At 45.2% G+C, this 57,671-nt stretch carries 53 protein-coding genes, 3 tRNA genes and 1 pseudogene (1 of these 57 running past the window's edge); 33 read left to right on the top strand and 24 right to left on the bottom strand.

Annotated features, from left to right (window positions below; all coding sequences use genetic code 11):
• Together WS40_RS00805 and WS40_RS00810 are read left to right on the top strand one after the other, a co-directional pair.
• Positions 1-294: pseudogene (locus tag WS40_RS00805) on the top strand (BRCT domain-containing protein); the annotation flags it as partial.
• A 163-nt stretch (positions 295-457) separates the two neighbouring features.
• The gene (locus WS40_RS00810) at positions 458-1,609 is read left to right on the top strand and encodes a site-specific integrase (RefSeq protein ID WP_046439377.1); all 1,152 of its coding nucleotides are present in this window, start codon (positions 458-460) and stop codon (positions 1,607-1,609) included.
• Between the two features lie 52 nt (positions 1,610-1,661).
• Here the strand turns inward: WS40_RS00810 and WS40_RS00815 are convergent.
• From WS40_RS00815 to mscL, 4 genes are all read right to left on the bottom strand, one after another.
• A tRNA-Ser gene (locus WS40_RS00815) sits at positions 1,662-1,753 on the bottom strand.
• 86 nt (positions 1,754-1,839) lie between these two features.
• Complete coding sequence (locus tag WS40_RS11210; RefSeq protein ID WP_051706927.1) at positions 1,840-2,433, bottom strand: hypothetical protein; 594 nt, start codon at positions 2,431-2,433, stop codon at positions 1,840-1,842.
• 22 nt (positions 2,434-2,455) lie between these two features.
• Positions 2,456-4,090 carry a class I adenylate-forming enzyme family protein gene (locus WS40_RS00830; RefSeq protein ID WP_041337415.1) on the bottom strand — a complete coding sequence of 545 codons (1,635 nt, stop codon included), beginning with the start codon at positions 4,088-4,090 and terminating at the stop codon, positions 2,456-2,458.
• Positions 4,091-4,378: 288 nt separating this feature from the next.
• Entirely contained in the window at positions 4,379-4,828 is a 450-nt protein-coding gene (gene mscL / locus WS40_RS00835) for a large conductance mechanosensitive channel protein MscL (RefSeq protein WP_046439383.1), read from the bottom strand.
• 228 nt (positions 4,829-5,056) lie between these two features.
• Between mscL and WS40_RS00840 the strand changes: the two genes are divergently transcribed.
• The 5 genes from WS40_RS00840 (at position 5,057) to WS40_RS00860 (ending at position 10,817) form a co-directional block, all read left to right on the top strand.
• A tRNA-Gln gene (locus WS40_RS00840) sits at positions 5,057-5,132 on the top strand.
• A 25-nt stretch (positions 5,133-5,157) separates the two neighbouring features.
• Positions 5,158-5,233 (top strand) — tRNA-Gln (locus WS40_RS00845).
• A gap of 201 nt (positions 5,234-5,434) precedes the next feature.
• Complete coding sequence (locus tag WS40_RS11215; RefSeq protein ID WP_325208344.1) at positions 5,435-7,195, top strand: D-alanyl-D-alanine carboxypeptidase family protein; 1,761 nt, start codon at positions 5,435-5,437, stop codon at positions 7,193-7,195.
• A 266-nt stretch (positions 7,196-7,461) separates the two neighbouring features.
• The gene (gene coaBC / locus WS40_RS00855; RefSeq protein ID WP_046439386.1) at positions 7,462-8,655 is read left to right on the top strand and encodes a bifunctional phosphopantothenoylcysteine decarboxylase/phosphopantothenate--cysteine ligase CoaBC; all 1,194 of its coding nucleotides are present in this window, start codon (positions 7,462-7,464) and stop codon (positions 8,653-8,655) included.
• A 50-nt stretch (positions 8,656-8,705) separates the two neighbouring features.
• Entirely contained in the window at positions 8,706-10,817 is a 2,112-nt protein-coding gene (locus tag WS40_RS00860) for a glycoside hydrolase family 36 protein (protein ID WP_046439388.1), read from the top strand.
• A gap of 6 nt (positions 10,818-10,823) precedes the next feature.
• On the opposite strand, the gene lnt is transcribed toward WS40_RS00860, so the two are convergent.
• The gene (gene lnt / locus WS40_RS00865) at positions 10,824-12,251 is read right to left on the bottom strand and encodes an apolipoprotein N-acyltransferase (RefSeq protein WP_325208345.1); all 1,428 of its coding nucleotides are present in this window, start codon (positions 12,249-12,251) and stop codon (positions 10,824-10,826) included.
• Positions 12,252-12,311: 60 nt separating this feature from the next.
• On the opposite strand from lnt, the gene WS40_RS00870 reads away from it, so the two are divergent.
• Positions 12,312-13,664: a CCA tRNA nucleotidyltransferase gene (locus WS40_RS00870; RefSeq protein WP_046439393.1), complete on the top strand. Its 1,353-nt coding sequence runs from the start codon at positions 12,312-12,314 to the stop codon at positions 13,662-13,664.
• Positions 13,624-14,118, top strand: a complete 495-nt coding sequence (locus WS40_RS00875) for a VanZ family protein (RefSeq protein ID WP_117857922.1) — start codon at positions 13,624-13,626, stop codon at positions 14,116-14,118. Before WS40_RS00870 ends, WS40_RS00875 begins: the two co-directional genes overlap by 41 nt.
• A 121-nt stretch (positions 14,119-14,239) precedes the next feature.
• Here the strand turns inward: WS40_RS00875 and WS40_RS00880 are convergent, their stop codons facing one another.
• Together WS40_RS00880 and sigK are read right to left on the bottom strand one after the other, a co-directional pair.
• A complete protein-coding gene (locus WS40_RS00880) occupies positions 14,240-14,656 on the bottom strand; it encodes an Hsp20/alpha crystallin family protein (protein WP_046439395.1) in 417 nt (138 codons plus the stop codon).
• A gap of 274 nt (positions 14,657-14,930) precedes the next feature.
• Positions 14,931-15,620, bottom strand: coding sequence for an RNA polymerase sporulation sigma factor SigK (gene sigK / locus WS40_RS00885; protein ID WP_046439396.1), 690 nt, complete (start codon positions 15,618-15,620; stop codon positions 14,931-14,933).
• Between the two features lie 257 nt (positions 15,621-15,877).
• On the opposite strand from sigK, the gene ptsP reads away from it, so the two are divergent.
• The 5 genes from ptsP (at position 15,878) to WS40_RS00910 (ending at position 21,872) form a co-directional block, all read left to right on the top strand.
• Complete coding sequence (ptsP, locus tag WS40_RS00890) at positions 15,878-17,545, top strand: phosphoenolpyruvate--protein phosphotransferase (RefSeq protein ID WP_046439398.1); 1,668 nt, start codon at positions 15,878-15,880, stop codon at positions 17,543-17,545.
• 280 nt (positions 17,546-17,825) lie between these two features.
• The gene (locus tag WS40_RS00895) at positions 17,826-18,578 is read left to right on the top strand and encodes a hypothetical protein (protein ID WP_046439400.1); all 753 of its coding nucleotides are present in this window, start codon (positions 17,826-17,828) and stop codon (positions 18,576-18,578) included.
• Positions 18,571-19,527, top strand: a complete 957-nt coding sequence (locus WS40_RS00900) for an ABC transporter ATP-binding protein (protein WP_046439402.1) — start codon at positions 18,571-18,573, stop codon at positions 19,525-19,527. Before WS40_RS00895 ends, WS40_RS00900 begins: the two co-directional genes overlap by 8 nt.
• Complete coding sequence (locus WS40_RS11220) at positions 19,520-20,842, top strand: ABC transporter permease (RefSeq protein WP_325208346.1); 1,323 nt, start codon at positions 19,520-19,522, stop codon at positions 20,840-20,842. The genes WS40_RS00900 and WS40_RS11220 overlap by 8 nt, the downstream gene beginning before the upstream one ends.
• A 178-nt stretch (positions 20,843-21,020) precedes the next feature.
• Complete coding sequence (locus WS40_RS00910; protein ID WP_022287705.1) at positions 21,021-21,872, top strand: putative manganese transporter; 852 nt, start codon at positions 21,021-21,023, stop codon at positions 21,870-21,872.
• Positions 21,873-21,988: 116 nt separating this feature from the next.
• Here the strand turns inward: WS40_RS00910 and WS40_RS00915 are convergent, their stop codons facing one another.
• From WS40_RS00915 to sfsA, 6 genes are all read right to left on the bottom strand, one after another.
• On the bottom strand, positions 21,989-23,329 hold the full coding sequence (locus WS40_RS00915; protein WP_370817392.1) for an ATP-binding protein: 1,341 nt from the start codon (positions 23,327-23,329) through the stop codon (positions 21,989-21,991).
• Positions 23,330-23,345: 16 nt separating this feature from the next.
• Positions 23,346-24,023 carry a response regulator transcription factor gene (locus WS40_RS00920; protein ID WP_022287707.1) on the bottom strand — a complete coding sequence of 226 codons (678 nt, stop codon included), beginning with the start codon at positions 24,021-24,023 and terminating at the stop codon, positions 23,346-23,348.
• Positions 24,024-24,463: 440 nt separating this feature from the next.
• A complete protein-coding gene (locus WS40_RS00925) occupies positions 24,464-24,730 on the bottom strand; it encodes a hypothetical protein (RefSeq protein WP_046439405.1) in 267 nt (88 codons plus the stop codon).
• 216 nt (positions 24,731-24,946) lie between these two features.
• On the bottom strand, positions 24,947-26,338 hold the full coding sequence (locus tag WS40_RS00930) for a C40 family peptidase (protein WP_325208347.1): 1,392 nt from the start codon (positions 26,336-26,338) through the stop codon (positions 24,947-24,949).
• Between the two features lie 172 nt (positions 26,339-26,510).
• On the bottom strand, positions 26,511-27,674 hold the full coding sequence (gene spoIIP, locus WS40_RS00935; RefSeq protein ID WP_046439409.1) for a stage II sporulation protein P: 1,164 nt from the start codon (positions 27,672-27,674) through the stop codon (positions 26,511-26,513).
• A 59-nt stretch (positions 27,675-27,733) separates the two neighbouring features.
• Positions 27,734-28,420, bottom strand: a complete 687-nt coding sequence (gene sfsA / locus WS40_RS00940) for a DNA/RNA nuclease SfsA (RefSeq protein WP_046439411.1) — start codon at positions 28,418-28,420, stop codon at positions 27,734-27,736.
• A gap of 222 nt (positions 28,421-28,642) precedes the next feature.
• Here sfsA and WS40_RS00945 point away from each other — a divergent pair, with 222 nt between their 5' ends.
• From WS40_RS00945 to dnaJ, 6 genes are all read left to right on the top strand, one after another.
• Positions 28,643-29,467, top strand: a complete 825-nt coding sequence (locus WS40_RS00945) for a hypothetical protein (protein ID WP_022287712.1) — start codon at positions 28,643-28,645, stop codon at positions 29,465-29,467.
• A 29-nt stretch (positions 29,468-29,496) separates the two neighbouring features.
• Positions 29,497-30,246, top strand: coding sequence for a hypothetical protein (locus WS40_RS00950; protein WP_046439415.1), 750 nt, complete (start codon positions 29,497-29,499; stop codon positions 30,244-30,246).
• Positions 30,247-30,497: 251 nt separating this feature from the next.
• On the top strand, positions 30,498-31,526 hold the full coding sequence (gene hrcA / locus WS40_RS00955) for a heat-inducible transcriptional repressor HrcA (RefSeq protein WP_046439417.1): 1,029 nt from the start codon (positions 30,498-30,500) through the stop codon (positions 31,524-31,526).
• Between the two features lie 22 nt (positions 31,527-31,548).
• The gene (gene grpE, locus WS40_RS00960; RefSeq protein WP_022287715.1) at positions 31,549-32,121 is read left to right on the top strand and encodes a nucleotide exchange factor GrpE; all 573 of its coding nucleotides are present in this window, start codon (positions 31,549-31,551) and stop codon (positions 32,119-32,121) included.
• Between the two features lie 63 nt (positions 32,122-32,184).
• Complete coding sequence (gene dnaK, locus WS40_RS00965) at positions 32,185-34,059, top strand: molecular chaperone DnaK (RefSeq protein WP_046439419.1); 1,875 nt, start codon at positions 32,185-32,187, stop codon at positions 34,057-34,059.
• Between the two features lie 157 nt (positions 34,060-34,216).
• Positions 34,217-35,368 (top strand): molecular chaperone DnaJ, encoded by a 1,152-nt coding sequence (gene dnaJ, locus WS40_RS00970; protein ID WP_022287717.1) that lies wholly within the window; start codon positions 34,217-34,219, stop codon positions 35,366-35,368.
• A gap of 84 nt (positions 35,369-35,452) precedes the next feature.
• On the opposite strand, the gene WS40_RS00975 is transcribed toward dnaJ, so the two are convergent.
• The 5 genes from WS40_RS00975 to WS40_RS00990 form a co-directional block, all read right to left on the bottom strand.
• Positions 35,453-35,824: a metal-dependent transcriptional regulator gene (locus WS40_RS00975; RefSeq protein WP_022287718.1), complete on the bottom strand. Its 372-nt coding sequence runs from the start codon at positions 35,822-35,824 to the stop codon at positions 35,453-35,455.
• 184 nt (positions 35,825-36,008) lie between these two features.
• A complete protein-coding gene (locus WS40_RS11225; protein WP_022287719.1) occupies positions 36,009-36,161 on the bottom strand; it encodes a hypothetical protein in 153 nt (50 codons plus the stop codon).
• 113 nt (positions 36,162-36,274) lie between these two features.
• On the bottom strand, positions 36,275-36,850 hold the full coding sequence (locus tag WS40_RS00980) for a M15 family metallopeptidase (protein WP_022287720.1): 576 nt from the start codon (positions 36,848-36,850) through the stop codon (positions 36,275-36,277).
• Between the two features lie 383 nt (positions 36,851-37,233).
• The gene (ymfI, locus tag WS40_RS00985; RefSeq protein WP_138338003.1) at positions 37,234-37,965 is read right to left on the bottom strand and encodes an elongation factor P 5-aminopentanone reductase; all 732 of its coding nucleotides are present in this window, start codon (positions 37,963-37,965) and stop codon (positions 37,234-37,236) included.
• A gap of 64 nt (positions 37,966-38,029) precedes the next feature.
• Positions 38,030-38,224 (bottom strand): hypothetical protein, encoded by a 195-nt coding sequence (locus WS40_RS00990; protein ID WP_046439424.1) that lies wholly within the window; start codon positions 38,222-38,224, stop codon positions 38,030-38,032.
• Positions 38,225-38,361: 137 nt separating this feature from the next.
• Here WS40_RS00990 and WS40_RS00995 point away from each other — a divergent pair, with 137 nt between their 5' ends.
• Positions 38,362-38,910 (top strand): hypothetical protein, encoded by a 549-nt coding sequence (locus WS40_RS00995; protein ID WP_046439426.1) that lies wholly within the window; start codon positions 38,362-38,364, stop codon positions 38,908-38,910.
• A gap of 90 nt (positions 38,911-39,000) precedes the next feature.
• Here WS40_RS00995 and WS40_RS01000 read toward each other — a convergent pair whose 3' ends face one another.
• From WS40_RS01000 to WS40_RS01010, 3 genes are all read right to left on the bottom strand, one after another.
• Positions 39,001-40,473 (bottom strand): hypothetical protein, encoded by a 1,473-nt coding sequence (locus tag WS40_RS01000; RefSeq protein WP_046439428.1) that lies wholly within the window; start codon positions 40,471-40,473, stop codon positions 39,001-39,003.
• The gene (locus WS40_RS01005) at positions 40,470-41,030 is read right to left on the bottom strand and encodes an RNA polymerase sigma factor (RefSeq protein ID WP_046439430.1); all 561 of its coding nucleotides are present in this window, start codon (positions 41,028-41,030) and stop codon (positions 40,470-40,472) included. Before WS40_RS01005 ends, WS40_RS01000 begins: the two co-directional genes overlap by 4 nt.
• Positions 41,031-41,230: 200 nt before the next feature.
• Positions 41,231-42,250 carry an aldolase catalytic domain-containing protein gene (locus tag WS40_RS01010; RefSeq protein ID WP_442973336.1) on the bottom strand — a complete coding sequence of 340 codons (1,020 nt, stop codon included), beginning with the start codon at positions 42,248-42,250 and terminating at the stop codon, positions 41,231-41,233.
• A gap of 345 nt (positions 42,251-42,595) precedes the next feature.
• On the opposite strand from WS40_RS01010, the gene WS40_RS01015 reads away from it, so the two are divergent.
• From WS40_RS01015 to WS40_RS01025, 3 genes are read left to right on the top strand one after another with little or no spacing between them, the layout of a single operon-like run.
• Positions 42,596-42,973: a GntR family transcriptional regulator gene (locus WS40_RS01015; protein ID WP_046439432.1), complete on the top strand. Its 378-nt coding sequence runs from the start codon at positions 42,596-42,598 to the stop codon at positions 42,971-42,973.
• Entirely contained in the window at positions 42,970-43,884 is a 915-nt protein-coding gene (locus WS40_RS01020) for an ATP-binding cassette domain-containing protein (RefSeq protein WP_046439434.1), read from the top strand. Before WS40_RS01015 ends, WS40_RS01020 begins: the two co-directional genes overlap by 4 nt.
• Positions 43,865-45,298 (top strand): hypothetical protein, encoded by a 1,434-nt coding sequence (locus tag WS40_RS01025; RefSeq protein WP_046439436.1) that lies wholly within the window; start codon positions 43,865-43,867, stop codon positions 45,296-45,298. The genes WS40_RS01020 and WS40_RS01025 overlap by 20 nt, the downstream gene beginning before the upstream one ends.
• Positions 45,299-45,457: 159 nt before the next feature.
• Here the strand turns inward: WS40_RS01025 and WS40_RS01030 are convergent, their stop codons facing one another.
• The 3 genes from WS40_RS01030 to WS40_RS01040 form a co-directional block, all read right to left on the bottom strand.
• Complete coding sequence (locus WS40_RS01030) at positions 45,458-46,723, bottom strand: 2-hydroxyacyl-CoA dehydratase (RefSeq protein WP_022287727.1); 1,266 nt, start codon at positions 46,721-46,723, stop codon at positions 45,458-45,460.
• Positions 46,723-49,701 (bottom strand): acyl-CoA dehydratase activase-related protein, encoded by a 2,979-nt coding sequence (locus WS40_RS01035; protein WP_046439438.1) that lies wholly within the window; start codon positions 49,699-49,701, stop codon positions 46,723-46,725. The genes WS40_RS01030 and WS40_RS01035 overlap by 1 nt, the downstream gene beginning before the upstream one ends.
• Positions 49,702-49,917: 216 nt before the next feature.
• A complete protein-coding gene (locus WS40_RS01040) occupies positions 49,918-51,444 on the bottom strand; it encodes an AAA family ATPase (protein WP_046439440.1) in 1,527 nt (508 codons plus the stop codon).
• Positions 51,445-51,798: 354 nt separating this feature from the next.
• On the opposite strand from WS40_RS01040, the gene WS40_RS01045 reads away from it, so the two are divergent.
• From WS40_RS01045 to WS40_RS01085, 9 genes are all read left to right on the top strand, one after another.
• On the top strand, positions 51,799-52,641 hold the full coding sequence (locus WS40_RS01045; protein ID WP_046439442.1) for an aldose 1-epimerase family protein: 843 nt from the start codon (positions 51,799-51,801) through the stop codon (positions 52,639-52,641).
• Positions 52,641-53,102, top strand: coding sequence for a D-aminoacyl-tRNA deacylase (dtd, locus tag WS40_RS01050; RefSeq protein ID WP_046439444.1), 462 nt, complete (start codon positions 52,641-52,643; stop codon positions 53,100-53,102). The genes WS40_RS01045 and dtd overlap by 1 nt, the downstream gene beginning before the upstream one ends.
• Positions 53,099-53,440 carry an arsenate reductase family protein gene (locus tag WS40_RS01055; RefSeq protein ID WP_278340345.1) on the top strand — a complete coding sequence of 114 codons (342 nt, stop codon included), beginning with the start codon at positions 53,099-53,101 and terminating at the stop codon, positions 53,438-53,440. The genes dtd and WS40_RS01055 overlap by 4 nt, the downstream gene beginning before the upstream one ends.
• A gap of 104 nt (positions 53,441-53,544) precedes the next feature.
• Entirely contained in the window at positions 53,545-54,339 is a 795-nt protein-coding gene (locus WS40_RS01060) for an amidohydrolase family protein (RefSeq protein ID WP_046439448.1), read from the top strand.
• Positions 54,340-54,372: 33 nt separating this feature from the next.
• Entirely contained in the window at positions 54,373-54,999 is a 627-nt protein-coding gene (locus WS40_RS01065) for an SH3 domain-containing protein (RefSeq protein ID WP_046439450.1), read from the top strand.
• Positions 55,000-55,013: 14 nt separating this feature from the next.
• Complete coding sequence (locus WS40_RS01070; protein WP_046439452.1) at positions 55,014-55,520, top strand: DUF6106 family protein; 507 nt, start codon at positions 55,014-55,016, stop codon at positions 55,518-55,520.
• 2 nt (positions 55,521-55,522) lie between these two features.
• The gene (gene acpS / locus WS40_RS01075; protein WP_046439454.1) at positions 55,523-55,906 is read left to right on the top strand and encodes a holo-ACP synthase; all 384 of its coding nucleotides are present in this window, start codon (positions 55,523-55,525) and stop codon (positions 55,904-55,906) included.
• Positions 55,899-57,422 carry a bifunctional ADP-dependent NAD(P)H-hydrate dehydratase/NAD(P)H-hydrate epimerase gene (locus WS40_RS01080; protein ID WP_046439456.1) on the top strand — a complete coding sequence of 508 codons (1,524 nt, stop codon included), beginning with the start codon at positions 55,899-55,901 and terminating at the stop codon, positions 57,420-57,422. Before acpS ends, WS40_RS01080 begins: the two co-directional genes overlap by 8 nt.
• A gap of 60 nt (positions 57,423-57,482) precedes the next feature.
• Positions 57,483-57,671, top strand: the start of a protein-coding gene (locus tag WS40_RS01085; RefSeq protein WP_325208348.1) for a hypothetical protein. Its footprint extends 306 nt past the window's final position; only the first 189 of its 495 coding nucleotides appear in the window; it begins with the start codon at positions 57,483-57,485; its stop codon lies off the right edge, out of view.

Here is a 57,671-nt window from a genome sequence, read left to right on the forward strand (position 1 = left end):
GAGGAACTTATAAACCTTGACGGCAAGGTGCTTGTTTTCACAGGCGAGTGTCAGCTCGGAGATACAAGTGAGATAACGCCGATATATGAAGCAATGGGTGCAACTATCCGAACGTCCGTAAGTGGCAAGACTGACTATCTTGTAGTAGGAGCTTACGGCAGTCCTGATTGGTCATACGGCAATTACGGCTCTGAGGTACTCAAAGCAAGGGAACTTCAAGAGGCAGGAAAGAAAGTCAAGATAATAAACGAAACAGACTTTTTACCTATCATATACAGCGAAGCAACTACATAATAAAAAAAGTCCTCCGAGTGTTGACAGCACTCAGAGGACAGGTGAACTGATATTGACAGTATCAGCTCGATTCAAATTCACACCAATAGACCAATAAAGGGCGAATTTTGCCCTTTTATTGTAGCACACTTTCAAGGAAGTGTCAAGAATAGGAGGAATATTTATGCCGATCTACAAAATGACGGACAAGAACGGAAAGAACATCAGAAAAGACGGTCTGCAAAAATATCGTGTGCGTGTCAATTATACGGACAGTTTCGGAAAGCCTCATCAGATAGACCGTGTGGTGTTTGGCGCAGAGACGGCTAAGCAGCTTGAACTCCAGCTTACACAAAAGCTCAATACTAAAGAGATAGCTCCAAAAATGACTATCGGACAGCTATTCACGGAGTACATCACAGCCAAGCGTTCAGAGGTCCGTGAAACGTCATTGGACAAGTCCCTAAGAATACTGAGAAAGAACGTCCTGCCCACCTTTGAAAGCGTTAGGATAGATAATCTGAACGTACCAATGGTGCAGAAATGGAAGCAGGAGCTGTCGGAGCAGGGATTGGCTATCGTCACACGAAAGAACATTTACGGCGAATTTCGTGCAATGATGAACTATGCTGTGAAAATGGAATACATTCCGAAAAACCCCGTTATCACCGCAGGCAACTTCAAAGCGCCCCTTGAAGCCAAGAAAGAAATGCTTTTCTACACGCCTGACGAGTTCAAGAAATACATATCGGCAGCTAAGAATTATGCTCAGGAAGCAGAGGACGGCGGCTCAATGTACGAATGGAACTACTATGTATTTTTCAACATAGCATTTTACATGGGTATGCGAAAAGGCGAGATATACGCTCTGCAATGGACGGATATAAAAGACGGCTACATATCCATCACCAAGAGCATTGCTCAGAAGCTTAAAGGCGGTGATCGTATCACGCCGCCAAAGAACAAGCCAAGCATACGGACGATACAAATACCAGAGCCATTAAGAGCAGTGCTGTCAGAACATTACGAACGCTGTAAGAAAGCAGTGCCAAAGTTCAGTGATGATATGTACATCTGTGGTGGCGAGCGTCCTATCCGTGACACGTCCCTTGAAAAGACCAACAAGAAGTTTGCAGACTTGGCAGGTGTCAAACGTATCCGTATTCATGACTTCCGTCACAGCCACGCTTCCTTGCTTGCCAATGAGGGCATAAACATTCAGGAGATAGCAAGGCGTCTTGGACATTCAAACATATCAATGACATGGAACACCTACTCGCACCTCTACCCACGAGAGGAAGAACGTGCGGTGAAGATATTGAACACAATCGTGTAAAAATCGTGTATACAAAAGAAAACCACCGTATTTACGGTGGTTTTTGTTCGTTTGGCGGAGATGGAGAGATTTGAACTCTCGCTACGGTTTTGCCGTACTACCGCATTTCGAGTGCGGACCCTTCAGCCACTTGGGTACATCTCCTTGTGTCAACTATACTATTATACAAGTAATCACAAAAAAAGTCAAGCCCTTTGTGCAAATTTAAGCACAAAGAGCTTGTCCATTATCTATTGCTGAGCACGCCTCTGCATCTCCTTAACATATGCAAGCGTTTCAGGAGTGTAACCTACCATTGCGTTGGGACAACATTGGGAAAGCAATTGCATAAGCCCCATGGCGGTGTCCTTGCCCTTGGCATATACGTTAAAACGCAGTACATTCTTCTTGTGCTTCGTGCAGACGATTATCTCGTTGGTGTAGCTGATGAAATTCATACTCGCTGTATGCTGATAAATGCCGTAGGCTTCCTCTCGCCAGCACATCTGAAATGGCACTTTCTTGTTGGCAAGCACCCTGTCGGATACGATAATATAATCGTCCTGATATTGTATGTTGGCGTAAAGCTCGTCAGCCTGCTGTAAAAGATCGGGATTGGCTTTGAATATGCCGCTCTTTTCAGGGTGCGTCCTCCGTGACGTGCCAAATATAAGAAATATAACACCAGGCGTAAGCGCAAAAAGTCCAAGTATCAATACACTGTATTCACCAGCCACTACCGCCGCAAATGAGATAAATCCGCCCATTAGCGTGAGTATCACACCGCCAACTATCATTGCTATCATTCTTTTTCGTATGTTGGCAAATACTACTTCTCGTCCCATTTTTGTTACCCCTCTTTACTTTTTATCCGTGATTCTGCTTTGCCACAAGGCTCTCTCCGCAGTATATCTTCCTGAGCTTCGGCTTCTCTATCTTGCCCGTCGGGTTTCTCGGTATGTCTGCAAAGATTATCTTGTGCGGACGCTTGTATCTCGGAAGTTTCTGACAGAACGCCATTATCTCTTCCTCTGTGCATGGGTGATCTGGCTTTAGCTCGATTATTGCCGCCGCTATCTCGCCCAAACGCTGGTCAGGCAGACCAATTACTGCCACGTCCCTGATAGCGTCGTGACTTCTCAAAAAGTCTTCTATCTGTACAGGGTAAAGATTTTCTCCACCACTTATAATAACGTCCTTTTTGCGGTCAACAAGGTAAATAAATCCGTCCTCGTCCTCCTGAGCCATGTCGCCCGTGAAAAGCCAGCCGTCTTTGAGAGTTTCAGCCGTCGCCTTTGGATCTCTGTAGTAGCAGGTCATAACGCCAGGACCTTTTACGCAAAGCTCGCCCACTTCGCCACGCTTTACAGTGTTGCCCTTATCATCAACTATCTTGACCTTCCAGCCAAAGCCTGCCTTGCCTATTGCGCCTACCTTGTCAATGTTATCCACACCAAGGTGTACACAGCCTGGACCTATAGATTCACTAAGACCATAGTTAGTGTCATATTTGTGGTTAGGGAAAACCTTTTTCCAGCGTGCAATAAGTGACGGTGGAACAGGCTGTGCGCCTATGTGCATAAGTCTCCACTGTGAAAGCTCATACTTTGAAAGTGTCACCTCGCCGCTGTCGATAGCGTCAAGGATATCCTGCGCCCAAGGCACAAGAAGCCATACGATAGTACACTTTTCCCTCGATACAGTATCAAGTATAAATTCAGGCTTCACGCCCTTGAGAAGCACCGCCTTGCCCCCTGAGATAAGGCTTCCGAACCAGTGCATCTTCGCACCTGTGTGATAAAGCGGAGGGATACAAAGGAAAACGTCCTCCTTTGTCTGACCGTGATGATTCTGCTCAACTCTTGCGGCGTGCATAAGGCTCTCGTGATTGTGCAGGATAGCCTTCGGAAAGCCTGTTGTGCCTGACGAGAAGTAGATAGCCGCATCATCTTCGTCAGTAAGCTCTATGTACGGAGTAGTGCTTGCGCAGTTTGCAGTGAGCCTGTCATAATGCTCTGCAAATGACGGACAGTTCTCGCCAACATAGAAAAGAAGTCTGTTCTTGCTTATCTCATCAGCTATCTCCTCAACTCTGCCGATAAATTCAGGGCCAAATACAAGAATATCCACCTCGGCAAGGTCAAGACAGTATTTTATCTCCTCTGGAGTGTATCTGAAATTCAGCGGCACTGCAAGCGCGCCCGTCTTGAGGATACCAAAATAAATAGGCAGCCATTCAAGACAGTTCATAAGCAGGATACCCACCTTGTCACCCTTTTTTACCCCACGGGACAAAAGCAGATTGGCAAAGCGGTTAGCCTTTTCGTTGAAAACGCTCCAGGTTATCTCACGGCGATAATGACAGACCGGGTTAGGCTCGATAAGCTCATATTCCTTCCAAGTCACACGTCTGGTTTCTCTGATCTCAGGATTGACCTCTACCAGAGCAACATCGTTTCCGAACTCTCTTGCGTTACGCTCCAGTATTTCGGTTATAGGCATACAAAAACTTCCTTTCATAATTAAAAGCTTGAAAGCTAGAAAACTTAAAAGTTTAAAAGTATTCACAAACATATATGTTATTATTTTATCATATGATGACAAAAAAGTAAAGAGATTTAAAACAGAATAAGTGACAAAGTGAAAGATAAATAATTGTGGAGTTTTTACAGAAGAAAAGTGTTTGCCCCTACCTGAATTTGTGCGAATACCGTCAAAAAGATAACCAACAAAAAAGACAGCCCCACATGGGAGCTGTCCCTTAACTTAAAAAGTGTACCGTTTCAGATCTTATTCTTCTGTCTTTTCTTCCTCTTTGCTCGCCTCAGCCGCCTGCTGTGCCTTGAGAAGATCCCTGATCTCTGTAAGAAGCACTATGTCCACCGGTGGCTCTGCAGGCTTTTCAGGCTCTTCATGCTTGCCAAGTGACGCAAGCTTGTTTATGACCTTCATTATTACAAAAATAACGAACGCCATGATTATAAAGTTGATAACTGCCGTCAGAAATGCGCCGTAGTTTATGTACTGATTTCCAAGCAAATGTATCTTGCCCTCTACGTCAGCACCGCCTATACAGCCTATTATCGGATTGATAAAATTCTCCGTAAATGACGTCACGATATCCTGAAACGCAGCACCTATGATAACGCCCACTGCCAAGTCCATGACGTTTCCTTTGAGAGCAAACGCCTTGAACTCATTTACAAACTTCTTGATAAATCCTTTTTTCTTCTCTTCCATAACGGTTACGACCTTTCGTTTTTTGTTCCGAGCCACGCTCCTATGGTCATTTTATCACATATTTTGACTATTTTCAATAGTTTTTCTACAAAATCGTACGGTTTTACGTCGTTTTGCCCATATATGTTAATGCATTGTAAATGCTTTGTAAATAAACATTAAAAGGTATTGCATTTCCCGAAATGGTGTGCTATAATGATTAAGCTGTTTGAGTGAGGGACATGACGATGGGATATAGCCAAGAGGTAAGGCAGCGGACTTTGACTCCGTCATTCCGATGGTTCGAATCCATCTATCCCAACCAAAAACAAGCTAAATCGAACAAACATTGGGGTGTCGCCAAGTGGTAAGGCAACGGACTCTGACTCCGTCATTCCGAAGGTTCGAATCCTTCCACCCCAGCCACAAAAGACCGTAGATTTTTTCTGCGGTCTTTGTTTTTTTATACATTCTTTCAGCAACCAAAAGAGAGGTTTTGCAACTGAGTATAAGTAAACATAAAAAACAAAATGTGAACAAAAATAATTCGGGATTGTGTGTTTACAAACTGGTAAAAATGTGTTATACTTAAAGTGAAAAAGAATTTCATCAAAGGAGGTCTGAAAAATGAAAAAGATAATAAACAGAAAAAATGCAGCGGCAGTGGCTTGTGCCGCTATGATGATATGTGCGGCAGGTGCTGTACCTGACAGCGTGCTAAGTGTGAGTATGCCTGTGCAGGCGGCTGAAGCTGCGGAGCAGACAAGTCTGCCTCAGGTCACAGGGCTGACATCTAAAACCCCTGATATAAGCTCCATAAGACTTAGCTGGAACGCTGTGAGCGGTGCGGACGGCTATTCTGTGGGAATGCGTTCAAAGGGTCAGTATCCTGAGATAGCAGACGTTACGGACACTACATATCTTGTTACAGGTCTGCCTGCGGCAACGAGGGAGAACTTCAAGGTAAGAGCCTATAAGATAGTGAACGGTCAAAAGGTCTATGGCGACTATTCAGTGAACTACAATTCCGCCACAAATCCCCGCCCTATAAGCGGTCTTAAAGCTCAGACGGGCAATGCTTCCGTTAGCCTTTCATGGAAAAAGGTGGGCTGTTCAAACTATCGTGTCTTTATGCTGGAAAACGGCAAGTGGAAGCAGATAGCGCAGACGGATACAAACAGCTACACTGTCATAGGACTTGACGCAGGAAGCTATAAATTTAAAGTAAGAGCCTGCAAGCGTGACGATAAGGGTGCAAATCACTACGGCAAATATTCGCAGGAGATAACGGCACAGGCTGTCACGGTGAACAAGGTCACTGGTCTGACATCTAAGACCCCTAACACAAGCTCTATAAAGCTTAGCTGGAACGCCGTGAGCGGTGCAGACGGCTATTCTGTGGGAATGCGTTCAAAGGGTAAATATCCTGAGATAGCTGACGTGAAAGGCACGACCTACACTGTCAAGGGTCTGCCTGCGGCAACAAGGGAGAATTTCAAGGTAAGAGCATATAAGATAGTAGACGGAGTTAAGATATACAGCGACTATTGTGAAAACTACAATTCTGCCACAAATCCAAGGAAGGTAACAGGAGTAAAAGCTTCTGACATCACCGCTTCTACACTTGACCTTAACTGGAAGTCTGTAGGCTGCACAAGCTACAAGGTGTTTATATACACAAACGGCAAGTGGAAGAACATAGCTTCATCTACGGTAAATTCCTGCGCAATAAACGGACTTTACGCAAAGACTACATACAAATTCAAGGTAAGAGCCTGCAAGACGGACGATAAAGGTTCAAATCACTATGGAGCATATTCCGAGGAGATAACCGTCAAGACCCCAGACCACACTGTCGAGGTCATAAACGGCATGAGCTATGTTGACGGAGTCCTTTTGGCGAACAAAACATATTCCCTCCCTGCAAGCTATGACCCAAAGGGTCTGACCAAAGAAACATCAGCGGCATTCAAAAAGATGCAGACCGCTGCATATAAAGACGGCATAAGCCTGTGGGTATGCTCAGGCTACCGCTCTTATTACGATCAGAGGTACCTTTATAATATGTACTGCAACCGTGACGGCAAGGCTGCGGCAGACAAATACTCCGCAAGACCCGGCTACAGCGACCATCAGACGGGCATGGCAATAGACGTAAACAACGCCAGCGACTCATTTGGCGGCACAAGAGAAGCCAAGTGGCTTGCCAACAACTGTGCGAAATATGGTTTTATAATTCGTTATCCAAAGGGCAAGGAGGCTTACACCGGTTATCAGTACGAGCCTTGGCATATAAGATATGTAGGCACGCCTTTAGCACAAAACATAACCAACAGCGGACTTTCTCTTGAAGAATACTTCGGGATAACTTCGCAATACAAGGATTGACATATGGTTCAGACCGCTGTTCACGGGCATCTGTGGGCAGCGGTTTTCTGTTATTTTCCATGCTCACTTATCACTTGAAATCTTGCATTTCAACATGATCTGTGTTATACTATATTTAAGGCAATACCGCACAAAGATTGTGCGTCAGATGCGTAGTCAGATTTTTGTGTGATATGACGGAAAATCTGCAAGCAGATGGCGTGCAAAGCCGTCAGGCGGGCTTTGTGCGGTGTTGCCTTATATATTCCACTAAGGAGGTCATCTCTATGCTTCTTTCAGGTAAGACGGTCGTTCTCGGCGTCAGCGGCAGTATTGCGGCTTACAAGATCCCAACTTTAGCAAGACTGCTTAAAAAGCAAGGCTGCAATGTTCAGGTACTCATGACACAGAACGCCACTCAATTTATAAACCCTATCACTTTTGAATCCCTTACAGGCAACAAGTGCCTTATAGATACTTTTGACAGAAATTTTCAATACAGTGTTGAACACGTTGCTCTTGCAAAGCAGGCTGACCTTGTTATGATCGCTCCTGCTTCCGCTAATGTTATCGGAAAGATAGCATACGGCATTGCTGACGATATGCTCACCACCACTGTCATGGCTTGCCCTTGCAAGAAAATGATATCCCCTGCCATGAATCACAATATGTATCACAATCCTATTGTGCAGGACAATATCCAGAAGCTTGAACGTTTCGGCTACGAGATGATCGCTCCTGACAGAGGTATGCTTGCAAACGGTGATGACGGCGACGGCAGAATGCCTGAGCCTGAGGTGTTGTTTGAATACATTCTTCGGGAGCTTGCTTTTGAGAAGGATCTTGCAGGCAAAAAGGTGCTTGTTACGGCTGGTGCGACCATGGAGGCTATCGACCCTGTGAGGTACATCACTAATCATTCAAGCGGAAAAATGGGCTGTGCACTTGCTAAAGCGGCTATGCAAAGAGGTGCAAAGGTGACGTTGGTGGCAGGTCACATGGAAGTTTTGCCACCTATGTTCGTGGACGTTGTGAACGTAAAGTCTGCGGCGGATATGTTTGAAGCTGTCACAAAGCTTGCTCCTGAGCAGGATATTATCGTAAAGGCGGCGGCTGTGGCTGACTACACGCCTGTTGCGGTGGCTGACAACAAGATAAAAAAGTCTGACGATGACATGAAGATAGAGCTAAAACGCACGCAGGATATTCTTGGCTATCTAGGTCAGCACAAACGTGACGGTCAGGTCATATGCGGTTTTTCCATGGAAACGCAGGACGTTATCAAGAACTCTGAGAAAAAGCTCACCAACAAAAACTGCGATATGATATGCGCAAACTCACTAAAGACCGCTGGCGCAGGCTTCAAGACGGACACTAATGTTATCACCCTTATCACTGAGGGCGGTGCTGTGGAGCTGCCTATTATGACCAAAGAGCAAGCCGCTCACAGGATACTTGACGAGCTTGCGAAAATGATATAAGTGTACGATAATATGTACAGATAAACAGATCACGAAGGGAAATACGCCATATGAAACGTATTGAGATATATGAAAACGGCATTAATATAGTATTTGAGATAACAGACGACAACGAGGCGAAGCTTCTGCACTTCTCTGCTCTGCCTTTTGATGAAGCCAAGACGGCTTCATACATGGGGCTGAAAACTTTCAGACCTGTAGAGATACAGGCGAGCGGTATCGACCGTCCTGACGAGCGTCACGGCAACAAATATATTGTGACCGCACCAGGTTGGAGAATGAAGTTCAAGGATTTCCGTGATGTGAACAATGATTATGGCAGAAAGCTTGAGCTTGTGACATTTGATGAGGGCACAGGTCTTGAAGCTGTGTCCCACTATCAGTTTTACACCGGCACGTCTGTTGTACGCTGTTGGACTACCCTTACAAACAAGGGCAGCGAGGTACAGACCATTGAATATATGTCCTCCTTTGCGCTGACGGGCGTAGAAAAAGAGGGGCTTAAAAAGCCTGAGGACAAGATGAAGATATGGGTATGCCACAACTCATGGCAGCGTGAATTGCAGTGGCAGGACTACACCCTTGAACAGGTGGGGCTTGCTTCATCTGCAAAGCCTACGGAACAGCGTTCATCAAAGGTTTTTGCCTGCACAAACGTTGGAAACTGGTCGGCAAAGGAATACATACCAATGGGTGTGCTTGAAAACACCGAAGCAGGCTCGGTGCTGTTTTGGCAGATAGAGCAAAACGGTTCTTGGCACTGGGAGCTTTCGGACGTGGGAGGACACTTCTATTTACAGCTTTCAGGTCCGTCAGAGATAGAGTCCCACTGGTATAAAAACCTTGTGCCTAACGAGAGCATAGAAAGCGTGAAATGTGCAGTAGGCTCTGTGGCCGGCAGCTTTGACAAGGCTATGGGCGAGCTGACGAAATACCGCAGAAAGATACGCCGCCGCAACAAGGACAATCAGAGGCTTGCGGTAATATTCAACGACTACATGAACTGTCTGTGGGGTGACCCAACGGCTGAAAAGGAGTTTCCCCTTGTGGACGCTGCGGCAGAGGCAGGCTGTGAATATTTCTGCATTGACGCAGGCTGGTATGCTGACGGCTTTTGGTGGGACGAGGTCGGCGAATGGAAAGAGAGCAGGAAGCGTTTTCCTAACGGCGTAAAGGAAGTTGCCGACTATATCCGCAAAAAGGGCATGATACCTGGGCTTTGGCTTGAAATAGAGGTCATGGGAATAAAGTGTCCGCTTGTGGACAGCGTTTGCGATGACAGTTGGTTCTTCACACGTCACGGCAAGAGAGTCTATGACAGAAGCCGTTATCAGCTTGATTTCAGGAATCCGAAAGTCCGTGCTCACGCTGACGAGGTAATAGACAGGCTCGTTTCGGAATACGGCATTGGCTACATAAAAATGGATTACAACATAGAGCCTGGTATAGGCACTGAGCAGAACTGCGACAGCGTTGGCGAGGGTCTGTGGGGTCATGAAAAGGCTTATCTTGAATGGCTTGACGGTGTTTTTGCTCGTCACCCTGACCTTATTATAGAAAACTGCTCCAGCGGTGGACTCAGAATGGATTATGCGATGCTGTCAAGATACTCCATTCAATCCACATCAGATCAGGACGATTACAAAAAATACTGCACCATTGCGGCGAACTCCCCTACTGCACTTTGCCCTGAGCAATCGGCTATCTGGGCTTATCCTATCACATCAGGTGACAGGGAGGAAGTTGTTTTCAACATGATTAACGCTATGCTTCTGCGTATCCACCAGAGCGGTCACCTTGGCAACATCGACCCTGAGCGCAAGGCACTTGTCAAGGAAGCTATCAGCGTTTACAAGAAGATAAGGGCGGACATAAAGGAAGCAGTGCCGTTCTGGAGCTTGGGGCTGTCCAAATTTTCGGACGACTGGGTATCTCTCGGTCTGAGAAACGGCAACAAGGCTTATCTTGCCGTATGGAGGAGAGAGGGCAAGAGCGACACCTGCGTTTTGCCTATAGGCTTCCTCAAGGGTGTTGACGCAAGGGTGAAGTGCAATTATCCTGATTTCAGCGAAACCCCTGTGGAGTTTTCTAAAGCCACGGGCTGTGTTTCTGTTAAGTTTGACAGACCTTATATGGCTAGACTTTTTGAGATAGAGTGGTGAAAAAAGTCACCTGCCAATAAGGGTAACTTTTCCCCACACCGCACCTTTTGCCTTGTCCGATTTTACGGACAGTTGCTCGCCTGTGGGAGATATTATCGCCGATATTCCGCAGTTTCCTGCACGGAGGACATATCTTCTGTTCTCAACTGCTCGCATTATGCAGTGGCGGTAATGCTGTTCACGGGCGGAGCTTTTGCCAAACCATGAATCGTTGGTGGAAACGCAAATTATCTGTGCGCCCTGCTCTTTCTGTCGGCTCACAAGGCTTGGGAAAATGGACTCTATGCAGATAACAGAGCCTATGGTCATGCCGTCGGAAGTGAGGGGCTTGGTGTGTCTTTCGTCTGCACATTCGCTCATAGTGTCAAGGTGGAAAATGCCTGCAAAAGGTGTCTTTTCACCGAAAGGCACAAGCACTTGTTTCAGGTAGGGCGAAGACGCAATGCCGTTTTTATCATAGGCGAAAAGGGCGTTGTAATCCTTGCCGTTTTCAAGATAGAACGAGCCTGTCACAAGGGTACACCCATGGGTGGCGGCAAAGTCTGATATAAGGGAAAATTCTTTTAGCTGTTCGTCATAGTCTTTCGACACGGCAGTTTCAGGAAGCAGAACAAGATCAGTACCCCACCGCCAACAGCTTTCCATTATAGAAAGATAGGAGCGTGCTGAGTCAAGGGCTTTACGGTGTGATTTTTCCCTGCCCTCCAGACTATCCTGTGCGCAGATAACGTCTATCTGAGGGTAGATTTTATCAAGCTTTTTGTCGAGGTTTATGGAATAAAGTCCGTAGCTTAAATTTGCCCCCTGCAAAAGCATTGCAAAGGCGGTGTAGGCAAAACGCTTTTTGCTAGTATATATCTCCCCATGCAGACCGTTGAGCAGGAAAATTATAAAGCTTGTAAGGCGGCAGCTTATGAGCGTGGCGGATTGCAAAAGCAGTGGCGAACTTGTTACAGCTAGCCATGACGCAGACCACGGAAACGCCAAAATCGGAACTTTCTCTTGAAGCCACTCCCCTGCTGTCAAAAGCAGGCAGAGCAAAACTATCTCAGACAAACGGTGTTTGAGATGCGGTCGCAGGGGCAGGAAAAGGCTCAGTGGAAGATACATAAGGATACACTCCCACAAGGTCAGACCTAACCACGCTAAAGTAGCAAGAGGTATAGAGGCAAAGGACGGCAGAGGACATATTTTCCATATAGTGAGCATAAAAGTGAGCTGAAAAAGATAATATGGTACAAAAAAGCACAGAAAATCAAGCCTGAAAGCCTTTTTTTCATGGCAGACTGACAGGCAATGCACCATTGGTGCAAAGATAAAAAACGCAAGCCACGGCAAATTCAAGATAGATTGCATAAGTGCGCTCACTATACCCGTGAGGGCGAGGAACGCTCTCCGTGAGATTTTGGGGTCAATTATTTTCGAGATATTCATGTAAATATTATGACCCGAAAGTCCCACATAATTCACAAAACTATAAAGGGAGGCAGTAAATTGGAGATCTTTATTCCGCAGTTTGTCAAGACGGCTCTTGACAGGCTGAATGAGTGCGGCTACGAGGGATATATAGTCGGTGGCTGTGTAAGAGATAGTTTGCTTGGCAAAAAGCCTCATGATTACGATGTCTGCACAAACTGCACCCCTGACAAAATGCTTGAAGTTTTCGCAAATTTCCGCACTATTGAAACCGGGCTAAAGCATGGCACGCTCACTGTTTTGATAGAGGGCGAGCCGGTGGAGATAACCTGTTATCGCAGTGACGGAGAGTATATAGGGCATAGAAAGCCTGCTCAGGTGACATTTGAAAGCTCGCTGGAGGAGGACTTAAAACGTCGTGACTTTACTGTGAACGCTATGGCATACTCACCAAAAGAGGGGCTTATTGACCTTTACGGTGGACAAGGCGACCTTGAAAAGGGTATTATAAAATGCGTTGGCGAACCTGAAAAGCGTTTTGACGAGGACGCTCTGAGGATATTAAGAGGGCTGAGATTTTCTTCATGCCTTGGGTTTGAGATCGAGGAAAAGACCTCAAAGGCTATACTTGAACAACGTGAGCTTTTAAAAAGCATTTCCGCCGAACGCATTGCGTCGGAGCTTAAAAAGCTTCTCTGTGGAAAGGGTGTAAGGAAGATATTGCTTGACTATCGTGAGGTCATAGCGGTGTTCATACCTGAGCTTCGGGAAAGCTTTGATTTCAGGCAGAACAATCCCCACCATTTTCTTGATGTTTACGGTCACATTTGTTTGAGCGTTGAGAACGTCAGACCACAGTGGCAGATGAGGCTTACTATGCTTCTTCACGATATCGGCAAGCCGAGAATGCACACTGTTGACGAGAACGGCATTTCGCACTTTAAAAAGCACCAGTTCCAGGGTGCTTACATGGCGGAGAAGATATTAAAAAGGCTCAGGATAGACAACGCTTCGTCGAAATATATTTATGAGCTTATATGGGAGCATGACAACAGGATATCTGCCACGAAAAAGTCGGTGCGGAGATTTATGGCTCAGCATGACTTTGACTTTGTTATGGATTATCTGGAGGTGCGCAGGGCTGACACATATGCCCAGTCGGACTACAAACGGCAGGAAAAGCTTGCAGAACTTGACCATATCGCAGAGCTTGCAATGGAGATAAAAGAGGACAACGAGTGTATCCACATTTGCGACCTTGACATAAACGGCAAGGATCTTTTACAAATGGGCTTTGGCGGAAAGGATATCGGCATCGGGCTGGAGCTTGCATTGAACGGTGTTATAGACGAAAAGGTGGAAAACAAAAAAGAGGAGCTGAAAGGCTACATTGAAAGCAACTTCAAAAGGCAGGATAAAGATAATACTTAAAGGGTCGGCACTTGTGCTGTGGTGCGTGGTGATATTCATGTTTTCGGCAAACAATGCTGACGAGTCCAACAAGCAATCAAATGCGGTGTTTAACACAGTGATAGAATTTGTCAACCCTGTATATGACAGCCTTGACACTACAGCGCAGGCGGAATACAAGGACACCGCCACGTTCATCATAAGAAAGCTTGCGCATTTCAGCGAATACGCCTTGCTTGGAATACTTGCGTTCATCAATTTTTCAAAGGTGAAAAAGCTTGGATACAGAGGGCTTTTTGCGGCAGTTTTTTCTTGCATCTACGCTTCAAGCGATGAGATACATCAGCTTTTCGTGCCAGGGCGTGCAGGGCAGGTGCGTGATGTTCTTATCGACACAAGCGGTGCAGTGGCAGGAATTTTACTTGCCATACTAATACGAAAAATATGGCTCAAAAGCCGTGAGAAAAAATCGTGATAACAAAAAATATCCGTGGGGGCATTTCGCTCTCACGGATATTTTATTCTAGCAAAACCTATTGCAAATCATATCGTGACCCATTGGTATCGCCTCATTCAAAGCCTTGACTTTACTTAAATCACTTTATCTCAAGTCTTTTGGTTTCAGGCTTTACCTCCTGCATCTTTGGCAGGTCAAGGGTCAGAATACCATTCTTGTACTCTGCGGCGATATTGTTGGTATCAATGCCTGTAAGGTCAAAGCTTCTCTGATAAGAACCGTATGTCCTCTCACGGCGGATATACTTGTCTTTCTTATCCTCTGTCTCTGCCTTATGCTCAGCGGTAAGAACAAGATCGTTGCCTGAGATGTCAAGCTTGATATCGTCCTTATCAAAGCCCGGAAGCTCTGCTTCCATTACATATTTGTCGCCCTCGTCCTTGATATCGGTCTTGAAGCTCTGGAGTGCATTTTCTCCAAAGAAATCATTCTCAAAATCATGGAATGCGTTAAACAGGTCGTAGCTCTTTCTTTCAAATGGTGTAAGTCCAAACATATAAATTCCTCCTTGATGTGTTATATCTTAAATTGTCTTGTAAGCTTTTATCATTTATTCTGTTCTTCCATTGGTATCATTTCCTTTCTTCATTGTCTTTATGATACCCCTGCTATGTGTTCATTGTGTGAAGATATTGTGAACATTAGCTGAATTTTAGCACTCTTATTATGTGAGTGCTAGCATATTAGTTTTACGAGTGCTAAAATAATGTCATGACATGATATGATAATCAGCGGGCGAACGCTGTTCGCCCCTACTGCGTCAACGCCTATCACTGCTTATCGAAGCGGTCTTTAAGAAGCTTCAAGGCTTTCTTTTCTATCCTTGAAACATAGGAACGTGAGATACCAAGGCGTTTTGCGACTTCTCGCTGCGGCAGCTGCGGCTGACCGAAAAGACCATAGCGCAGAGTAACTATCTGTCTTTCACGCTCATCAAGAGAGCTTTCGATATAGCGGTAGAGCTGTTCACTGCGAATGGAAAGCTCTATTTTGTCGGCAACGTCCTCTCCGTCTGCGATTATGTCGATAAGGCAAAGCTGATTGCCGTCCTTATCGGAGTCAACAGGCTCGTCAAAGTGGATATCGTTGGCAGACTTTTTCTGGGAGCGGAAGTGCATTAGTATCTCGTTCTCCACGCACCTGCTCCCATAGGTGGCGAAGCGACAGCCTTTCTTGTAGTCAAATGTTGACACAGCTTTTATTAGACCGATAGTGCCGATAGAGATAAGATCCTCCTGATCTGTGGAATTTGAATAATACTTTTTTATAATGTGTGCCACAAGACGGAGATTGTGTTCGATAAGCTTATCCTTTGCCGCCTTGTCACCCTGCGCCATTCTCTCAAAACACTCACGCTCCTCTTTCGCAGACAACGGTTTTGGAAACACGCTGCGGCTGTCAAAATGCAGTGCGAAAAATAGAAAATTCCCCGTAAGCAGTTCAAACAGTGCTGAAAACATATTTGTCCCTCCTTATATAAAGTATCGCTCGTACGCTTTTTAATCATATGATTTTTAGGGATTGTACTATTCTGATTTTGTCATAAGGTCGCAAAATGTTTCTGATTTGTTAAATTTGCTGAAATATTGATTGTCTTGTTTGCTAAAATCACGAATATTATTAATGTTTTGTAAACAGACGGCATTTTACTTTTATCGTTAAACAAATGGTGATATAATTATATCAGATAGGTATGTTTTTTTGGGGGTGAGCGCTCATGATAAGCATAAAAGGACGATCGGTATTCGGAAGCATTGCAAGAGGAAAGCTGACCTTTTATCATCGTGACGAATTTATCATCAACAAGATAAAAGTGTCCGACCCTGAACTTGAATACAAAAAATATGTCAAGGCTAAAAACGCTGCTCTTGTGGAGCTTGGGGAGCTTTATGACCGTGCAAGGTTAAGCGTTGGGGAAGGCGACGCTCAAATATTTGTGATACACCAAATGCTTATCACCGACGAGCAATACGACAGCAGTATTCGCACAAAGATACTTGACGAGCATTTCAATGCCGATTATGCAGTTGCAAGCACTTCAAGAAGCTTTGCGGAGATGCTGGCACAAATGGACAGCGAATATATGCAAAGCAGAGCGGCTGACGTCAAGGACGTTTCAAACAGACTTTTAAGACACATTTTAAACTGTGCCGACAAGCTTCCCATACTCAGAGAGAACGCCATTATCTGCACCGGTGACCTTATGCCCTCAGAAACCCTGCTCATGGACAAGACGAAGATAAAGGGCTTCTGCACAAGGTCCGGTTCTGTGAACTCTCATACTGCGATACTTGCGAAAAATCTTGGCATACCTGCCATTGTAAACGTTGGAGCAGAGCTTTCTGACGAATACGAGGGCAAGGAAGCCGTTCTTGACGGCTACAGCGGAACGCTTTACATAGAGCCTGATGAGCATACTCTCAGACAGCTTGAATACAAGGAAGCCGTTGAGGGCAGGAAAAAGGAACTTCTCACAAGGCTCAAAGGCAGAAAAAACATCACTCGTGACGGACATGAGATAAAGATATATGCGAATATACTCAACTCTGAGGAGCTTGAATCGGCGGTAAAAAACGACGCAGGTGGGATAGGTCTTTTCAGAACGGAGTTTATGTGCTTTGACAGACCTGCTTTTCCTGACGAGGATTTTCAGTTTTACACCTACCGCAAGGCATTGGAGGCAATGGAGGGTAAAGAGGTCATAATAGGCACTTATGATATAGGTGCAGACAAGATACCTGATTGTGCAGACATGAGTGCTGAGAGAAATCCCTCTATGGGCTGTAGAGGCATACGATTTTGTCTTGAAAGAGAAAGCATATTCAAAACACAGCTAAGGGCGTTATACAGAGCGTCTGTTTACGGACAGCTTTCAATACTTCTGCCTATGGTCATAGACGTGAGCGAGATACTGAGGGTGAAAGAGCTTATCGTGCAGGTCAAGGCAGAGCTTATAAAAGAGGGCAGGAAATTTGCCGACAATGTTAAGCTCGGGGCAATGATAGAGACCCCTGCGGCGGTGATAACAAGCGATATCATTGCCAAAGAGGTGGACTTTTTCAACATCGGCACCAACGACCTTGAACAGTTCACCTTTGCACTTGACAGGCAGAACCCATGTTATGACAGGGTATCACCGAAAAATCACAGGGCACTGCTTAGAATGATAAAAATGGTGTGCGACAACGCCCATGCAAACGGCATAAAAGCAGGCATTTGCGGTGAGATAGCAGGCGACCCAACGCTCACAGAGATATTTCTGGAGCTTGATGTGGATATGCTGTCGGTAGTTCCGTCAAGGGTACTGCCGCTGAGAAAGGCGGTAAGGAGCATAAGTCTTAAAGACCCGAAAAAGGCAGAGAATGACCTGAAGCTCTTTTTATAAAAAGGATAATTTTCCTCATTTCATATAGGCGGTGGGATACGTTATCGTGCGTGTTCCACCGCCTTTTTGCTTTGCTTGCAAATACGCTAATAAGGAGAGCGAACTGTTCGCCACTACAGATATTTAAACAAAAACCATATTTTATCTTATGGTCTGTATGGTTGTCTTATGAAAATCTTAAGCGTTTCTTAAACCGGTTGACAGTTGGAAAGGGCTATGATAAACTTATATACGTTGACGGGAAAACCGTGAAAAAGAAGGAACACAAGGAGGAGAAACTTTGAAACTAAGAAACATAAACAGAGGTTTGGTTCTTGGCGGTGTGCTTGCGCTGGTCGTTGTATGCTACACAGCGTATGATAACAACCAGTTCAAGACTTCCAAGCCTGAGATAGAACAGACTATGAGGGATTATATCGCAGACTTGACAAGTGCAAACGTTGGAAGCAGTGATAAGTTAAAAAGTCAACTGACAGATTTTGTGGATAAGCATTATACTGACTACACCACTTCTGACAATGAGTACGCTTCGTCAAAGTCAGGACTTCTGGACGAAATAAACCAAGCTGAAGTTGCAACGCAGGGGGGAGATATCACCTCGGCTGAGTATGACATAAAAGAGATGTCAATAAACAAGAGCGGAGCCGACGGAGCAAAGGTCACTATGATATACAATGTGTGCTATGACGTATCAAAGGGCGACCCAACTTTTCTCACGACCAACGGCATAAGCACCATGACAAGCGGTAACTACACAAATTCCGACAACTATGAGCCTAGCACATCTTCATACAAGGCGATTTTCAGTTATGAAAATGCTGAATTTTATCTTTTGCGTACTTCTGACGGCTGGAAGATAGCAACGTCCAGCGACTACGGATATGGCGAGGATTACAGCTTTGATGATAACAACAGTGACAGCGTGGCTGATGAAAGCAAGGCTGAGTCTGAGATAGTTCCGGACAGCAGTTTGTCAGAAAGCTCAGACAGTGCAGAAAATACCGACAGCGAGGGGGCAGACAGCGTTGAGTGATACTATTCTAAAGATAAAGGGGCTTAACAAGACCCTTGGCAAAAAGCAGATACTTCACAGCATAGATATGGAGTGTTACAGTGGCGAGGTCTACGGCTTTCTCGGTCCTAACGGCGCAGGAAAGACCACAACTATAAAGATAGCAGTGGGACTTTTACAGCTTGACGAGGGGGAGATATCCATTAACGGAAAGGATATCAAAAAAGACTTTGAGGGCGCAATGGCGAACGTTGGAGGCATTGTTGAAAACCCTGAGATGTATAAATATCTCTCGGGACTTGAAAACCTACGTCAGTATGCAAGAATGAGAGAGGGAGTAACTGAGAAGCGTATCAAAGAGGTGGTGGAGCTTGTAAGGCTTTCAAACCGCATTAATGACAAGGTGTCGAAATACTCTCTGGGTATGCGTCAGCGTCTTGGCGTTGCGCAGGCTATACTCCACAGACCAAAGCTTCTTATCCTTGACGAGCCTACAAATGGTCTTGACCCGCAGGGCATAAAGGAGCTTCGTGACATACTCAAAGAGCTTGCTCACAAGGAAGGCACTTGCGTTGTGGTATCCTCACACCTCATGAGCGAAATGGAAATGATGTGCGACAGAGTGGGCATTATCGCAAACGGAAAAATGATAGGCTCATACACAATGGAGGAGCTTATCTCACAGTCTGACAGCTCAATTGCTGAATATGTACTTGAAGTTGACGACCCGCAAAAGGCTATGAGTCTTATAAAGCTCGCAGACGAGGGCAAGCACATCGACAAGGAAACAGGTGCAGTTGTCCTTTCTATCCCTGTGGAGATAGAGAAGAAAAAGATAGCCTCGGTGAACAAGACGCTTATCGAGGGCGGAGTTTCACTTTACACTGTTCACCGCAGAGAGAACAAGAAGCTTGAGGACGTATTCATCGAGCTTACAGGAGGAAAGGAGGGGGGCGTACAGATTGGCTAGATTTTTCAGACTTGTGAAAAACGAGTACATAAAGGTTTTCAAAAAGCTATCAACAAAAATAATGATCGTGCTTATAATAATATGTGCGCTTGGACTTTCAGGCATTGCACTTTTTGCAAAGCACAATATGGAGAGCAATAACTATTCAAGCTATGACGCAACTGGTGATTATCAGGAAACCATAGACTGGCTCAAAAACACAAACGGCGACCCTAACGAGATCGCAATGTGGCAGTATCTTATAGACAACGATATCGACAGCGATGATTGGAAATATGATGTACTGTCAGCCGTGTTCGCAAACGGCACTGGTGATATGTCAGGGATAAAGAAGTATCTTGACGACAACGATTGGCGTGGCTTCTGTCAATACAGGCTGGATAATGACATACTCACAGAGGGTGAAAAGTGGGAATATCAATACAGGTTGGACAAGGATATTTCCTTTGACAAGTCAAACGAGAAGAAAAACGATCTTATCATGACAGTTGCAAATGCAAAAAACACCATTGCGACCATGGGCGACGCAAAGTCTGACGGACAGAACAGCAGAGCAAAGCTGGAGGATAATATAAAACTTGCACTCTATCAGCTTGACAATGATAAGCTCGACAACACAGCAAACCAAATGACGCTGTTTGAAACAAACGAGCCTGAGCAGATAACATTCTGGACAGTGTTCCTCACAAGCACTTCCCTTGTAACAGTAGTCGCACTGCTTGCTATCGTTATCGCAGGCGGCATTGTGTCCTCTGAATTTTCACAGGGAACTGTCAAGTTCCTGCTTATAAACCCTGTTAAACGCTGGAAGATACTGATGTCAAAATACTTCACTGTCATCACAGTGGGTTACATAATGCTTTGCATACTTTTTGTGGTAATGATACCTATTACAGGGCTTATGCTCGGCTTTGACGGCTTCTCAACGCCTTATATCTATGTAAGCGGCGGCGAAGTAAAGGAAATGCCTACACTGCTTTATGCGGCAGAGCAATATCTGATGAAAAGCGTTGAAATGGTGGTAATGTCAACACTGGCGTTTGCTATCTCGTCACTCGTAAGAAGCACAGCCCTTGCTATCGGCGTCAGCGTATTCACAATGTGCATAGGCTCAACGGTCACACAGCTTTTGGGTCAGCTTGGACAGGATTGGGCAAGATTCCTTGTGTTCGCAAACACAGACCTTGCTTCTATCTCAAAGGGCTACTCAATATTTGCCCAGCACAGCGTGACCTTTGCCGTAGGCGTTCTTATAGCACACATGGTGGTGTTCCTGCTCACCGCATGGGACGGCTTTACAAAGCGTTCTGTATAAAACAGAATAAAAACATCAAACGGGCGGAGAAATTTCGTCCGTTTTTTGTTGCTGAAAAGGGTAAACAAATGAACAGATTATCATATAAACATAAGATTGACAAGGGTGAATAAATATTGTATAATAGTCGAGTTGATACAGAGATCGTTTTAATGGATATTTTACAGGAGATAGATATATGTTTGAAACTTTAGTTGACGTTTTTCTTGACGCATTAATAGACAGCCTTAAGATCCTGCCTTTTCTGTTCGGTGTTTATCTGCTTATAGAGTATATAGAGCATCGTTCTGCCGACAAGCTTGGAAAGGCTCTTAGAAAAATGGGACCTTTTGGTGCAATAGGAGGAAGCATACTTGGAGCAGTGCCACAGTGCGGATTTTCCGTTGTGGCTTCCAACCTTTACTCAGGCAGGCTGATCACAATGGGAACTCTCATTTCGGTATACCTTGCCACAAGCGACGAGGCAATACCAATGATGATAGCAAACCCTGCGTTTGCCGGCAAGCTTTGGCAGCTTATTCTTATAAAGGTAGCTGTGGCTATAATAGCAGGTGTGCTTGTTGACCTTATCTTAAAGCTTATGGGCAAAAAGCAGGACGAAGAGCCTTTCAAAGAGATATGCGAGGACTGCGACTGCGAACACCACAGTATTTTGCACTCGGCACTTCACCACACTGTAAGCATAATACTTTTTATATTTGCGGTAAACCTTATTCTCGGTGCGGTAATGGAGTTTGCAGGAGAGGACACAGTAAAGACCCTGCTTATGTCTGACAGCATAGTTCAGCCGTTCATAGCAGGAATAATAGGCTTTATCCCGAACTGTGCGGCTTCTGTTGTTCTCACTCAGCTTTATATCGAGGGCGTTGTGAGCTTCGGCTCGCTTATCGCAGGACTTTGCACAGGAGCAGGAGTGGGACTTCTGGTGCTTTTCAAGACCAACAAGCACAACATGAAAGAGAATTTCGCCATAATGGGAATACTTTATGTTTTCGGCGTGGCAGCAGGCTTTGTGGCAAGTCTGTTCTAAAACATGATAGACAGATAAAAGGAGCAATTCGCAATGAACTGCTCCTTTTTGTTTGCAAAAAATCTTCGTATGTATAATGGGCTGTGATAGGCGGGCGACCCAAGGTTGCCCCTACACTACATCATATCCTCAATAAGATAAGGCAGGCTTATGCGGAAGCAAACGCCGCCTTTTTTCATATCGTTTTCTACCTCTATGCTTCCCTCGGAAAGCTCGATTATCCTTTTTACAAGTGCAAGTCCAAGACCGTTGCCCTCTGTTGCACGGGAGCGGTCGCCCTGATAGAACTTATCAAATATCTTCGCCTTTACGTCAGGGGCTATAGACGGACCGTTGTCCCATATCTCCGCTGAAATATTTTTCTCGTTGCGGAAAAGCTTCACGCTTATCTTTCCGCCCTCCGGAGTGAACTTGATAGCGTTGTTGATGATATTCTGCCATATCTGTGCCATAAGCTCCTCACTGCCCACATACATGATATCCTCAAGGTCGATATCAAGGTCGATTTTTTTCTTCGACCACTCAGGTTCAAGCACAAGAAGTATTTTTCTTATCTGCTCGTCAAGAGAAAATCTTGTCTTTTTGCCCACTGTTTTCTGATTTTCAAGCTTTGTGAGCCTCAAAATATTTGACGAAAGCTTTGAAAGCCGTGATGTTTCGTCGATTATTATCTGCGTGTATTCCTCACGCTCCTGCTCGGTTATATCGTCAGATTGCAGAAGCTTTGCAAAGCCCTGTATGGAAGCCAGAGGCGTTTTGAACTCGTGGGAAACGTTTGAGATAAAGTCACCTCTCAGCGTTTCCGTACCTGCAAGCTCCTCAGCCATTTTGTTAAAGTTCTGCGCAAGTATGCTGTATTCAGGATCAGACGGCTCTCTTACTCTTACCTTAAAATTGCCCTTTGCTATCTCAGCCGCCGCCGCACTAAGATCTCGTATAGGCTGTATAATGCTTCGGCTCATGAACGCTGTTATAATGGTACCGATAACGATACAGACCATAAAAGCTATGATGACAACAAGGTTTACTACCCAGTAAACGCTGTCGCTTGAAAAGCTGTCTATGATAACGAACTTATCATAGACCTGGGAGATTATAGTTGCGTTAGGCACAACGCCCTCTGAGGACACATAATATCCCTTATGCACGATATCTGCAAAATGGTCGTGTACTCTTGAATCGTTTTTATCCACCACTGACAGACTATAGGCTGAATTGTTCACAATGGAAACTATCTCGTCCACAGTGAAGCCGCCCTTTTCTTCAAGCTGATCCATTGCCATGGAAAGCTCCACCAACTGCTGTTCGGCATTGCTTTTCATTACAGGACTGCACACCATTACAAGCACTGACACCGATATAGAAGCCGACACCAGCATCACAAAGAAAAACATAAGAGTCAGCTTGAACTGCAAACTTGTTTTATTTTTGGTCTTTTTCTTATCCAAACCCCTCACCCCTCAAGCTTATCCCTCACTGCTTTTTCACAGCCTTATAGCCAAGTCCACGAACCGTGACAATATCAAAGGATTCACAGCTTCCGTAACGCTCTCTCAGCCTTTTAACGTGAACGTCAACAGTACGCTCGTCAACGTCCTTATCCATGCCCCAAAGCTCGTCAAGGAGCTGGCGGCGTGTGAATATCTTGTCAGGGTAGCTGAGCAGTTTAAAAAGCAGTTTGAACTCCATTTGCGGTATAGTTTCCGCCGCTCCGCCGTCAACCGCCACGCTCATAGCGTCATAATCAAGCACGCAGTTTCCTACAGTAAGAGAATGTTCCGACGCCATTTTTGAACGCCTTAAAAGCGCACCCACACGGAGTATCATCTCATTTATATCAATAGGCTTTACCATATAATCGTCTGTGCCGGCAGAAAAGCCCTCCTGCTTGTCCTCGAAGGTCTCCTTTGCGGTGACCATAAGTATAGGCAGGTTGAAATCAGCTTTTCTGAGCTGTCTTGTAAGCTCATATCCGTCCATATTCGGCATCATTATATCCGAAATTATAAGGTCTATATTCGTTTTTTCAAGAACGTCCAAAGCCTCCAGACCGTCATTTGCAAGAAAAGTCACATAGCCATGCTGTTTAAGTGCGGCAGACATGAGCTTTCTAAGGCTTGCGTCGTCCTCCACCACAAGTATCTGAAACATAAAATATCCTCCCTCGTAAAAAAAAATTCCCCAATAATGACATTATAGCTTATAATTGTGAACTGGTGATTAACATTTATTTTTTTCAAAAAACTCTCCGAAATCCCCTGAAAATTCATATTCGGTTCACACAGAACTGGTATTATATAATCACAGCAGAAGAAACAAAAAAAGCTTTGGTAATTGGTAAAACTTAAAGTCAGGTTTTTGTCTTCTTTCCCTCTGCGATTCCCCAAGTCGCTGATACATTTCCTCGTCTTTAGGTTTTACCAAATACCAAAGAATCCCTTTCATAATTCTATAAAAAATTAATGCTCATTTCAGCCGATGGAAGTGGGTATTAATTTTTTTTATTGCTCTTTTAAGACAAGATACGACAAAAAAAACGCAGAAGCCATATAAAATGACCTCTGCGGATATTTTTTTGCCTTTATTAGCCGTTAGCTACAAAGCTTTTCACGAAGCTCAGCCGCCTTTCCAAGAAGCGCACAGATGTAGCTGTCCACATCAGGCTTTGCAAATCCACCGAGCGCTGAGCCTTTAAGCTTTCGCTGACCTGTTTCTCCGGGGATAACAAAGTTATCACCGTTCTTTTTCCTTTCGATAGCCGACTCCAGCATATAGATCTCGCTGGTTATGGTGTCGATATATTTTAATGTATCAAGCTTATCATAGCCGCCAAAAAAACACGTTTTCAGACTATCCATTATTCTTCCCCCTGCCTTACTGCTGTTTTGTACAGCAATTGTTATCAAAGCCTACAATCTTTATTTGATTTAATTATATCACAAATACTTAGCTTTGTCAATAGGTTTGAAAATGAATGTTCACAATTAAGTAATTTTATATGAATTTTCGTGGCGTTTTATGTTGAATAATTATAGATATAAAAAAACGCAGCCCTTGCAGACTGCGTTTTTACGTTATATAAGTCTTTTTATTATAGTGATGTTGTTGTATCTTGAAAAATACTCAACATTTGAAATAACGATACCAGTGTCAGTGTTCTGGGCGTGTACCATTTTGCCGTCGCCGATATAGATAGCAACGTGGTAAATGCTCGAGATCGACGCTCCGCCAAAGAAGATAACGTCGCCCTTCTTCATGTTGTTATATGAAACTGTAGTGCCATATAAAGCCTGCGAAGCCGCATAGTGCGGAAGATTTATTCCCACCTGTGCGAACGAGAGCATCACAAGACCCGAACAATCCGTTGCACCAAACTGTGAACCGCCCCATACATACGCTCCGCCCACCATGCTTTTGGCATATGAAACAACAGTGTCTATTTTAGAACTGCTTGAATTATCAGGCTTAGGCGCAGGCGCTGCTGTTGTGGTAGTGGTCTTTTTGCTTGTTTCAGGCTTTGGCTTAGCTGTTTCCTGGGGAGTTGTGGTAGTCTGAGCCGTAGTTTCGTCAGGCTTTTCCGTCTGAGCCGGCTTCTTCGTGGTAGTGGTCTTTTCACCGCTGTTGCCACTCTTTTTGGTGGTGGTAGTCTTTTTCTTGGTGGTGGTCGTAGTCGTGGTGGTATTCGCCTTTGAGGACACCTCCGAATACTTATTGTCCACCTGCTGTGACTTATTTTCAAGGTCGCTCTTATCGTTCTTTATCTGCTCGATAAGCTTGCCCGACTCCTGCTCCATTTTCAGAAGCTCTGCCTGCTCGCCCTCCAAAGTTTTCTGCTCCTTGGCATATTCCTCAGCCTTTGCTTTGAGCTGTTTTATCTGCTCATCAAGCTCCGCCTTGGTCTTTTCAAGCTTTTTATACTGATCCAAAAGCTCGTTAAGCTCGTCATTATCGTGCTTTGCAACTCTCGTCACAAGCTCTATCCTCATAAGGATGTCATAAAAATCAGATGAATTTATCAGCACGTTCGTGTACGAATCTGCTCCGCCTGCAACATACATTGCACGAATACGCTCCATAAAATCGTCCTTGCCCTCGTTTATTGCAGTTTCCTGCAAGTCAAGGCTGTGCTGAGTGTCAAGCTGTTTGCCGTCAAGCTCTGCCATTTGATCTTCAAGCTCAGAGGAATATTTCTCTGAATTTGCTATTTTTTTCTGTATGGATTTATATTTTTTCTTTATAGCCTCAAGGTTGTCCTGCTCGTCGGCAAGCTTTTTGTCAGCGTCAGCTATCTGCTTATCAAGCTCCTGCTGTTGCTTTTTCAGCTCTTCAAGCTGACTGCTGTATGTATCGTTATCCGCCAAAGCGATATCACTTACGCTTCCGTCAGAAAAACCAAAGGCGGCAAAAGCTATGCACAGAGCCATACAGCCTGCGGCTATTCTTTTCATGGGGTAAATTTTTTTCATAATATCAGTTCTCCAAAATATGAGCGTATTATATATTTCTCACGCTGTAACGTTTATGTAGTCCCTTTAATTATAACGCAAAACCCCGTTCTTGTCAAGAAACCAACCGCTAAAAGCCGTATTTTCGGCATTTTAAGACAATTCGCCACACATATTTTGTGCGTTATTGCACCTATTCTCCTCCGAACATCTCACCCAAGGTCTTTCCTATAAGCTCGCCTGTATACTGAGCCTGAGTGATAGAATTGCCGTGGCTTCCCACCTCTATAAGAAGCGAGCCGGTGGTCAAGTCCTGATTATAGTGGCGATAGTCAAACAGAATAGGACGTGTAAGTCCCTGCCAGTCGCTTTCCAGTGCCGACTGCAAGGCACAGGCAAAGTGAAAATTCTTCATATAGTCAGGCATACCCATAGTGCCGTCATCACACCCTGATATTATCATAAGCTGAGCCGCTTCCCTGCCCTCTATCTCCGCCACAGGTGCGAGCCTTGTGCCGTCCTCACGCTCTATGCCGTCACGGTGAACGTCAAGGCATACCTTTATAGAGGGGTACTCCTCCAATATCTGCTTTACCGCCATTCGGCTTGAATCGTAAGAGCCGTCATAGCTGGGATAATCATGCACAAGTGTATCGTGGATATACGCAACGCCTGCTTTGTCAAGCTGTTCGCATATCTTGTCCCCTACCGACAGCATATTCATTTCAGGGTCAGTGGTCTTGCAGGAAAAGGAGCTGTCATAGTGGTCTTTGTCTGTGGGCTCAAAGCTTTCCGTGGCGTGTGTGTGATAAATAAGTATCTGCGGCTCAGAGGAATTTCCGTCTATTTGAAAATCATACGGCTTTGAGCTTTCCTCATAAAGCTCATCATTTGAAAGCTCAGTGCAGTTTCTCACCTGACCGCCGCCGTCAAGGTCGAAATACTGCTCGCCGTCATATCTGCCGTAGGTGTATTTTTCTATAACACCGTCATTCCCATCCATGCTTGCAGGGTATGGTATCTTGTCCGTCACATCCTGAGCAGGCAAAGGACTTGGCACTTCTGCGCTTACAGAGGGCGTTTGCTTCTCCTGTGGCGCCATATCCATATCCCATATGCTGTGCTTTGACACCACCGCCGCTTCAAGTTTACTTGGATATGCGGTCTGCGCAGCTGCTTTGCTATCATCATCAGCGGAAAAATAAGGTTTGTATTCTCCCATCGCCACCCCTGCAACCGCAGCCGCCACCCTGCCGAACCTGCTTGCAGATCTTGCATAAAGCCATATCCCCGTTGGCATAACGAACGCCACAATTATAACTGCAACACAACGCAGGCAGACTTTCTTTATATCCAATGCTGTCACTCCCATATACATCTTAGTATTATAATGTATATGCAGGACGAGCCGTCATATTACCTGCCCAACTTCACCTTAACAGGCTTGCCCACTGTCATAGAGTCATGAGTTACGTTGCAGTCATAGCATAGTATCTTCACGCCCTTTCGGGAAGCTTTCTCCAAAGCCTCTCCGAACTCAGGGTGAGTGTCATAATTTGGAGTGAAATATTTCACATCGCTCATCTGAACGAGTATCATTATATAAGACTCATACCCCTCGTCAAGGCAGTGAGAAAGCTCCTCTATATGCTTCACCCCACGGAGGGTAGGAGCGTCAGGGAAAAGCACAACGCCGTCTTTCTCAAGCGTACAGCCCTTGACTTCCATGAAGATCTTCCTATCCTGCGACTCTAAGTAAAAATCAAAGCGTGAATTGCCGTATTTCTTTTCGGGATAGACCGAGAAGCCCTCGCCAAAAGGCATTTTTTCTCTCAGCCACTCCCCTACCGCCTTATTCGGGGCTTGGCTGTCCATGTTTATGAGCCTGTCACCTTTTTCCACTGCAACAAGGTCAAAAGCGGTCTTTCTTGAAGCACTGTCTGAATGTTCAAGCCAAACAGTACACCCCTCGATCAAAAGCTCTTTGCATCTGCCAGTATTTTTCACATGGCAGACCTCGGCTTTACCGTCTATCTCAACGTTGGCGATAAACCTGTTCGGTCTTGATAGAAATTTGCCTTTATGTATATTATCGTATCTCATAATTCGCTCCTTTTATTCTTACTATTCACATTATACCACAAATATGTTTGATTATAAATACCTAAATCATGCATTTTTAGCTTTGCTGATTTGTGGTTCGATACGAAAAGGGAAAAATATTTCACAAAATCTATTGACGTTATTTGTGAAATATGTTATAGTTTTGAGTATAGGTTATATAACAATAATAATTTATTAAAATTTTAGAAAGAGGTATTTATAATGAAAAAAATAACTGCACTTCTCGTTTCACTTATAATGTCATGCGCAGTAATGGCAGGCTGTTCTGACAGCAGTTCTTCAAGCTCATCAAAAGCAGACAGCACATCAAAGGCAGAAACAAGCGCAGCCGCTGACGAGTCAACTGCTTCAGAAGCAGGCACAGCCACAGATCTCGAGGATACTCTCACAGCGCAGTATACAAAGAAGATACAGGGCGAGAGCCTTGCTATCGACATGACAGTGGCAAGCGAATATGACAATTCATCAGCTGTTGTTGAGATAGCAGGCGGCAATATGCACATGAAAATGAACTTTATGGGCGTGGATATGGACATCTATAATATCGACGGAGTTATGTACACACTTGACAGCGAGTCAAAAACGTATTACACTGTTGATATGGAAGAATCTATCGACGACTTCAAGAGTGAGATAGGCTACGGCATTAACGACAGCTACAAGTTCATAAGCTCTGAAACAACTGACGACGGTCTTATCTGCGAAACTTTTGAAAGCACAGAAGATCCTGATATCGAGCTTGAATCAGGCGTAACTCTCGACACAAGCGATTCTGACGATTATTCTTTCACAACAACATTCAAGTATTACTTCAATGCTGACACAAAGGATATTGTTAAGATAGAAACTATCTCTGACGGCTCAACGACTACTGTTACAGTAAACTCATTCACAACTGAAAACGTTGAAGTCAAGCTCCCTGACGATTTTGACAGTTGGACAGAGCAGTCTTTCGATAAGGACACTGAAGATATCCCTTATGACGCTGAACTCGATGTTGAGTCAGGCGCTGAGTCAGCCGAGTGATTCTTGTCATTTTTCGGAGGCAAAATATTATGAACAAGAAAATGGTAACTATTATTGCAGCTTTGGCAATGTGTACAGCAATGGCAGGCTGCACTGGGAACGATACTGCAAGCTCTTCAAAGGCTGAAACAACTACTACAACAACGGCTGCCGCAGAGTCTGCCGCTCCTGCTGAAAGCACAGCAGACGAAAGCACAGCTGACAGCACTTCCGCAAACGCAGGCACAACAGATTATGACGTTGACGGTGATTTCAGAGCTTTCGAGCAGATGAAAGACAAGTATGAGGGCAACTATCTTGCGAACCTTACAGGTCAGATGTCAAACAACGGCACAAAGTATACTATCTGCATAAAGGACGGCAAGGCTTATCAGGCACTCACAGTTCAGGGCATGAAGTCATACACAGTTTGCCCTGGCGACGGAAAGCTTTACAACGTTTCAGAAGGCACGACCACCTACAGCATTGAGGACGACGACGGAAATCAGTGGAAGTCAGCCGACATTCTTTTCGGCGCGAACCTAGATTTTGACCACGCATATATTGACACAACAACAAACGTTGTTCAAGAGTATTATAACCTCGACAGCAGTGTTTCAGGCGGTGAGGGTCAGATAGTTTACGGCTTTGACGGCGCTACATATGACCTTAAGCAGGTAGTTCTGCTCCCAGAGGGTGCTGACGAATCAAGTGCAGTTTACTTCACTGTAGATTCCATAGGCGAAGCAGACGACAGCCTGCTTGCTGTTCCTGATCTTTCTGCTTATACAAAAGAATAATTTTATCTGATCTTTTTCCAACATCGGGCGGACAGACCACTGCGGTCTGCCCGCTTTTTTGCATTTCCAGCAAAGCGTTGTGCAATATGACGGAAAAGAAGTTCAAATATTTTTGAAATTTGTGAGAAAAATAGTCTTAAACCCCTTGACAAAATCGTCAAAAGGGTATAAACTATACTTAGCACTCGAGAAGAAAGAGTGCTAACACTTAAATACAATAAGTGCTAACAAGAAGAACGGGTGGTGAGCAAATGGACGACCGCAAGCTGAAAATACTTTCAGCGGTAGTCAATGAATATATCGTAACAGGCGAGCCTGTAGGCTCAAAGGCGATAATGGCTCACGTCAAAGCGTCCTCAGCGACCATAAGAAATGAAATGGCAGAACTTGAGAAGCAAGGCTATCTCGAACAGCCACACACCTCCGCAGGCAGAATACCAACATATAAGGGCTACAGGCTTTATGTTGACCAGCTCATGGAGCAAAACCAGCTTACAGCAAATGAAAAGAAGATGCTGGATTCAATGATACCGCAGGAATATGTCACAGAGGAAGACCTTGTGAACAAGGCTTCAATGGCATTGGCGGATCTTACGAAATGTGCGGCGGTGGTCGCAAACGCAACGCCAAAGTTCTCGCTTATCTCAAAGGTAGAGGTAATACCTACAGGAAAGAGAATGTACGTTATTTTGATGATAACGTCCAACGGCTCTATTAAGAATAAGGTTTGCCGATTGGAGTTCGACCTCAGTCAGGATCAGCTTGAGTTTTTTGATAACTTCGTAAAGGAAAATCTCAACGGCGTGCCTATCGACAGTCTTTCGGACGCTTATCTTGAAAAGCTCACAGAAGCAATGGGAACGTACATGATGACCCTTTCACCGCTTGTTTCCGAGATAATGAAGATGACAAAGGAAATGAGCAGCGTGTCTATCAAAGGTCAGAGTAATCTTCTCACCTGCAAGGACTTCAACCAAAATGAGATAATAAGCTTTCTCGATAATCAGAAGGAGCTTAAAGGATTTATTGACGAAACGTTCTCAGGGCTTCACGTTATGTTCTCCCCTGAGCGTGACGGGTTTGTTATCCACAACTCCTCTATTATAACAGCTCCGTTCTCAAAGGACGGCAAAACAGCAGGTGCTCTGGGGCTTATAGGACCTATGAGGCTCGACTATGCGAAGTTTATCCCATATCTCGAGTATTTCACAGGAAAGATATCGGAAATGATATCCGAAAAGCCACAAGAGCAAAACAAAGAAGATGACGAAAATAAATAAAAAGAAAGGCAGGCGGCGTAAATTGAGTAAGGAAACTGAAAAGGACACCGAGCTTGAAAAAGAGGAAAACACCTCTGCTGAAAGCGAAGAAGTGAAAGAAGCGGCGGATACCGCAGAGAATGCCACTGAGGATACAGAGAAAAAGGCGGAGGAGAGCGAAACAGAAAAGCTGAAAAAAGAGCTTGCCGAAGCAAATGACAAGTATCTCAGACTTATGGCTGAATATGATAACTTTAGAAAAAGAAGCGCAAAGGAAAGACTGGAGCTTACAGACACAGCAAAGGGAAATGTGATAAACGGCTTCCTGCCGGTGTTTGATAACTTTGAAAGAGCGTTAGGCACAGAAACTCAGGACGCAGTTTATAAACAGGGTGTTGAAATGATCTTCAATCAGTTCAGCGACGCTCTGAAAAAACTCAACGTTGAGGTCATGGAGCTTGCGGGCAAGGAATTTGACCCGAACGTTGCAACGGCGGTCAGCACAGTTGACGACCCTGACCTGGGTGAAAATATTGTGGCGCAGGTGCTTCAAAACGGCTACACCATAGGCGGCAAGGTAATAAGACACGCAATGGTAATAGTAGCAAACCCATAAACAAAGACATCGGGACTTAAGGTCTTGATATAAATTAAGTAAATTTTGAAAGGACTTGATCTTATGAGCAAAATCATCGGTATAGATTTAGGTACAACAAACTCTTGTGTAGCAGTTATGGAGGGCGGCGAAGCCGTTGTTATCCCTAACAGCGAGGGTGCAAGAACAACTCCGTCAGTAGTTGGCGTTTCAAAGAACGGCGACAGACTTATCGGTCAGGTAGCAAAAAGACAGGCTGTTACAAACTATGACAACACTGTAATTTCTATCAAGAGACATATGGGCTCTGACTACAAGGCTCACATGGGCGGCAAGGATTACACTCCACAGGAAATTTCAGCTATGATACTTCAGAAGCTGAAGGCTGACGCTGAGGCTTATCTGGGCGAAAAGGTAACAGAGGCTGTTATCACAGTTCCTGCTTACTTCACAGACGCACAAAGACAGGCTACTAAGGACGCAGGTCAGATCGCAGGTCTGACAGTTAAGAGAATCATCAATGAGCCAACAGCCGCTGCACTTTCTTACGGTATTGATAAGGAAGAGGATCAGAAGGTCATGGTTTACGACCTGGGCGGCGGTACATTCGATGTATCTATCATCGAAATGGGCGACGGTGTTACAGAAGTTCTTGCTACAGCAGGTAACAACCACCTGGGCGGCGACGACTTCGACCAGAGAATTATCGACTGGATGATTGCAGAGTTCAAGAAGACTGAGGGCGTTGACCTCTCAGGTGATAAAATGGCAATGCAGAGACTCAAGGAAGCTGCTGAAAAGGCTAAGATAGAGCTTTCTTCTACTGCTTCATCAACTATCTCTCTCCCATTCATCACAGCAGACGCTACAGGTCCAAAGCATCTTGAAATGACACTTACACAGGCTAAGTTCAACGAAATGACAGCAGACCTTGTTGAGTCAACAATGGGACCAGTTCGTCAGGCACTTTCAGATTCTGGTCTGTCAGCTAACGAGCTTCAGAAAGTCCTTATGGTCGGCGGTTCTTCAAGAATACCAGCCGTTCAGGAAGCTGTTAAGAAATTCCTTGGCAAAGAGCCATTCAAGGGCATCAACCCAGATGAGTGCGTAGCACTTGGTGCTGCATATCAGGGCGGCGTTCTCGCAGGCGATGTTAAGGACGGTCTGCTCCTCCTCGATGTAACTCCACTGTCACTTGGTCTTGAAACAATGGGCGGTATCTGCACAAAGATCATTGAGAGAAACACAACCATACCTACAAAGAAGTCACAGATATTCTCAACTGCCGCTGATAATCAGTCAGCCGTTGATATCAACGTACTTCAGGGTGAGCGTGAGTTCGCTAAGGACAACAAACAGCTCGGTATGTTCAGACTTGACGGAATCGCTCCAGCTCCAAGAGGCGTTCCACAGATCGAGGTAACATTCGATATCGACGCTAACGGTATCGTACACGTTTCCGCTAAGGATCTTGGCACAGGCAAGGAGCAGAACATCACGATCACTTCTTCAACAAATATGTCTAAGGACGATATAGATAAGGCTGTCAAGGAAGCTGAGGCATTCGCTGCAGAGGACGCTAAGAAGAAAGAGGACGTTGACGCAAGAAACGCTGCTGACCAGCTTTGCTTCCAGGCTGAAAAGTCACTGGGCGAGTTCGGCGACAAGGTAGACGCTGCTGACAAGTCAGCTTGTCAGGCTAAGATAGACGCTCTTAAGGAAGCCCTCAAGGGTACTGATATCGAGGCTATCAAGGCTAAGCACAAGGAGCTTGAGGAAACATTCCAGGGCGTTGCAACTAAGGTATATCAGCAGGCTGCACAGGCACAGCAGGCAGCAGGCGGTGCCGCAGGCTTTGACCCTAACAACATGGGCGGAGCAAATGGCGGCAGCAACGGCGGCGCTTCAAACAACGGCGGCGACGACGTTATAGACGCTGAGTTTACTGACGCAGAATAAATCATAACGGCTGCCTCTGCTCCGATTTTTCGAGCAGGGGCTATTGCCGTATTAAAAGGCTGTGTGAAAAGCGTGAAAGGACTATACTTACAAAAAGGAGGCAAGCCCATGCCCCAAGACTTTCACGATCTGCAGCTTACAGAGCATGGGCGTTTATATGGCTGAAAAAAGAGATTACTATGAAGTGCTTGGCGTTTCTAAAACTGCCACAGACGATGAATTAAAAAAGGCATTCCGTAAGCTTGCAAAGCAGTATCACCCTGACCTTCACCCTGGCGACAAAGAGTGCGAGGAGAAGTTCAAGGAAGTAAATGAAGCTTATGAGGTGCTTTCAGATAAAGATAAAAGAGCAAGATATGACCAGTTTGGTCACGCAGGCGTAGACCCGAACTACGGTGCAGGCGGTGGAGCAGGTGCAGGAGGCTTCGGCGGATTTGGCGATATGGGCGATATTTTCGATTCCATTTTCGGTGGATTTGGCGGTGGCTTCGGTGGCGGACGTTCTGCTAACCCTAACGCACCAAGACGCGGCGAGGATATAAGAGCGAACGTTGTTCTTGACTTCATGGAAGCCTGCAAGGGCAAGACTGTGAAACTTCGCATAAACAGAGCCGAAAAGTGTCCTGATTGTCACGGCACAGGCGCAGCCGCAGGTTCTTCGCCTAAGACCTGTCCTGACTGCCACGGCACTGGTACAGTAAGGATAACACAGAGAACGCCTTTCGGAAACATCGCTCAGACCACGACTTGCAGTCGCTGTGGCGGTAAGGGTCAGATAATCGACAACCCTTGTCATACCTGCAACGGTCAGGGCAGAGTAAAGAAAGTATCTGAAAAGGAGATAAACGTTCCTGCTGGCATCGACGATGGTCAGACACTTAGAGTAGGCGGTGAGGGCAACTGCGGTATAAACGGAGGTCCTAACGGCGACCTGCACATCAACATTACAGTTCGACCTGACCCTATTTTCGAGCGTGACGGCTATGACGTGTGGACAGAGATACCGCTTACTTATGCACAGGCTACTCTCGGTGACGAGATAACAGTTCCTACAGTTGACGGCAAGGTAAAATACACAGTGCCAGAGGGTACACAGACAGGCACAGTGTTCCGCCTGAGAGGCAAGGGCATAAAGAAGGTAAACAGAAACGACCACGGCGACCACTACGTTCGTGTAACAGTTGAAGTTCCACGCAATCTGACCAAAGAGCAGAAAGAAAAGCTCCGTGACTACGAAAAGTCCCTCGGTGAAAAGAACTACGCAAAGCGCAAAACATTCTTTGACAAGCTCAAAGACAAATTCAAATAACAAAAAGGAGAACGGCACAAAGCTGTTCTCCTTTTTGTTTGCAATAAAAATGCCGCAGGAAGACCCACGGCAATTATCATCTTATCAAGCCATACCTGTGTGCTTTTTGATAGCCGCAAAGGACTCCGCACTGATAACGTGTTCCATACGGCAAGCGTCCTCTACTGCAACTTTCTCGTCAACACCAAGCTTTATGAGCCACTGTGAAAGCAACGTATGACGCTCATACATTTTCTCGGCTATCTCCAAGCCCTTGTCTGTCAAACGAATATAACCGTCCTTGTCGACAGTTATATAGCCGTTCTCACGGAGATTTTTCATTGCCACGCTTACACTCGGCTTTGAAAACTCAAGTTCGTTTACTATATCTATGCTTCTTACCTCGCCTTTGCCCTTGCGCTGGCTGAGAATAAGTATCGTTTCAAGATAATTTTCAGCTGATTCTCTTATCTGCATTATAACGTCCCTCCCTAGAACAAGTTTGTCATCAGGTCATTACGACTATTATATCACATTTCAAATCGCATTTCAAGTGCAAGCACGCTTTTTCAGCGATTTTGATAAACTTTACATCAATGAATTGTGTTGATATACAAAGGCACTGCTCACAAAAAGCAGTGCCTTTAAAGCTGTCTGTTATTTACTGTATACCGCACTCCTCATAGTCTTTCCACTTTTCGGCATGCTCCTTATCCTCAAAATATTTGTATACAAAAAGCGCAGTTGACGCAACAACAAGTATCATCGCACCCATTAAAGTCCAAAACGACTTTTTTCTTGAATAGTTTGACATAACAAAACTTCCTTTCTTTCGCAATAGCATACAAAAACTTGCGGCTATCGCTCATAGCTTTGTTATAATTATACTACACAATGCTCTTTCTGTCAATTATTTTCACAGGATTTTCAGATATATTTTTCCGAGTAAAAGTGCAGAAATTCCTCAAGGCAAAGCCCGCCTGCGGCAATGATACGAGCGGCTTCAACGCCCACATAACGATAATGCCACGGTTCAAAATCAATGCCGGTCATCTGCTCTTTAAGGCGAGGATAGCGGAGGATAAAGCCGAAATCTGCGGCATTTGCACAAAGCCACCGTGATTCAGGCGTCTTGTAAAAATCGTCGCTCACATCATTGTCACCCTCTCTGCCGAGATCCACAGCAAGCCCGGTGTTATGTTCGCTTGACCCGGGGAGAGCGAGAGTTCTGCCCACCTTTTCCACAGCCTTTTCATAACTCAGACCGCCCCACATTTCGTGAGATACTTCACGCTCCCAAAGCATCTGCTGATATTCAAAAGAGCGATAGGCGGAAATAATTTTCAGCTTTATGCCGTCAGCTTCCGCCTTTTTGAGCAGAAGCCTGAGCCTGTTTCCTGCCTGAGATTCCATAAACTTGCCGTTCACCTCTGTCAACTCCACACGATCGTAAAATCCCATATCTATGGGATTGAATTTATCCACAAGCATAAGATAATCCATATACTGACCTCCTTGTCCTGATGGGGAAAAATGTTTTAACTTAGTATATGCAGATGTGTGTGGAGAGTATACACGGCGAAGCTAAATGAGGAGTGAGGAATGAGGAGTGAGGAATTGGCATAGCAGACCAAAGTTGTACACAAGCATGAGGTAAAAATAAAGCACCGAGCGTAGCGATTTTGCGGCACAACAAACCTGCCCGAATAATCTGTAGGGGCGAACATCGTTCGCCCGTTCTCAAAACTTGTAGAAATTCAGAATTGTAGGGACGTCGCATTTCTGCAAAGCAGAAATTGCATCGCTCCCCTACACATTTCAAAAAGCGGTGCAAAATTACATCATATCACAAATTGCAGCGTAAAATGCCCGTCACGGCGAGTGACCTATATCCAGCACCCGTCAACTCTGACGACCTGCCCGTGAATGTAATCTGCTCCCTCTCCACTGAGAAAACGCACAACATTCGCCACATCTCTCGGATTGCCTATCCTGCCTGCCGGTATGTCATCAACTATTACACGAACATCTTCCTCTGTCAGCTCGCCGTTCATTTTCGTGTCTATCATTCCGCAGGATACGCAGTTCACCCTTATACCGCTTATGGCAACTTCCCTCGCCAACGCCTTCGTAAATCCTATAAGCCCAGCCTTTGCCGCCGAGTATGCAACCTCGCAGGAAGCTCCCTTTTCGCCCCATACGGAGGTTATATTTATCATATTTCCACTGTGTTCCCTTATCATCTCAGGAAGCACCGCCCTGCTCATACGCATTGCGCCAAGCAGATTCACGTTCATCATCTCGCATAGCTTCTCGTCAGTCATGTCAGTGAAAAGCTCTATATCCGCTGTGCCTGCATTATTCACAAGAAGCGTAACAAAGCCCAAACTGTCCCTGACTTCCGCCACGCATTTATCTATACTGTCCTTGTCGCCAATGTCGCAGTAAAAAGCCTCTGCACATAAGCCACGCTCTTTAAGCTCAGATACCAAAGCTTCCGCCGCCGCCCTGCCATTCTTGTAGCATACAGCCACCTGCCAGCCGTCCTCAGCAAGCGCCCTGCATATCTCAGAGCCTATCCCACCAGAGCCACCTGTTACCAATGCTGTCTTTTTCATAAAAATACCCCCGCAGATCATGATATACTGTAATTATATCACACCTGCGGAGGTTTTTCAACGGCTACTTTTCGTTCTCGTCTACCCATTTTCTCGCCCAGCCTGCATTCTGCTCCTGACGATTGTATACTCTGCCGTTTGGCGCAGTATAATTGTCCGTCACAACATATTCCTGACCTGCCGAGATAACGTCATGGGGCTTGTATACCTTTGTGCCGTCTGTCGCCTGTGGGAAACGGCTCTTGTCATGCTTTTTCATGGCTATCACTCTCCTTTTTATGTTATTATCCTGCCCGAAGCTTTTGTGATTATCAGATGAAAAATCTGCATAACAGTTGAAAATATCACGATAACGTGGTATAATCATCTTATACTATTTTTATCGGGAGTATTAAAATGGAAAAATACAACAAACATAAAGCTATACTCACCGCACTGCTGAAATGGGTGGAAACAGAGTTCTTCGGAATTTTCGTATTTCTCTTTTTTATCGCAGTTGCAAAGCCTTTCGGTGCATTGGCAAATATAATTTTCGGTCTTACAGGACTTCTCACAGTGGTCTGCCTTATGGCTGACTTTGGTCTGAAACAGGGAGAGGAAGCCAGAAATAAGGTCACATTCCACGGTGAAAAGGATTGCCCTGACTATGGCTTCACACTTGGTCTTATTGCAAGCATACCATGCTACATCACAATGATACTGCTGATGATATCAAAATTCAGCGGTTCGTTCAACTTCATGCCTGCCTACAAGCTTCTTGACGCCTGCTTCTATCCTCTTATAGATTGGGCTGCTCACTCTGCCGACGTGAAAGATATGTCCCCATTTGTTTTCATAATGACCGCCATATTCCCACTACTCTATCCATTTGCCACATGGATAGGCTTCAAAATATCCTACAAGCAGATAGACGTAAAAGAGCGTGTGGTCTACAAGCACAAATAAAATCAAGCCTGCCGTATCAGTCCGATACGACAGGCTTTTATCTTTTTTATCGAAAAAACTCAGTTCTCCACTATACATTAAACTATTTCATTACTGAAAATCTATCTCTATATCTTTTAGCGTCACATAGTTTACTCCATTGCAGTTTTTATCGCTTGCAGTGTTTGCGATAAGCGTTATCTTTGCCGTGCCTTTCACGTAGTCGGCACCAATATCCGTCTTGTTGTCATACGTGTAGCTCTCTCCGGCTTTGAGCAAAGTGTTCATGGTGTTTCTGTCGCCATTTTCGCCATAGCTCGTGGAATTGCCCTTACTGTCCTCTGTGGTGATATACTGGTCAGTCGTGAAGTCAAGCGCCATGTCCTTGTCCCAGTTGTTTGTGTAGGTAATATGGCTTATGAACTCGCCTCCGCTTACCTCATAGGAGTATTTCGCCGTGAGCCTGCCGTCCTTTGTTGTAAAGGTATTGTCCCCAACGTCCTCAAAATAGTCGATATATCCAATATCAACTTCGTCAGCCATATCAGAATCGTCCTTGGCAACAGAAGTCACAGCTTTCTCACTAGGGTCAACATCGTCAGCGACCTCAGCGTTTTTCTTTACGTCAGTGTATTCGCAGTTCTCATTGAGCCAGTTTTCAAGCTTTTCTGCCTTTTCACCGCCTATATCAAATTTTAATATATCTCCTGCAAAAAGCTGAACATACAGATCTCCGTTAGCAGTAAAATAAGCCGTACCGTTGACGTCAAGTCTTTCTACATAGAAGCTTATTGTTATTCCGCCCTCAATGTAATATTCATCATCATTTGTTACCGACAAATTAATATCAGGGTCGCTCTCATAAGCGTCGCCCTCATAGACCGCATTGTATGAACCATTATCGTCCTTTAACAAGTCAAGCAGCTTTGAGAGGTCAATATTAGTATACTTTCTGAGCCTGCCCATTCCTGCGTCATTGTAAGCATAGTCCACATGAGCCGTTTTTTCAAGACTTACGTCATTTATTATGTCATCAAGGGTCATATCGACTTTGTAATCAGGTGAGTATTTCCAATCATCATACCACGCCACAGAGCCGTCATCAAAGACCACCGCCAAATAAACGCTTGGTGACAAGTCCTTTATTGAATAAATATCCGCTTTTGTTGTTTCCTTTTTGTTTGTCTCATAGTTTTCCGTTTCAAGAGTCATGGTGGTGAGCTTGCTGTCAAGAAAAGACTTATCAACATGTCCCATTGAAACATATTCCACATCGTTATATTCAAACGTCTCATATTTTGCATTCATTGCATATTCGTCCCAAGGAACTCTATATGACACTGTTGCTTCCTCGTCTGCCATCTGCTGGTCAGCCGAAGCCTTTGCCTTTATATCTTTGTCCGACCTGCCTGCAAACATCATAACACCCGTCGCCGCAGCGATAACACCGCAAGCCGCCACAGCCGCCCACTTTGTCCATATGTTTTTTATCTTTATGCCGCTGCCGCTCTGTCTGCATTCTTCAATGTAATGCTCGTCAGCATTTTCCAAAGCCTTGAAAATATCCTCTCCTGTTGTTTTCATAAAAGAACTCCCTCCTTTTCAAGCAAAGCCTTTAACTTATTTCTGCTTCTGAAAAGGCTCGCCTTAACTGTGTTCAGGTTCATAGCATACTTTTTTGATATCTCTTTTATAGGCGTTGCAAACCAATATCGCTGGAGAAATATATTTCTGTCTCTCTCCTGCAACTCACCAAGAAATTCGTTTATAAGCCCCTCAAGATGTCTGCCGTCGCAAAGACTCTCGGTGGTGTCATTGTCAGGTATGCACTCGTCAAGCTCCTCCAAGACCGCCGCTATCTCACCTTTTCCACGCTTTGCGGCCTTTGACGCACGATATCTGTCAAATGCGATATTTCTTGTTATCCGCCCGAAAAATGCCGACAGCATTCTGGGTTTCTGTGGCGGAATGGAGTTCCATGCCCTGAGCCAAGTTTCGTTCACGCACTCCTCCGTGTCCTCCCTGACTCCAAGAATATTGTAGCCCACAGAATAACAATATCCGCCGTATTTCATATCCGATTGTGAAATAGCCTGCTGATCTCTGTTTTCATAAAGCTCGATTATCCTGCTGTCCTCCATTTTTCCGCCCCCTTACATTTAGGCAACACCTCACAAGGCATACCTAATTTCATTGAAAGTCCTTTCACCTATAATGACGAGATGTCCGCCAAAAGGTTTTATGAAAACGCAAAATAATTATAACATATGATAAAAAATTATGCAACACAAAAACGACGTCCCACATCACTATGGAAACGCCGTTTATATGAAGAATGATTTTATGACAACTCGTTAAGAAGATCCATATACAATTCGTTGTAATCTGTTCTGTTATCCTTCAGGAAAGCGATAGCCGCACGAGGGTGACGATTGAGCGCACCTGTGAGCATATAAGGCACGTCATAGCCCCACTGTGAACCCTTTGCCCTCTCCTCAGCAACATACTTTTCAACAAATTTCAGTGTAGGAGTAAGCTTGTAGTTAGGGTTTCTCAGGAAGCTGAGCATCTGCTCCATAAAGCAGTTTCCTGCACCTCTGCCCATTCCGCTCATTGTAGCGTCAGCAAAGCTTGCGCCGTGAGAAATGCTCTCGATAGTGTTTGCAAAAGCGAGCTGCTGATTGTTGTGCATATGAACGCCCACCTTTTTGCCACTAGCCTCAGCCACCTCGCAATACTGAGCCGTGAGTCTTCTCACCTGCTCAGGGAAAAGTGAGCCGTAGCTGTCAACAAGATAAATAACGTCAACAGGGCTTTTTGCCACAAGGTCAAGAGCCTGTGCGATATCGTCCTCACGGCTTGCAGAAACGGCCATGATGTTGATAGTAGTTTCATAGCCCATATCGTGGCAGTAGTTTATCATCTCCAGCGCACCAGGCATCTGATGAGTATATGTTGCGATCCTTATCATGTCGATAACGCTCTCGCTCTTTGGCAGGATATCTTTCTTAAAGTCACATCTGCCAACGTCAGCCATAACAGAAAGCTTCAGAGGGCTGTCATTCTCGCCCACGATAGCTCTGATATCCTCCTCATCACAGAACTTCCACTTACCGAACCCCTTGACGTCAAAAAGCTCCTTAGAAGCCTTGTAGCCGAACTCCATGTATTCAACGCCTGATTTTATATTAGTTTTATAGAGTTCTTTTACAAACTCGTCTGAAAATCCAAAATTATTTACAAGTCCTCCGTCACGGATAGTTGCGTCCAGAAGCTTTATATCAGGACGATATGACATAAGGTCACCTTTCTGATTTATCGTCTTTGCCTGATTTGCCATTGTGATTACTTCCTTTCCCAAAACAGACCCTTACCATGTCTGTATAAATTCATCACTTTAAAGATTTTATGCTTTTAAGCTTTTACGTATTAAAGTATAACACTATTTTTCTTCCCTGTCAATAGCCCCAAAGCCCTTTAAACACATTTTTTACATTTTAATAATATTTCCCTCCCCAAAGCCTGAACTTTTGTACATTTCCAACTATCAAAACGATGCAGTATTGTGATAAGTGCTGAAAAACATCCACGCTTCTTGACAAATCAGACTTATAGTTGTATACTCTAAGTGTACTACAACAGATAATACAGTTGGTACAGCAGAACAAATGAAACGAAACAACAAAATCGAAAGGAGGTATTCAAGGTGATAACGCTTGATCTTACAGGAAGAGCACCCATCTACGAACAGATATGCAGCCAGTTCTCAAGCCTTATATCAAAAGGCGTGCTGAAAGAAAACGATAAGCTGCCAAGCTCAAGAATGTTGGCAAAGGAACTGGGTCTGAATCCAAACACAGTCGCCAAAGCCTACAGCAGACTTGAGCATGACGAGATAATCTATTCTGTGGCAGGAAAAGGCTGCTTTGTGGCAAAGCAGAAAGGCTCTATAGAGAAAAAATTGCTGGAAGAATTTAAGCTCCATGCCGCCGCCGCAATGCAGGCAGGCATAAGCCTTGGATCGCTTACCTCCGTCCTTGAAGAACTGGCGGAGGAACAGAAAGAAAGGAGTGACAAAGAATGATAGAAATAAAAGACCTGTCACTTACATTCAAAAACGCAGACGAAGATCACGAGGCACTGAAAGCCGTCACCCTGGATATCCCCGAGGGCTGCATATACGGCTTTGTAGGCTCAAACGGTGCAGGAAAATCCACGCTTTTGCGTGTCATAAGCGGAATATACCGTCCCGACAGCGGAAGCGTCACAATAGACGGAAAAGCCGTCTATGACCAGCCGCAGGCGAAAGAAAACATCTTTTTTGTCAGCGACGAAACGGTGCAGTTTTCAAGGCTGTCAGTAAACGACCTTAAAGGCTTTTTTAAGCTCACCTACCCACGCTTCGATGAAGAGGTCTTTGACGAGCTTGTGACAAAGCTTGACCTGCCACGGAAGAAGCCCCTGTCTCAGTTTTCAAAGGGCATGAAAAGGCAGGCGATAGTAGCCTGCGCCCTTGCCAGCCGAACAAAGTATATCCTCCTTGACGAAGCCTTTGACGGCCTTGACCCTGCCATGCGCAGACTTATCCGCACCATGATAGTTGACGATATTTTCGACCGTGGTGCGACCCTTATCGTGTCCTCCCACAACGTTACCGAAATAGGCGAGCTTTGCGACAAGGCAATGCTCCTACACAAAGGCGAGGTCATTTTCGCCAAGGATATCGACGATGTAAGAGAGAACTTTGAAAAGGTGCAGATCGCCCTCCCTGACGGTGAGCTTGACCGCACTGTTATAGAAAATGCAGGCGTAGAAGTCCTGAGCTTCAAGACCTTGGGCAGAGTTTCCACAGTGATAACAAAGGGCGACAAGGCGGATATCACCGCCAAGCTTTCCGCCCTCTCCCCTGCCGTTTTAGAGCTTGTCCCCCTCACCCTGGAGGAGATCTTCATATACGAAATGGAGGTGCATGGATATGCAAACAGTGAAGAATAGCATAATAGAGACCTCACGCCGTGACTTCAAGGTGAACAAACTGCTTTTCGTCATCACAAACCTTGTGCTGTTCATGAACTTTATCATGCAGATGTCCATACGAAAGTTCATCACCCACTACATCGAAAGCGAAACGAACTATTATGAGGGCTATGCCATTGCATATGTATGTATTGCGGCGATAGCGCTGTGCGCAGTGTTCACAGTTTTCACCCTTTTCCGTGAGCTTTTCAGCAAACCCCACGCAGACCTTGCGTATTCTCTCCCAGTCGGTGCAAAAGAACGCTTCTTCTCAAAGCTTCTCACTCTGCTGAAGCTGCATATCCTGCCTGTGATATTCTGGAACATCATTCAGTTTATCGCCATACTCCTCACAACGGATATCACACTGAACATGTTGGCAAGATATTCCGCCGTATTTATGTTCTTACAGCTTTCCACAAGCCTTTTTGTGATACTTGCGGTGCTTTTGTGCATGATATGCTGCGGCAGGCTTGCAGAAATGCTCTACACAGCGGTGATAATAACAGCCTGCGAGGTTGCTCTCCCTGCTTGCATACACTACTCCACCATTAACCCATACACCGTACAGTATCTATATGACCTGGAAAACTTCTTTAACTACTGCCCTGTATGGAGCGCTCTCCCAGCAAAGCTTATGGACCTCGGCTACTCCACAAATCTCCTGCTTCTTCTTATTGGAAGCACCATTTTCTCAGCACTGCTCATCACACTGCTGTACTTTCTCTACAAAAAACGTGACGGCAAAGACACAGGCAAGCCATTCGTATTCAGCGCCTACCGTGAGATTATCCTTATCCTAGCCGTAGTCACTGTCACGACCTACGTCCTCTCCGACACAAGCAATCTGATACTTCTCCCATCGCTTTTCTTGAGCTATCTCCTTGTGCGGATACTCTCCTCAAACAGAAAGCTCACAATAGTCCGCTTTGTAAAATGGGTAGGCATTTTCGCAGTGTATATGATTGTCATATTCGGCGTGAACATTCTCGCATACTTCTGTGACGGCTTCACTGGCAAGATAAATGGATCAAGACTCAGCGACGCTAACCGTGTGTGTGTAATGAATTCAACAAGCGACGGCGTAACGTTCCACTATCTTTCCGACACACTCTCAAAAGACGAAGCCATGCAGATAATATATATATACAATAAAGCACTTGATACCCGCAAAAAGAGTTTTGCTGACTATATCGACCACTTCAAGCCGCATGAGATTTCGCCAAATTCTGTAGGTGTAGCAATAGATGTTTATACCTCAAAAGATGACCACACTAACCTTGACTTTATCGACGTCTCTTTCGAAGTAACAAATGCCGAAGTGGACAACGTCACAGAGAAGCTTAAATCCCTAAGCTTTGTTGAACCCGAACAGACGTCATATGCCTACTAGAATTATTATATCGGCCACGCAAACCGCTTAAATACGCCACTTGTGTAGGTTCAAACAGCGTTCGCCCGTCGAAGCAACAAACCAACTCCCCTAACTATGTGTAAAAGAACAAACAAGAACCCCCTCCGAGCCAAGCTCCGAGGGGGTAACTTTTTTCTATTAATCCATGACCGCATTGGCAAGCATAAGCTTGATACGGTTCTCCTGATTGACCTTTGTCGCACCCGGGTCATAGTCGATTGCAACTATGTTTGCGTCCGGATAAGCCTGCTTGATAGTTCTTGACATACCCTTTGCAACAATATGGTTAGGCAGACAACCGAATGGCTGAGTGCAGATTATGTTCTTTGTGCCTGTTTCTGCAAGAGCTGCCATTTCAGCAGTGATGAGCCAGCCCTCGCCCATTTTTACGCCCTGACTAATATACTTATCAGCACACTTTCTAAGGTGTTCAAAATCATGAGGTGGCTGGAAAATGCCCTGCTCGTTGATGACCTTTATCTGTTGCTTCTGGAACTTGTAAAGCACGTCATAACCAATGCCGTACATAAGAGTGCGGCTGGTTTTCTTGTCATAAAGCTTCTCGTCATTGATAGCGTCCGACGCACAGTAAAGCACGAAGTCCAACAGTCCTGGCACGTTAGGCTCACAGCCCTCAGACAGCAGGAAGTCGTTCAGGTGATTGTTCGCAAGGGGTGAATACTTAACATATATCTCACCCACAATACCGACCTTAGGCTTCTTCTCCTTTGTCCTCGGCAGTGCCGCAAAGTCTTTGAGCATAGCATTGTAAATGCTCTTTGTATGCATATATCTGCTCGGGGTAGCAAACAGCTTTCCAAGCCTGTGCTGCCACCTTGCCAAAAGCTCGTCCGTAGAATTTTTCTCTATCTCGTAAGGCTTGCACTGATTGTACAAAAGCATGAGCATATCGCCGTAAAGTACCGCATAAATAAGCTTCATTGCAATGGCAGGGGTGATATCTATGGAAGCGTCCTTTTCAAGTCCGCTGAAATTCAGCGACAGAACAGGCACTTCAGGGAACTGCGTTGACAGCGCCTTTCTTATAAGGTGGATATAGTTTGAAGCACGACAGCCACCGCCCGTCTGCGACATAAGCAGAGCCGTGTGTTCAAGGTCATACTTGCCGCTTTTGAGTGCGTCCATAAACTGTCCTATAACGAGCAGTGCAGGATAGCAAGCGTCATTATGTGTGTTTTTAAGTCCCTCGTCTATAACGTTTCGTGAGCAGTTTTGCAAAAGCTCCATGTTATAGCCGTATTTTTTGTATATCGCCATGATAAGCTTGAAGTGTATAGGAAGCATATCAGGTATAAGTATAGTGTATTCCTCACGTCTTGACTTGTCAAAATAAGACCTTTTTACTCTGTCCGAGCCTGCGTGTTTTATCTCCTTTTCAGCCATTACATTGCCTCCTTGTCAATTTTCTTCTCAGCATTTGCGCTGGCTTCTTTTTCCTCCAGTGCCGCCGCCAAAGACCTGAGTCTTATCTTAGCCGCACCGAGATTCGTTATCTCGTCTATCTTTAGCTGAGTGTAAAGCTTGCCCTTTTCTTCAAGTATAGCTCTTACCTCGTCTGTTGTAACAGCGTCGATACCACAGCCGAAGGATACAAGCTGAACGAGCTGCATATCATCATTCTCGCATACATACTCTGCCGCTCTGTAAAGCCTTGAATGATAAGTCCACTGATTGAGTACGTCAAGTGCGGGTGTATCCACCTTCATTGCCACGCTGTCCTCGGTAATAACAGCAAAACCAAGAGAAGCGATAAGCTTGTGTATGCCGTGGTTTATCTCAGGGTCGATGTGGTAAGGTCTGCCTGCCAGAACGATTATTTTCTGACCCTTTGCCCTTGCCTCAGCGATTATCTCCTGCGCCTTAGCCTCGATATCCCTATGGTATCTCACCTGCTCAGAATAAGCCTTGTTAAGCACTCCAAGCACCTGCTTTGCAGTGATGTTATACTTTGAAAGCGCTCTAGCCATTGCCTTTGCAACGTGCTTTTTGATGTTTATGTCAAGATAAGGCATGATGAAATTATCATCATTCAGCTTGTCATTGTTAGCTTTAAGAAGCTCAGGATAATAAGCAACAACAGGGCAGTTATAGTGATTGTCCGACTGACCCTCGTCAGCATTGTAGCTCATGCAAGGATAGAATATAAAGTCCACGCCCTTGTCAAGGAGGCTCTCTATATGACCGTGACAAAGCTTTGCAGGATAACATACCGTATCAGACGGAATAGTTTGCTGACCCTTGTAATATGTATCTCTCGTTGACTCCTCAGACAGCACCACCTCAAAGCCAAGGCTTGTGAGAAGTGTTGAGAAGAAAGGCATAAGATCATAATAAGACAGCGCAAGCGGCAGCCCCACCTTTGCAATAGGCTTTGCAGGCTTGTTGTCAGCATAAGAGAGTATCTTATTATACTTATACTCTATCATGTTTTCCGTTCTGTCGGTTATCTTTATGCCTGCACCCTTTTCACAGCGGTTTCCGGAAGTAAATCTTCTGCCGTCATTAAATCTTATTATAGTAAGGTTACAATGCGCACCACAGCCACCGCACTGAACGGCTCTTGAATTGTAAGCAAATTCTTCAAGCTGAGCCTTTGTAAGAACGCTTGACTTGCCGTCCCTGCCCTGAGATTTTTCTTTTGCGAAAAGCGCACAGCCGAACGCACCCATAAGTCCCGCAATGGCAGGTCTTATAACGTTTCTGCCAAGTTCCATTTCAAATGACCTGAGCACAGCGTCGTTAAGGAACGTTCCGCCCTGAACGACTATATTCTTGCCAAGCTCGTCAATAGACTTTGCTCTTATTACCTTGTAAACTGCGTTCTTGATGATAGACGAAGAAAGTCCTGCAGAGATATCCTCGACGGAAGCTCCGTCCTTTTGCGCCTGCTTTACAGATGAGTTCATGAACACTGTACATCTTGAGCCCAGTTCCACAGGTGCTTTTGCAAACAGACCGAGCCTTGCAAACTCTGCAATATCATATCCCATTGCACCTGCAAAAGTCTGAATGAACGAGCCACAGCCTGATGAACAAGCCTCGTTGAGCATAATGCTGTCGATAGCGTTGTTTTTTATCTTGAAGCACTTGATATCCTGTCCGCCGATGTCGATGATAAAATCAACGTCAGGGCAGAAATAAGCCGCCGCCTTATAGTGCGCAACAGTTTCAACTATACCATAGTCAACGCCCAGACCTGCCTTTATAAGATCCTCACCGTAGCCTGTTACCGCAGAAGCCTTTATGTTAAGCTCAGGGGTAGCAAGGCTGTAGATCTCCTCAAGCTTTGAAGCGATTATATCCAGCGGCTGACCCTTGTTTGAGCAGTAGTGCTGATAAAGAAGCTTTCCGTCAGGTGTGATAAGCACAAGCTTTGTGGTTGTCGAGCCTGCGTCGATGCCAAGATAAGCGTCGCCCCTGTAAGTTCTGATGTCTTCATATTTAAGGTCAGACTTCTTGTGTCTTTCCACGAAAGCATTATATTCCTCACGGCTTGCAAACAGTGGCTTGCCTACCACGATATTGTCAGTAGCCTTTGCGTTCACTATCTTGTCAAGGGCTTCGTCTATAGTCATTTCCTCAGCAAGAGTGTCAGCATGAAGTGCCGCACCGAAAGCCATATAGCATGAAGAATTTTCAGGAAGTATAGCGTGTTCCTCGTCAAGGTTTAAAGTAGTTCTGAATGCCTTTCTCAGTGCACTGAGATATGTAAGCGGACCCCCAAGGAAAAGCACCTGACCGCCGATCTTTCTGCCCTGCGCCAGACCTGAAACAGTCTGATCCACAACAGCCTGAAAGATAGACGCAGATATGTCCTCTTTTCTTGCGCCCTGATTAAGAAGCGGCTGAATATCAGACTTTGCGAAAACACCACATCTTGAAGCGATAGGATAAGTCTTTTCAGCCTTAAGAGCAAGGTCGTTCATCTCGTCAGGGGTAACGCCCAAAAGTCCTGCCATTTGGTCGATAAAAGCACCTGTGCCACCTGCGCAAGAGCCGTTCATACGCTGTTCAACGCCCCCTGTGAGGAAGATTATCTTAGCATCCTCACCGCCAAGCTCAACCACAACGTCAGCCTTTGGATACTTCTTGTTTACAGCGATAAAAGCAGAAAAGACCTCCTGCACGAAAGAGATACCGCTTGCCTCAGCGATGCCAAGACCTGCCGAGCCTGTTATGGCTATCCTGAACTTGTCCTCAGGATAAAGCTCTCTGATAGCACGCAGCTGCTCAGCCACCGTTTCCCTTACCTTTGAAAAGTGTCTTTCATATTTGTTATAAATAAACTCGCCCTCGTCAAGAATTACCGTCTTGACCGTGGTCGAACCTACGTCTATGCCTAAATCATAAATCTTGCCCATAGTAAAAACCTCACTGATTCTCGTTTGTACACTCTTAGTTATTATATCACACTTTTTCGCAAATTACAAGCTTTTTATATTAACAAATATGTATGCGTTCAGCTCAAAAGCCATTCAAAAACCAAAACGGGCGAACGTCCGTCACCCCCACTCTGTAGTAAAACATTGCAGAGGAGAACAGTGTTCGCCCGTGTGATATTCATTTTGTATCTATGCTTATTCCTGCTCTAAAAGACAATCAGTAAGATTAAGGTCATAGAGATTGTTGTAGGTAGGCTGCTGAACAGGCTCACCTGCAAGTCTGTAGAACTGCTCTGAGCCGTACTTCTTGATGAAGTTTGTGGTGTGGCAATTTATTTTCAGCTCCTCGATAAACTTCTTCATAACATTGCTGTCAGCGCCATAAGCATTCTCAAGGAAGTCAAAAGCGTATTTCAGACCGTTCATAGACTGCTGTGTAACGTTGTTTGCGCCATGGAGCAGATTGTTGAAGGAGTTCTGCAAAATAACAGTACAGCGGTTTTTGTTATCTCTTCCCTCATTCGTACACTTATCAAGATAAGCTTCCAGATTGTGGAGTATCCAGTGCTGGATCTTCTTGTTAGACGGCGAGATGTTTCTTGCTCTTACCGCCTTGTCAAGGTTCTTGTTGCAGTCCATGATGTGTTCACTGATTATCTGACGGCACGAAAGACCATTGTTTATCTTCACAAGGATATCTTCCATTCTTGGGTGGATAAGTCTTATCATCTTCTCCATTTGGATACAGCTTCTCATTGTGTATGTGATGCCGTCCATAAGCAGATTCATAAGAGCCACAGCTTCCTCAGTGCCTGCCGCTCTTGCGTCAGCAATGTTCTGTGCAGTTATACCGCCCTCGAGGATAGCGTCAACGTCATATTTCTCACGATAGTAGTTGAATCTGTCATAATATTCCGCAAAGCCCTTTGAGAACTCTGGGTTCTGTACATACTGAGCAGCCAGAGCGTGGTCAACAAGGATACCGCTCTCCTCATAAAGCTGCATCATTTCAGAAAGGTCCTCCCAGCCACGGGCAGTAACAAAGCGGTAGTTGTTCTTATCGCTTGCGTCTACCATATAATAATGGTCAGGGTGAAGCTCAAGATATGATATGATAGCTGGGTGAACGCCTGCATAGTAAGCATATTCTTTCCAAACGTCGAAATCAGGCTGACACTCGACCCTCTTAACACGGTCGAGAGTAACGATATCGAACTCAGAAACAGACTTGTTGAACTCAGGCGGGTTACCTGCTGTAACAACTACCCAACCTGCCGGAACCTGATGAAGTCCGAAAACCTTATACTGCAAGAACTGGAGCATTGCAGGAGCAAGGGACTCGGAAACGCAGTTGATCTCATCGAGGAAGAGAATACCCTCTTTGATGCCAGTGGCTTCGATAGTGTCATAAAGAGTAGCCACGATCTCACTCATCGTGTACTCGGATATCTGCACGTCAGCACCGGTGTAGTTTCTATGTACAATAACAGGCAGACCGAGGGCAGACTCTCTTGTGTGGTGGGACATCGAGTAGGTAACAAGGTTTACGCCAGTTTCCTGAGCTATCTGCTCCATAATAGCGGTCTTACCGATACCAGGTGCGCCAAGCAGGAACACAGGTCTCTGATGTTCTATGCTAATTCGGTAATCGCCAAATTCGTCTTTAATGAGATAGGCTTGTATTGCATTAAGTATCTGTTGTTTTGCTTCTTTAATATTCATAATCATTTCTCCTCAGTGCAGTCTGAAGCTGTGAACAAAAAGCACTGCACAATTAAATAATCTTACCATTTTATTATAGACTATCTCCAAATTAAAGTCAATAGTCATCACAAGTTTTGTCAGCTTACACAAACAATTGAAAATATTTTAGTTATTCTGTATCAAAGTCATAAAATTTAACTGTTAAAATATTGATATCAAAACAGAATTTTCAACAGACTTTTAAGTTTTTTCAAACGTTTTCGCCCATACCCCAGCAGACCTCATAACCTCACTGCTCACTTGGTTTTGACATCTCCCAAACAATGTGCTATAATAATAAGGTATAAAATTTATCCCTCGGAGGTCTGATCTATGCTTTATGAAATAAAAAATGATAAACTCTCTATCTCAGCCGACACTTTCGGTGCTGAGCTTCACTCTATCAAACTGGACGGCAAAGAATATCTCTGGCAATGCGGTGACGCTTGGAAACGCTACGCTCCTATCCTCTTCCCGTTCATATGCTCCCCTAAAGACCGCACCTACAAGGCTGGCGGTCAGGAATATCACATGGCTGCAAACCATGGTTTCGCTCGTGACAGCGAATTTGCTTTCTCAGGCAGCACAAAAAATTCCCTGAGCTTTATCCTCAAAGACAATGACGTTACCCTTGCTCAATACCCATATCACTTTGAGCTTGAAGTCACCTACTCCATAAAAGGTTCAAAAGTCACCGTCACAAACACAGTAAAAAACACTGATGAAAAGGCTATGTACTTCTATCTCGGCGGTCACCCTGCTTTTATCTGCGATATCCAAGGTGGCAAATGCACAGTTGAGTACGAGAAAAACGAGCATATCGTTCAGCCTATCCCAAACGGCGAGAGGACTATCCTTGACGGTGAAAAGACTATCACTCTCACCAGAGAACTTTTCGACTATGACGTTATCATGAAAGACCACCCTGCTTCAAAGGCTATCACCCTGAAAAAGTCTGACGGCGGTTTCGTAAAGCTTTCATTCCCACATTCTGAGTGCATTGCAGTATGGACTTCCACAGGCAACCCTGACGCTCAGTTTATCTGCCTTGAGCCTTGGACTAGCGTGCCTGTTTACGAGGACGACGCTTTTGAGGATATCGAAAACAAGCCTCACGCTATCAAGCTTGCACCTGAAGCTGTTTACACCTACAGCTACACCGTGGAGGTGGGCTGATGAGAGCGGTAATACAGAGGGTCACAAGTGCAAAAGTTGAGGTCGAGGGCAAGGTCACAGGCGAGATAGGAAAGGGCTTTCTGATACTTTTCGGAGTAGGTCAGGAGGACACTGAGGCTGACTGCGACAAGCTTGCCGACAAGATATCAAAGCTTCGCATTTTCGCTGACGAAAATGACAAGACAAATCTTTCTATAAATGATGTTGGCGGAGATATTCTTTGCGTTTCACAATTCACCCTTTATGCAGATTGTCACCACGGCAACCGCCCGTCATTTATCTATGCAGGCAAGCCTGATGAAGCCAACAGACTTTATGAATACTTCTGCAAGGTCTGCGATGAGAAAATTACAGGCAAGGTAGAAAAGGGCGTTTTCGGTGCAGACATGAAAGTTTCACTGCTCAATGACGGTCCTTTCACTATCATTCTTGAATGCAGAAACGGAGAGATAATCCCATGAACATACAGATATTCGGCAAGTCAAAATCCTTTGACACAAAAAAGGCCGAGCGTTATTTCAAAGAGCGTGGAATAAAGTTCCAATCTGTTGACCTGCCTACAAAGGGGCTTAGCAAGGGCGAGCTAAGCTCAGTGCTTGCGGCTGTCGGCGATATCGACAAGCTTATCGACCCAAAGGCAAAGGGAGAGCAGGCAATGCTCATAAAATATCTTGGAAGCACCGAGGAGAAAATAGAAAAGCTTCTTGACTATCCCGAGCTTTTTGCCGCACCTATCGTAAGAAACGGCAAGAAAGCCACAGTAGGTTTCTGCCCTGAGGTGTGGAAAAGCTGGGAATAGCCCTAGATGAAAATACTGTGAAAATTGCCGATATTCGTTGAAAGAAGCTTGAAAGTGTGGTATAATACCATATGGAAGAGTATTTTCAGAAAGAGATGTTTTAAATGGTAATTGATTTTCACGTTCACGCCTTTAATCCAAAGGTAGCGGAAAAGGCTGTTGAAAAGCTTCAGGCTTGCAGTGGAATAACTCCTTTCACAAGAGGCACTGCAGAGGAAACCATACAGCGTTTTGACGAATGGGGCATTGACAAGGGCGTGCTGTTATCAGTGGCAACAAAGCCTACTCAGCAGAGAGTTATAAACGATTGGTGCGCTGAGCAAGACGGCGGAAGATTTATAAGCTTCGGTGGAATACACCCTGACGCTGAGGACTATGAGCAGGAGATAGCCCACATAAAGGAGCTTGGACTTCACGGCATAAAGCTTCACCCTGATTATCAGGGCTTTATGATAGATGATGAGCGCATGGACAAGATATATGACGCCATTGAAAGAGCTGACCTGCCTGTTATATTCCATTCGGGCTATGACTGCGTTTCCCCTGACCTTATCCACTCCACACCTGAGAGGGCGCTGAACATGATAAAAAAGCACCCTAAGCTCAAGGTCATTCTTGCACATCTTGGTGCAAACATGATGTGGGAGCAGGTGCGTAACGTTTTGGCAGGCGTTGACGGTGAAGTTTATTTTGACACCGCTTTCACAAGTATGTGTCCTGACGAGCTTATGCAGGCTATCGTTGAAAAGCATGGGGCTGACAGGATACTTTTTGCAAGCGACTGCCCTTGGGACAGTTCCTACCTTATAAAAGAAAAGATACTGCGCTTGAATATTTCCGAGGATAACAAAGATAAAATTCTCGGTGGCAACGCAGAAAGGCTTCTTGGCTTAAAATAAAATTGTGTAAATTCTGAAAAGAGGATATAAAAAATGAGATCAAAACTGCTTGCGGCTGTGCTGGCTTGTTCTGCGGTTTTCGGGCTTGCGTCATGTGGGGCAATGCTTCCAGAAAGCTCCTCCGAAAAGGAGACCACCACGGGTACTGCCGTCCAGAGAGTTATAGAGACCACAAAGACCGCCACAATGGGCGACGATTATGATGAGGACGATGAGGATTACGAGGGCTACACCACCACCACTTCTGTGACGGCGGGCACACTTGAAAACCCAGACGTAAGCATTGACGAGGGCTACGACCCTGACATAATCGCAACGGCAACAAAGAGGACGACCACCACCACCACCACCACTGCCGCTGAAACCAAGGCGACCAAAAAGACCACCACCACAAAGTTCAAAAAGAACGCACTTTTCCCTTTGGGTGATGATGTGAAATACCCTGATTCTATCCCATTCCTTGTAAAGTCAGACACCTCTTATCTTAATCTCAGATACGGTCCGTCAAAGAAATATGACGTGATAGAAAAGATACCTGACGGAAAGACCATAAACGGCTATGGCGAGAGAACAGACGGCGACGGAAACATATGGGTATATGTAAAATACAACAATAAAAGCGGCTGGGTAATGAAAGAGCTTCTCAGCGGCACTGAATAAACGGAGGACAAATAATGGACAGCTTCAAGGAACAGATAGTTCGCAAGATTCCCACAAAGAACGATAAGATACAGAAAATTTTCATCATGATAGCAAGCGTGGCACTTGCCGCACTGTGTTTTATCTTCCCTTTCGGCACGCAGTTTTCTGTAATAGGCATTTTTCTTGCCGCTGCCGCACTTTATGGCGGTTATTATCTTACAACAAAACTCGATGTGGAGTATGAATACATTTTCACAAACGGAGAAATAGACGTTGACAAGATAACGGCTCAGCGTTCAAGAAAACGCCTTATCACATTCCGTTGCGGCAGTGCGACAGATTTCGGCATTGCTGACGAGAATTTCTCTGTACCTGAGGGCGCAACACAGGTCCTTGCCTGCGCTTGTGACGATAGCCTTACAGACTACTACATAACATTCAACCACAAAAATCTCGGACTTACAACTGTTATATTCACACCAGATGATGATATGCTGGCACTTATAAAGCCTGCACTTCCGAGAACACTGAGGAAATAAAAATGAAAATATTTGTCGGAACTGATCTTATTGAGATCGAACGCATAAAAAAAAGCTGTCAGAGCCGACGTTTCTGTGAAAGGGTTTACTCCGAAAAGGAGCTGACCCTTTTTTCACAGAAGAAAAACCCATACGAATCCATGGCGGCGAATTGGGCGGCTAAGGAAAGCTTCGCAAAGGCTTTAGGCACAGGGGTCGAGGGCTTCGCCTTGAACGAGGTGTCATGCTTGCGTGACGAGCTTGGCTGTCCTTATCTGGAGCTTACGGGGAATGCGCTTTTGGCGGCTGAAAATAGGAGGCTGACCTTTGCGGTGTCACTTTCCCACATCAAGGATATCGCTTCGGCAGTGGTGATAGCTTATGAAAAGGAGGATAAAAATGGATAGGATATTAACAGTGGAGCAAATGACATTTTGCGAGCATGAGGCTGAAAAATATGGCGTGAGCCTTGCTCAGCTCATGGACAATGCGGCGGCACAGCTTGCGGAGGTAATTGCGAGCAACTCGTCTGCGTCCTCAAAGATAGTGCTTCTTATTGGCAAGGGAAACAATGGCGGTGACGGACTTGTGGCGGCAAATTTACTTGCGGAACAAGGTCTCAAGCCTGCGGTGGTCCTATGCTGTGGTGAGCCTGACACTGACCTCTCCTCGGCAGCGTATGCTAGGCTTGATAAGAGCGTAGAGGTGCTGAAAGCTGAAAATGCGCTGGATTTTATCAAGGGTGCTGACGTGCTTGTGGACTGCATTTTCGGAACGGGTTTTCATGGCAGTTTGCGTGAAAATATCCTGCCAGTGTTCAGAGCTTGTAAAAATTGTGACGGCATGAAGATAGCCTGCGACCTGCCGTCGGGAGTCAATGCACGGAATGGTCAGGCTGACAAGCTGTCGTTCAAGGCTGACGTGACAGTGACCTTTCATCGTGGCAAGCTAGGTCTTTATTTACAGCCTGCGGTGGACTTTTGCGGTGAAATTCTGGTAAAAGATATCGGTATTGACGAGCGTTGCGAGAATACCCTATACCCTGTTATAACGCCTTTTGACGTAACAAAGGCAAGGGCGGCACTGCCTTTTAGACCTGCTGACGGACACAAGGGCACGTTCGGCAAGGTGGTGAGCGTGGCAGGCTCGGAGAGCTATATAGGTGCGGCAGGGCTTTCAGCAATGGCGGCAATGCGAACAGGCGTGGGACTTTTTGAGCTTTGCACTGCAAAAAGCGTAGTCAACTCCCTGTCGGCTGGTATGTATGAATGTACATACTCGGCAATGAAAACCGACAAGGACGGCTTTATGGTGGCTGAAAATGCGGAGGCGATACTGAAAAAGTGCGAAAAGGCAAGCTGTTTGCTAATAGGCTGTGGGCTTGGTCACACGGCTCAGACAGAGAAGCTTGTGGCGGAGCTTATAGAAAATGCGGAGATACCCATAGTTTTGGACGCTGACGGAATAAATTCACTTTGTCCGAATATAGATGTACTGTTGAAGAAGAAAAGTACAGTTATCCTTACCCCTCACCCTGCGGAGCTTGCAAGGCTTTGTGGCGTGACGGTGGGCGAGGTCATGTCGGACAGACTTGGGTTTGCATATAGGCTGTCAGAAAAATATGGTGTGACAGTGCTTGCGAAATCGGCTGACACCTTTGCTGTAGACGGTGGAAAAGTTTATCTTTGCACCGAAGGCACAACTGCGCTTGCAAAGGGTGGCTCAGGGGATATGCTTGCAGGCATTGTTTCCTCCTATGTGGCTCAGGGGTGCGATGCTCTCGATGCGGCGGCACTTGGATCGTTCACACTTGGCTCGACGGCTCTACTTGCAGGATACAAAAGATCTGAGCGTGGAATCATTGCAAGAGATGTTATTGACGCTTTGCCACGATTTTTGTATGACCTTGAAAACGCCGACTAGGCTGTACTAAAAACAAAGACCTTCTTCTTATGAAGAGGGTCTTTTTTAATGGAGGGCAAAATGAAAAGAACAAAGGCATTTTTTCTCACGATTTTGGCGGTAATGGGCTTATGCTCATGCGGTGAAAGCACCGAAGTCAAACCCGTAAAGCTGGCAGAGGATTACAAGACCCCGGCTGAGTTCACCATTGACGGCACGGAATACGTCGCAAGCTTCACCCGTGAGGGCGCAGATATGTGGGAGTGTGAG

Source organism: Ruminococcus sp. N15.MGS-57, from assembly GCF_000980385.1.
GTDB classification, from domain to species: Bacteria; Bacillota; Clostridia; order Oscillospirales; family Ruminococcaceae; genus Hominimerdicola; species Hominimerdicola aceti.

Coding starts and splice junctions, on each gene's coding strand:
- WS40_RS00810 (WP_046439377.1), top strand. CDS start 458: ATGCCGATCTACAAAATGACGGACAAGAACGGAAAGAACATCAGAAAA.
- WS40_RS11210 (WP_051706927.1), bottom strand. CDS start 2,433: ATGGGACGAGAAGTAGTATTTGCCAACATACGAAAAAGAATGATAGCA.
- WS40_RS00830 (WP_041337415.1), bottom strand. CDS start 4,090: ATGCCTATAACCGAAATACTGGAGCGTAACGCAAGAGAGTTCGGAAAC.
- mscL (WP_046439383.1), bottom strand. CDS start 4,828: ATGGAAGAGAAGAAAAAAGGATTTATCAAGAAGTTTGTAAATGAGTTC.
- WS40_RS11215 (WP_325208344.1), top strand. CDS start 5,435: ATGAAAAAGATAATAAACAGAAAAAATGCAGCGGCAGTGGCTTGTGCC.
- coaBC (WP_046439386.1), top strand. CDS start 7,462: ATGCTTCTTTCAGGTAAGACGGTCGTTCTCGGCGTCAGCGGCAGTATT.
- WS40_RS00860 (WP_046439388.1), top strand. CDS start 8,706: ATGAAACGTATTGAGATATATGAAAACGGCATTAATATAGTATTTGAG.
- lnt (WP_325208345.1), bottom strand. CDS start 12,251: ATGAATATCTCGAAAATAATTGACCCCAAAATCTCACGGAGAGCGTTC.
- WS40_RS00880 (WP_046439395.1), bottom strand. CDS start 14,656: ATGTTTGGACTTACACCATTTGAAAGAAAGAGCTACGACCTGTTTAAC.
- sigK (WP_046439396.1), bottom strand. CDS start 15,620: ATGTTTTCAGCACTGTTTGAACTGCTTACGGGGAATTTTCTATTTTTC.
- ptsP (WP_046439398.1), top strand. CDS start 15,878: ATGATAAGCATAAAAGGACGATCGGTATTCGGAAGCATTGCAAGAGGA.
- WS40_RS00910 (WP_022287705.1), top strand. CDS start 21,021: ATGTTTGAAACTTTAGTTGACGTTTTTCTTGACGCATTAATAGACAGC.
- WS40_RS00920 (WP_022287707.1), bottom strand. CDS start 24,023: ATGTTTCAGATACTTGTGGTGGAGGACGACGCAAGCCTTAGAAAGCTC.
- WS40_RS00925 (WP_046439405.1), bottom strand. CDS start 24,730: ATGGATAGTCTGAAAACGTGTTTTTTTGGCGGCTATGATAAGCTTGAT.
- WS40_RS00930 (WP_325208347.1), bottom strand. CDS start 26,338: ATGAAAAAAATTTACCCCATGAAAAGAATAGCCGCAGGCTGTATGGCT.
- sfsA (WP_046439411.1), bottom strand. CDS start 28,420: ATGAGATACGATAATATACATAAAGGCAAATTTCTATCAAGACCGAAC.
- WS40_RS00945 (WP_022287712.1), top strand. CDS start 28,643: ATGAAAAAAATAACTGCACTTCTCGTTTCACTTATAATGTCATGCGCA.
- WS40_RS00950 (WP_046439415.1), top strand. CDS start 29,497: ATGAACAAGAAAATGGTAACTATTATTGCAGCTTTGGCAATGTGTACA.
- hrcA (WP_046439417.1), top strand. CDS start 30,498: ATGGACGACCGCAAGCTGAAAATACTTTCAGCGGTAGTCAATGAATAT.
- dnaK (WP_046439419.1), top strand. CDS start 32,185: ATGAGCAAAATCATCGGTATAGATTTAGGTACAACAAACTCTTGTGTA.
- dnaJ (WP_022287717.1), top strand. CDS start 34,217: ATGGCTGAAAAAAGAGATTACTATGAAGTGCTTGGCGTTTCTAAAACT.
- WS40_RS00975 (WP_022287718.1), bottom strand. CDS start 35,824: ATGCAGATAAGAGAATCAGCTGAAAATTATCTTGAAACGATACTTATT.
- WS40_RS11225 (WP_022287719.1), bottom strand. CDS start 36,161: ATGTCAAACTATTCAAGAAAAAAGTCGTTTTGGACTTTAATGGGTGCG.
- WS40_RS00980 (WP_022287720.1), bottom strand. CDS start 36,850: ATGGATTATCTTATGCTTGTGGATAAATTCAATCCCATAGATATGGGA.
- ymfI (WP_138338003.1), bottom strand. CDS start 37,965: ATGAAAAAGACAGCATTGGTAACAGGTGGCTCTGGTGGGATAGGCTCT.
- WS40_RS00990 (WP_046439424.1), bottom strand. CDS start 38,224: ATGAAAAAGCATGACAAGAGCCGTTTCCCACAGGCGACAGACGGCACA.
- WS40_RS00995 (WP_046439426.1), top strand. CDS start 38,362: ATGGAAAAATACAACAAACATAAAGCTATACTCACCGCACTGCTGAAA.
- WS40_RS01000 (WP_046439428.1), bottom strand. CDS start 40,473: ATGAAAACAACAGGAGAGGATATTTTCAAGGCTTTGGAAAATGCTGAC.
- WS40_RS01005 (WP_046439430.1), bottom strand. CDS start 41,030: ATGGAGGACAGCAGGATAATCGAGCTTTATGAAAACAGAGATCAGCAG.
- WS40_RS01020 (WP_046439434.1), top strand. CDS start 42,970: ATGATAGAAATAAAAGACCTGTCACTTACATTCAAAAACGCAGACGAA.
- WS40_RS01025 (WP_046439436.1), top strand. CDS start 43,865: ATGCAAACAGTGAAGAATAGCATAATAGAGACCTCACGCCGTGACTTC.
- WS40_RS01030 (WP_022287727.1), bottom strand. CDS start 46,723: ATGGCTGAAAAGGAGATAAAACACGCAGGCTCGGACAGAGTAAAAAGG.
- WS40_RS01035 (WP_046439438.1), bottom strand. CDS start 49,701: ATGGGCAAGATTTATGATTTAGGCATAGACGTAGGTTCGACCACGGTC.
- WS40_RS01040 (WP_046439440.1), bottom strand. CDS start 51,444: ATGAATATTAAAGAAGCAAAACAACAGATACTTAATGCAATACAAGCC.
- WS40_RS01045 (WP_046439442.1), top strand. CDS start 51,799: ATGCTTTATGAAATAAAAAATGATAAACTCTCTATCTCAGCCGACACT.
- dtd (WP_046439444.1), top strand. CDS start 52,641: ATGAGAGCGGTAATACAGAGGGTCACAAGTGCAAAAGTTGAGGTCGAG.
- WS40_RS01055 (WP_278340345.1), top strand. CDS start 53,099: ATGAACATACAGATATTCGGCAAGTCAAAATCCTTTGACACAAAAAAG.
- WS40_RS01060 (WP_046439448.1), top strand. CDS start 53,545: ATGGTAATTGATTTTCACGTTCACGCCTTTAATCCAAAGGTAGCGGAA.
- WS40_RS01065 (WP_046439450.1), top strand. CDS start 54,373: ATGAGATCAAAACTGCTTGCGGCTGTGCTGGCTTGTTCTGCGGTTTTC.
- WS40_RS01070 (WP_046439452.1), top strand. CDS start 55,014: ATGGACAGCTTCAAGGAACAGATAGTTCGCAAGATTCCCACAAAGAAC.
- acpS (WP_046439454.1), top strand. CDS start 55,523: ATGAAAATATTTGTCGGAACTGATCTTATTGAGATCGAACGCATAAAA.
- WS40_RS01080 (WP_046439456.1), top strand. CDS start 55,899: ATGGATAGGATATTAACAGTGGAGCAAATGACATTTTGCGAGCATGAG.